Source organism: Citrobacter sp. wls613, from assembly GCF_005281195.1.
In the GTDB taxonomy this organism is placed as follows: Bacteria; Pseudomonadota; Gammaproteobacteria; order Enterobacterales; family Enterobacteriaceae; genus Citrobacter; species Citrobacter gillenii.
The window spans coordinates 47,863-95,330 of the sequence record NZ_SZXN01000055.1 but is presented as its reverse complement, the minus strand read 5'-3'; the positions used below and the strand labels follow the sequence as shown (position 1 = coordinate 95,330).

The 47,468-nt window shown below is 53.6% G+C and carries 40 protein-coding genes; 18 read left to right on the top strand and 22 right to left on the bottom strand.

Going from position 1 to position 47,468, the window contains the following annotated elements; genetic code table 11:
- Window positions 1–1,313: pyruvate dehydrogenase complex dihydrolipoyllysine-residue acetyltransferase (gene aceF, locus FDX01_RS09915; RefSeq protein ID WP_249360930.1), on the top strand; the 1,313-nt coding region annotated here is incomplete at its 5' end.
- 175 nt (window positions 1,314–1,488) lie between these two features.
- Window positions 1,489–2,913: a dihydrolipoyl dehydrogenase gene (gene lpdA / locus FDX01_RS09910; protein ID WP_096758280.1), complete on the top strand. Its 1,425-nt coding sequence runs from the start codon at window positions 1,489–1,491 to the stop codon at window positions 2,911–2,913.
- Window positions 2,914–3,032: 119 nt separating this feature from the next.
- Here lpdA and FDX01_RS09905 read toward each other — a convergent pair whose 3' ends face one another.
- Both FDX01_RS09905 and FDX01_RS09900 read right to left on the bottom strand, forming a co-directional pair.
- On the bottom strand, window positions 3,033–3,827 hold the full coding sequence (locus FDX01_RS09905; protein ID WP_137399706.1) for a DUF2950 family protein: 795 nt from the start codon (window positions 3,825–3,827) through the stop codon (window positions 3,033–3,035).
- Window positions 3,828–3,837: 10 nt separating this feature from the next.
- Window positions 3,838–5,442 carry a DUF3300 domain-containing protein gene (locus tag FDX01_RS09900; protein WP_137399705.1) on the bottom strand — a complete coding sequence of 535 codons (1,605 nt, stop codon included), beginning with the start codon at window positions 5,440–5,442 and terminating at the stop codon, window positions 3,838–3,840.
- A gap of 433 nt (window positions 5,443–5,875) precedes the next feature.
- Here FDX01_RS09900 and acnB point away from each other — a divergent pair, with 433 nt between their 5' ends.
- Both acnB and yacL read left to right on the top strand, forming a co-directional pair.
- Entirely contained in the window at window positions 5,876–8,473 is a 2,598-nt protein-coding gene (gene acnB, locus FDX01_RS09895) for a bifunctional aconitate hydratase 2/2-methylisocitrate dehydratase (protein WP_137399704.1), read from the top strand.
- Between the two features lie 174 nt (window positions 8,474–8,647).
- Window positions 8,648–9,010, top strand: a complete 363-nt coding sequence (gene yacL, locus FDX01_RS09890) for a protein YacL (protein ID WP_096758276.1) — start codon at window positions 8,648–8,650, stop codon at window positions 9,008–9,010.
- A gap of 32 nt (window positions 9,011–9,042) precedes the next feature.
- On the opposite strand, the gene FDX01_RS09885 is transcribed toward yacL, so the two are convergent.
- Window positions 9,043–11,094 carry a glycoside hydrolase family 36 protein gene (locus FDX01_RS09885; protein WP_170974772.1) on the bottom strand — a complete coding sequence of 684 codons (2,052 nt, stop codon included), beginning with the start codon at window positions 11,092–11,094 and terminating at the stop codon, window positions 9,043–9,045.
- An 18-nt stretch (window positions 11,095–11,112) separates the two neighbouring features.
- Window positions 11,113–12,516: a sugar porter family MFS transporter gene (locus FDX01_RS09880; protein ID WP_115259438.1), complete on the bottom strand. Its 1,404-nt coding sequence runs from the start codon at window positions 12,514–12,516 to the stop codon at window positions 11,113–11,115.
- Between the two features lie 233 nt (window positions 12,517–12,749).
- Here FDX01_RS09880 and FDX01_RS09875 point away from each other — a divergent pair, with 233 nt between their 5' ends.
- Window positions 12,750–13,763: a LacI family DNA-binding transcriptional regulator gene (locus tag FDX01_RS09875; RefSeq protein ID WP_137399703.1), complete on the top strand. Its 1,014-nt coding sequence runs from the start codon at window positions 12,750–12,752 to the stop codon at window positions 13,761–13,763.
- Here FDX01_RS09875 and FDX01_RS09870 read toward each other — a convergent pair.
- The gene (locus tag FDX01_RS09870) at window positions 13,756–14,103 is read right to left on the bottom strand and encodes a YacC family pilotin-like protein (protein WP_096758273.1); all 348 of its coding nucleotides are present in this window, start codon (window positions 14,101–14,103) and stop codon (window positions 13,756–13,758) included. The two genes, FDX01_RS09875 and FDX01_RS09870, sit on opposite strands and share 8 nt — an antisense overlap.
- A 153-nt stretch (window positions 14,104–14,256) precedes the next feature.
- On the opposite strand from FDX01_RS09870, the gene cueO reads away from it, so the two are divergent.
- The 3 genes from cueO (at window position 14,257) to hpt (ending at window position 17,301) form a co-directional block, all read left to right on the top strand.
- Entirely contained in the window at window positions 14,257–15,867 is a 1,611-nt protein-coding gene (cueO, locus tag FDX01_RS09865) for a multicopper oxidase CueO (protein ID WP_117342305.1), read from the top strand.
- A 125-nt stretch (window positions 15,868–15,992) separates the two neighbouring features.
- A complete protein-coding gene (locus tag FDX01_RS09860) occupies window positions 15,993–16,517 on the top strand; it encodes a hypothetical protein (RefSeq protein WP_096758271.1) in 525 nt (174 codons plus the stop codon).
- Between the two features lie 247 nt (window positions 16,518–16,764).
- Window positions 16,765–17,301 carry a hypoxanthine phosphoribosyltransferase gene (gene hpt, locus FDX01_RS09855; protein WP_003018658.1) on the top strand — a complete coding sequence of 179 codons (537 nt, stop codon included), beginning with the start codon at window positions 16,765–16,767 and terminating at the stop codon, window positions 17,299–17,301.
- Window positions 17,302–17,373: 72 nt separating this feature from the next.
- Here the strand turns inward: hpt and can are convergent, their stop codons facing one another.
- Complete coding sequence (gene can / locus FDX01_RS09850) at window positions 17,374–18,036, bottom strand: carbonate dehydratase (protein WP_096758270.1); 663 nt, start codon at window positions 18,034–18,036, stop codon at window positions 17,374–17,376.
- 101 nt (window positions 18,037–18,137) lie between these two features.
- Here can and FDX01_RS09845 point away from each other — a divergent pair, with 101 nt between their 5' ends.
- The 4 genes from FDX01_RS09845 (at window position 18,138) to FDX01_RS09830 (ending at window position 21,666) form a co-directional block, all read left to right on the top strand.
- On the top strand, window positions 18,138–19,064 hold the full coding sequence (locus FDX01_RS09845; protein ID WP_096758269.1) for an ABC transporter ATP-binding protein: 927 nt from the start codon (window positions 18,138–18,140) through the stop codon (window positions 19,062–19,064).
- Window positions 19,061–19,831, top strand: a complete 771-nt coding sequence (locus FDX01_RS09840) for an ABC transporter permease (RefSeq protein ID WP_137399702.1) — start codon at window positions 19,061–19,063, stop codon at window positions 19,829–19,831. Before FDX01_RS09845 ends, FDX01_RS09840 begins: the two co-directional genes overlap by 4 nt.
- A 103-nt stretch (window positions 19,832–19,934) precedes the next feature.
- Window positions 19,935–20,375 (top strand): PTS sugar transporter subunit IIA, encoded by a 441-nt coding sequence (locus tag FDX01_RS09835; protein WP_115259434.1) that lies wholly within the window; start codon window positions 19,935–19,937, stop codon window positions 20,373–20,375.
- A 61-nt stretch (window positions 20,376–20,436) separates the two neighbouring features.
- Window positions 20,437–21,666: a polysaccharide deacetylase family protein gene (locus FDX01_RS09830; RefSeq protein WP_137399701.1), complete on the top strand. Its 1,230-nt coding sequence runs from the start codon at window positions 20,437–20,439 to the stop codon at window positions 21,664–21,666.
- A gap of 2 nt (window positions 21,667–21,668) precedes the next feature.
- Here FDX01_RS09830 and FDX01_RS09825 read toward each other — a convergent pair whose 3' ends face one another.
- The 16 genes from FDX01_RS09825 to thpR form a co-directional block, all read right to left on the bottom strand.
- The gene (locus FDX01_RS09825) at window positions 21,669–22,754 is read right to left on the bottom strand and encodes a fimbrial protein (protein ID WP_137399700.1); all 1,086 of its coding nucleotides are present in this window, start codon (window positions 22,752–22,754) and stop codon (window positions 21,669–21,671) included.
- A gap of 14 nt (window positions 22,755–22,768) precedes the next feature.
- Complete coding sequence (locus FDX01_RS09820) at window positions 22,769–23,386, bottom strand: fimbrial-like protein (RefSeq protein WP_242461227.1); 618 nt, start codon at window positions 23,384–23,386, stop codon at window positions 22,769–22,771.
- Window positions 23,387–23,407: 21 nt separating this feature from the next.
- Entirely contained in the window at window positions 23,408–23,965 is a 558-nt protein-coding gene (locus FDX01_RS09815) for a fimbrial protein (RefSeq protein WP_115259430.1), read from the bottom strand.
- 22 nt (window positions 23,966–23,987) lie between these two features.
- On the bottom strand, window positions 23,988–24,569 hold the full coding sequence (locus tag FDX01_RS09810; RefSeq protein ID WP_135912573.1) for a fimbrial protein: 582 nt from the start codon (window positions 24,567–24,569) through the stop codon (window positions 23,988–23,990).
- 22 nt (window positions 24,570–24,591) lie between these two features.
- Entirely contained in the window at window positions 24,592–27,147 is a 2,556-nt protein-coding gene (locus tag FDX01_RS09805) for an outer membrane usher protein (protein WP_115259428.1), read from the bottom strand.
- Window positions 27,148–27,192: 45 nt separating this feature from the next.
- Window positions 27,193–27,915 carry a fimbrial chaperone gene (locus tag FDX01_RS09800; protein ID WP_117342298.1) on the bottom strand — a complete coding sequence of 241 codons (723 nt, stop codon included), beginning with the start codon at window positions 27,913–27,915 and terminating at the stop codon, window positions 27,193–27,195.
- Window positions 27,916–27,974: 59 nt separating this feature from the next.
- Window positions 27,975–28,559 (bottom strand): fimbrial protein, encoded by a 585-nt coding sequence (locus tag FDX01_RS09795; protein ID WP_135912570.1) that lies wholly within the window; start codon window positions 28,557–28,559, stop codon window positions 27,975–27,977.
- Window positions 28,560–28,850: 291 nt separating this feature from the next.
- A complete protein-coding gene (gene panD / locus FDX01_RS09790; RefSeq protein WP_023178331.1) occupies window positions 28,851–29,231 on the bottom strand; it encodes an aspartate 1-decarboxylase in 381 nt (126 codons plus the stop codon).
- Between the two features lie 95 nt (window positions 29,232–29,326).
- On the bottom strand, window positions 29,327–30,181 hold the full coding sequence (panC, locus tag FDX01_RS09785; RefSeq protein WP_115259425.1) for a pantoate--beta-alanine ligase: 855 nt from the start codon (window positions 30,179–30,181) through the stop codon (window positions 29,327–29,329).
- Between the two features lie 11 nt (window positions 30,182–30,192).
- A complete protein-coding gene (gene panB / locus FDX01_RS09780; protein ID WP_117342296.1) occupies window positions 30,193–30,984 on the bottom strand; it encodes a 3-methyl-2-oxobutanoate hydroxymethyltransferase in 792 nt (263 codons plus the stop codon).
- Between the two features lie 120 nt (window positions 30,985–31,104).
- Window positions 31,105–31,596, bottom strand: coding sequence for a 2-amino-4-hydroxy-6-hydroxymethyldihydropteridine diphosphokinase (folK, locus tag FDX01_RS09775; RefSeq protein ID WP_137399721.1), 492 nt, complete (start codon window positions 31,594–31,596; stop codon window positions 31,105–31,107).
- 110 nt (window positions 31,597–31,706) lie between these two features.
- Window positions 31,707–33,104, bottom strand: coding sequence for a polynucleotide adenylyltransferase PcnB (pcnB, locus tag FDX01_RS09770; protein ID WP_207119307.1), 1,398 nt, complete (start codon window positions 33,102–33,104; stop codon window positions 31,707–31,709).
- A 71-nt stretch (window positions 33,105–33,175) separates the two neighbouring features.
- Window positions 33,176–34,072 carry a tRNA glutamyl-Q(34) synthetase GluQRS gene (gene gluQRS / locus FDX01_RS09765; RefSeq protein WP_117342439.1) on the bottom strand — a complete coding sequence of 299 codons (897 nt, stop codon included), beginning with the start codon at window positions 34,070–34,072 and terminating at the stop codon, window positions 33,176–33,178.
- A gap of 72 nt (window positions 34,073–34,144) precedes the next feature.
- Entirely contained in the window at window positions 34,145–34,600 is a 456-nt protein-coding gene (dksA, locus tag FDX01_RS09760) for an RNA polymerase-binding protein DksA (protein WP_003829221.1), read from the bottom strand.
- 178 nt (window positions 34,601–34,778) lie between these two features.
- Window positions 34,779–35,483: a DNA/RNA nuclease SfsA gene (gene sfsA / locus FDX01_RS09755; RefSeq protein WP_117342293.1), complete on the bottom strand. Its 705-nt coding sequence runs from the start codon at window positions 35,481–35,483 to the stop codon at window positions 34,779–34,781.
- Between the two features lie 12 nt (window positions 35,484–35,495).
- Window positions 35,496–36,029, bottom strand: coding sequence for an RNA 2',3'-cyclic phosphodiesterase (gene thpR / locus FDX01_RS09750; RefSeq protein WP_137399699.1), 534 nt, complete (start codon window positions 36,027–36,029; stop codon window positions 35,496–35,498).
- Window positions 36,030–36,102: 73 nt separating this feature from the next.
- Here thpR and hrpB point away from each other — a divergent pair, with 73 nt between their 5' ends.
- The 6 genes from hrpB (at window position 36,103) to fhuB (ending at window position 47,430) form a co-directional block, all read left to right on the top strand.
- The gene (hrpB, locus tag FDX01_RS09745) at window positions 36,103–38,532 is read left to right on the top strand and encodes an ATP-dependent helicase HrpB (RefSeq protein ID WP_170974771.1); all 2,430 of its coding nucleotides are present in this window, start codon (window positions 36,103–36,105) and stop codon (window positions 38,530–38,532) included.
- A 125-nt stretch (window positions 38,533–38,657) separates the two neighbouring features.
- Complete coding sequence (mrcB, locus tag FDX01_RS09740) at window positions 38,658–41,195, top strand: bifunctional glycosyl transferase/transpeptidase (protein ID WP_137399697.1); 2,538 nt, start codon at window positions 38,658–38,660, stop codon at window positions 41,193–41,195.
- Window positions 41,196–41,427: 232 nt separating this feature from the next.
- Entirely contained in the window at window positions 41,428–43,641 is a 2,214-nt protein-coding gene (gene fhuA / locus FDX01_RS09735; RefSeq protein ID WP_115259418.1) for a ferrichrome porin FhuA, read from the top strand.
- A gap of 47 nt (window positions 43,642–43,688) precedes the next feature.
- Entirely contained in the window at window positions 43,689–44,486 is a 798-nt protein-coding gene (gene fhuC, locus FDX01_RS09730) for a Fe3+-hydroxamate ABC transporter ATP-binding protein FhuC (RefSeq protein ID WP_096758256.1), read from the top strand.
- Complete coding sequence (gene fhuD, locus FDX01_RS09725) at window positions 44,486–45,376, top strand: Fe(3+)-hydroxamate ABC transporter substrate-binding protein FhuD (protein ID WP_135912567.1); 891 nt, start codon at window positions 44,486–44,488, stop codon at window positions 45,374–45,376. The genes fhuC and fhuD overlap by 1 nt, the downstream gene beginning before the upstream one ends.
- Before the next feature lie 14 nt (window positions 45,377–45,390).
- Window positions 45,391–47,430 carry a Fe(3+)-hydroxamate ABC transporter permease FhuB gene (fhuB, locus tag FDX01_RS09720; RefSeq protein ID WP_117342289.1) on the top strand — a complete coding sequence of 680 codons (2,040 nt, stop codon included), beginning with the start codon at window positions 45,391–45,393 and terminating at the stop codon, window positions 47,428–47,430.
- The last annotated feature ends 38 nt before the right edge of the window (window positions 47,431–47,468 follow it).

The window sequence follows — 47,468 nt, the reverse complement described above, 5'->3', positions numbered from 1 at the left end:
CACCGGCAGCCGCAGCGGCTCCGGCAGCGTCTGGCTCTAAAGAAGTTAACGTACCGGACATCGGTGGTGACGAAGTTGAAGTCACTGAAGTGATGGTCAAAGTGGGCGATAAAATTGCCGCTGAGCAGTCACTGATCACCGTTGAAGGTGACAAAGCGTCGATGGAAGTCCCGGCACCGTTCGCGGGTACCGTGAAAGAAATCAAAATCAGCACCGGCGATAAAGTGAAAACCGGTTCTCTGATTATGGTCTTCGAAGTTGAAGGCGCGGCACCGGCTGCTGCCCCTGCGCAAGCGGCTGCTCCGGCTCAGGCCGCAGCACCTGCACCTGCCGCAGCTCCGGCTCAGGCCGCAAAAGCTGAAGGCAAATCTGACTTCGCAGAAAACGACGCTTACGTCCATGCAACGCCGCTGATTCGTCGCCTGGCGCGCGAGTTCGGTGTGAACCTGGCGAAAGTGAAAGGGTCTGGCCGTAAAGGTCGTATCCTGCGCGAAGACGTTCAGGCTTACGTGAAAGACGCGGTTAAACGCGCTGAATCTGCACCGGCAGCTGCGGCTGGCGGCGGTATCCCGGGCATGCTGCCTTGGCCGAAAGTGGACTTCAGCAAGTTTGGTGAAATCGAAGAAGTGGAACTGGGTCGCATCCAGAAAATCTCTGGCGCTAACCTGAGCCGTAACTGGGTGATGATCCCGCACGTTACCCACTTCGATAAAACCGATATCACCGATCTGGAAGCGTTCCGTAAACAGCAGAACGCCGAAGCTGAGAAGCGTAAACTGGATGTGAAATTCACCCCGGTAGTCTTCATCATGAAAGCGGTCGCAGCGGCTCTTGAGCAGATGCCACGCTTCAACAGCTCCCTGTCCGAAGATGGTCAGAAGCTGACGCTGAAGAAATACATCAACATCGGTGTTGCGGTCGATACGCCAAATGGTCTGGTTGTTCCGGTCTTTAAAGATGTGAACAAGAAGAGCATTACCGAGCTGTCTCGTGAACTGACGGTGATCTCTAAGAAAGCGCGTGATGGTAAGCTGACGGCTGGCGAAATGCAGGGCGGTTGCTTCACTATCTCCAGCATCGGCGGCCTGGGGACTACCCACTTCGCACCGATTGTGAACGCGCCTGAAGTGGCTATCCTTGGCGTGTCCAAGTCGGCTATTGAACCGGTGTGGAATGGTAAAGAGTTTACTCCGCGTCTGATGATGCCGATTTCTCTCTCCTTTGACCACCGCGTGATTGACGGTGCTGATGGTGCTCGTTTCATTACCATCATCAACAACACGCTGTCTGACATTCGCCGTCTGGTGATGTAAGCGAAAAAGCCGGCCCGACGGCCGGCTTTTTTCTGGTAATCTCATGAAGTCAGTGAGGTTATTGTGCGAAAGACAAATCGGTTGCCGTTTGTTGTTTCAAAATTGTTAACAATTTTGTAAAATACCGGCGGATAGAACGACCCGGTGGACGACGGGTATAAATTAAGAGGTCATGATGAGCACTGAAATCAAAACTCAAGTCGTGGTACTTGGGGCAGGCCCGGCAGGTTACTCTGCTGCCTTCCGTTGCGCAGATTTAGGTCTGGAGACCGTCATCGTAGAACGTTACAGCACCCTTGGTGGTGTTTGTCTGAACGTCGGCTGTATCCCTTCTAAAGCGCTGTTGCACGTAGCAAAAGTTATCGAAGAAGCGAAAGCACTGGCCGATCACGGTATCGTCTTCGGTGAGCCGAAAACCGATATCGACAAGATTCGTACCTGGAAAGAAAAAGTTATCACTCAACTGACCGGCGGTCTGGCTGGTATGGCTAAAGGCCGTAAAGTGAAAGTGGTAAACGGTCTGGGTAAATTTACTGGGGCTAACACCCTGGAAGTTGAAGGCGAAAACGGTAAAACCGTGATCAACTTCGACAACGCTATCATCGCGGCGGGTTCCCGTCCGATTGAACTGCCATTTATTCCGCACGAAGACCCGCGTGTGTGGGACTCCACCGACGCACTGGAACTGAAAACCGTACCAAAACGCCTGCTGGTTATGGGTGGCGGTATCATCGGTCTGGAAATGGGGACCGTTTACCATGCGCTGGGTTCAGAGATTGACGTGGTTGAAATGTTCGACCAGGTTATCCCTGCTGCCGATAAAGACGTGGTAAAAGTCTTCACCAAACGTATCAGCAAGAAATTCAACCTGATGCTGGAAACCAAAGTGACTGCCGTTGAAGCGAAAGAAGACGGTATTTACGTTTCCATGGAAGGCAAAAAAGCACCTGCTGAAGCACAGCGTTACGACGCCGTACTGGTTGCTATTGGTCGTGTACCGAACGGTAAAAACCTCGATGCAGGCAAAGCGGGCGTTGAAGTTGATGACCGTGGCTTTATCCGCGTGGACAAACAGCTGCGTACCAACGTACCGCACATCTTTGCTATCGGCGATATCGTCGGTCAGCCGATGCTGGCGCACAAAGGTGTTCATGAAGGCCACGTTGCCGCTGAAGTTATCGCTGGTAAGAAACACTACTTCGATCCGAAAGTGATTCCGTCCATTGCCTACACCGAACCAGAAGTTGCCTGGGTCGGTCTGACCGAGAAAGAAGCGAAAGAAAAAGGCATCAGCTACGAAACCGCCACCTTCCCGTGGGCTGCTTCTGGCCGTGCTATCGCTTCTGACTGTGCAGACGGTATGACTAAACTGATTTTCGACAAAGAATCTCACCGTGTTATCGGTGGTGCGATTGTCGGTACCAACGGCGGCGAGCTGCTGGGCGAAATCGGTCTGGCGATCGAAATGGGTTGTGATGCGGAAGACATCGCGCTGACCATCCACGCACACCCGACTCTGCACGAGTCCGTGGGCCTGGCGGCAGAAATCTTTGAAGGTAGCATTACCGACCTGCCGAACCCGAAAGCGAAGAAGAAGTAATCTTCTGACTTTGTAAGAAACGCCTCTTCGGAGGCGTTTTTTTTGCCTGTAACGACCTGTAATCTCAGATAACCTGCCGGGTAGCACTCGCGCTGACCCGGCCTACGGTTTACTCGGTTTTACTGCGTGACGGGTTGCCAGTTTTTATCCGGGGCGAAGGTGGTCAGCGCCTGCGCTTTTTCTTGTGATGCTTCACCAAGATCTGCCTGGTAGACGGTGTCATCGCCGTTAATCATAAAGCTCATCACGCCCGTATGACCGTAGCTGACGGGCCAGGCCACCATCGCAAAGCCGCTGGTTTTGTCGGGAAGGATGCGGAAACGATAACCGTGATAACCCGTGCCAGGCTCTTGCGGGCTGAAGGCCGGTCCCAGAGGGCTTGGCGCTTCGCCTGGTGCAACGGGCCAGTACAGGCCATCCTTTTTCCCTTCCGTGCTGACAACCTTCTGCGCATACTTCTGGTTCATCGCAAAATAGCTCTGCTGAGCATCCACATAGGCGTGTAATGCCTCGATGGCGGCGAGTTCGTTGCGGCCAATTTCGCGAGTCTGGATCTCTTCGGCGGCTTGCTGCATATCAAATTGCCAGCCGGATGTGGTTTTGATCACCGGGATTGGCAACTGCCAGCCGCTGTCCCCGACAACAAGGTGCGCGGTATTGCCCTCGACGACGGTATTATGATGGACCTTCCAGTCACGCAGGAAGCGATCAACGGCATCAGGATCGACACCTTCTGGCGGCAGAAAATCGCGCCAGTCTTCTCCAAGCAGGTTGTTCATCGCACTTTCATTTTGTTCACCGATCGCGCTTGCCAGTGCGTCGGTTGCCTGGTCTGGTGTACTGAAAGATTGCTGTGCCATCGCGGTGGCCGAAACCATGAACAACACCATTCCACTGAGTAATTTCATTTTCATGTCGGTTCCCTTAACGATGACGGAGTTCACGGTGTTCAGCGCGCCCGCCGGATGCCTGGCGCGATGGTTGGTTGCGGGATATTTCCCTGCTCTGAGCGCCTCGCTGCTGCTGTGCTTGCCAGCTGCCTGAGCGACTATCGTTACCGCTCAGCGCATTGGCGCGCGGCTGACTGGTGCGCTGTTGAGTATTCCGCTGTTGCACGTTGCGTTGCTGTGCAGGTTGCGAAACCCGTTTCTCCTGTCTCTGCGCGGTCGTCTGGCGAGTCTCTCGTTGTTGCGTGCTTGTCCGTTTCGCGGTTTGTGGTTTTGTGTCGTAGCCACGGTAGTTGTTGCGCTGAGAAATCTGCTTCAACTGTTGATTTGATGCCTGGCGCTGAGCATCTTTCGTTCCCGGACGCGCGGTCTGAGAAAGCGTTTTACCCGTCGATTTCTCCATCTGACTCATGGCTGCCTGACGCTGGCTATCGCGGTTGACCGCTCTTTGCGGGTTTTGCTGGGTCGCACTGAGCCCGGTTGCCGTGTTTGTGGCGTGGAAGCGGTTATTGAGCTGGTTATTCGCATAGGGCACACCCTCACGATAGGCCGGGTTATGCTGCCAGGTACGGTTGGCGTCAGTCAGCCGTTGACCACTGATTTTATTAAAGTTATCAACGTTGATATTGATGTTGTTATCGCCGTTGCGGTTATAACCGCCATGATTATCCCAGTCATCATTATTATGGTGGTGGTCCCAGTCGTCGTCGTCATCCCAGTCGATGTTGCTGAAGATGGCATAGGTTGTCGCTACCCCCAGACTGAAGCCTAAACCGTTAACGAAGCTGCTGCCAAATTGCTCACCGGGGGATGGCGGCAGATAGGTGGGAGGATAGGCGGTATTTGGCCAGGTGCCGTACACCGTATTCGGGTTATAGGTCGGAACGTAAACCACCTGCGGATCGGCGGATTCAATTTTAATAACCGTTGGGCTTGTTGTGGTGGTGGTCGTGGTATGGGTTGTCGACTGACTGGTGTCGGTTTTCGTCGGTGCAGGCTTTGTTACGGTGGTAACCGTCTGCTGAGGCGTTGATTGTAATGCCCCGGTTTGCTGCGCCAGTGCGCGCAGGCGTTGAACCGAATCCATCACGTCTTGCGGCTGCGCGAGGAAAGCATCACCCAGGCTTTGTACCCACGGCGGATTTTCACCTAACAGTGACATCAACTGAGGAAACGCGACCAGTGATTTTACGCTAGGGTCCCAGGGCTGTCCGGCAACGGCCTGAATAGCGGCGTCACCCTGCATTTTAGGATTGTCTTTAGACCACTGCGCGGCCTGGATAACGTTGGCCTGGTAGGTCGCCGCCATCAAAATTTGCGACAGCAATGCATCCGGGTACAGCGCGACTGGCGCAACCCACTGATCGATTTGTGCGGCAGTGTATGTTGGTGCGACAGCAGGCGCGGATTGCACGGCAGGTGCAGCTACGGGCGCTGGAGCAGGTGCTGAAGGTTGTTGTGCGACAGGGGCCGGTGCAACGGGTTCCGTTGTGCGGCTTTTGACGAACATCACGCCAGAGGCGGCAAACAGCCCGGCACTGCACAGAAGGACGAGCAGATGTGGCTTAAAGGGCAACTTCATAAAATGACTCCAACGAGACAAGCGCTGTGCCGTAAGGCGTTTCTGTTGCCGCGAGTATTATTCACCCGTGTTTTACAGTTTTGACTTTTATTGGGTAACCGCCCGGTATGTCCGGAAAAAGAGTGTGAACATTTATTACACAATTATATCTGATGCCTGAAAACGCGTAGAAATATTCTGATGCCGCCGTTTTAAATCAATCGCTTTAAGAGAGTGGGAGGGGACACAAATTTGCCTCGCCTCCTTGCTATACCATTCTTAACGATTCAGCCAATTTTTTATGTTGCTTTTTTGTAAACGGATTAACACTTAGTGAAAATCCTGTTATTGTGCCTTATGCGGTACCGGGCATTTACCCTACAAACTGCTGTCTCACAGGAGCGTGAAGAGAATCGCCTACCGCATATGACAATGAGAGCGAGGAGATACCGTCGTGCTAGAAGAATACCGTAAGCACGTAGCTGAGCGTGCCGCCTTAGGGATTGTGCCAAAACCGTTAGACGCAACCCAAATGGCCGCACTTGTCGAGCTGCTGAAGACCCCGCCTGTGGGCGAAGAAGAATTCCTGTTAGACCTGTTGATCAACCGCGTTCCTCCTGGCGTAGATGAAGCCGCTTATGTTAAAGCGGGTTTTCTTGCTGCCGTCGCGAAAGGCGACACTATGTCCCCGCTGGTGACACCAGAGAAAGCCATTGAACTGCTGGGCACCATGCAAGGCGGATACAACATTCATCCGCTGATTGACGCGCTGGACGATGCGAAACTGGCGCCGATTGCCGCTAAAGCACTGTCCCATACGCTGCTGATGTTCGATAACTTCTATGACGTAGAAGAAAAAGCCAAAGCGGGCAACGCCTACGCGAAGCAGGTAATGCAGTCCTGGGCCGATGCCGAATGGTTCCTGAACCGTCCAGCACTCGCTGAGAAAATGACCGTTACCGTGTTCAAAGTGACCGGCGAAACCAATACCGACGACCTGTCTCCGGCTCCGGATGCATGGTCGCGTCCGGATATCCCGCTGCACGCGCTGGCGATGTTGAAAAACGCCCGCGAAGGCATTGAGCCAGATCAACCGGGTGCCGTTGGTCCGATCAAACAGATTGAAGAACTGCAGAAGAAAGGCTACCCACTGGCCTACGTTGGCGACGTTGTCGGCACCGGTTCTTCACGTAAATCTGCGACCAACTCCGTACTGTGGTTCATGGGCGATGACATCCCGAACGTGCCGAACAAGCGCGGCGGTGGTCTGTGCCTCGGTGGTAAAATTGCGCCAATCTTCTTCAACACCATGGAAGATGCAGGCGCGCTGCCGATTGAAGTGGACGTAAACAACCTGAACATGGGCGACGTGATTGACGTTTACCCACTCAAAGGTGAAGTGCGTAACCATGAAACCAATGAACTGCTGGCGACCTTTGAGCTGAAAACCGATGTGCTGATTGACGAAGTACGCTCCGGTGGCCGTATTCCGCTGATCATCGGTCGTGGCCTGACCACCAAAGCGCGTGAAGCGCTGGGTCTGCCGCACAGTGACGTATTCCGTCAGGCGAAAGACGTGGCGGAAAGCAACCGCGGCTACTCGCTGGCACAGAAAATGGTCGGGCGTGCCTGCGGTGTTACCGGTATTCGTCCGGGGGCTTACTGCGAACCGAAAATGACCTCTGTAGGTTCTCAGGACACCACCGGTCCAATGACCCGTGATGAACTGAAAGACCTGGCGTGCCTGGGCTTCTCCGCAGACCTGGTGATGCAGTCGTTCTGTCATACCGCCGCCTATCCGAAGCCGGTTGACGTGACCACGCACCACACTCTGCCTGACTTCATCATGAACCGTGGCGGCGTCTCGCTGCGTCCGGGCGATGGTGTTATTCACTCGTGGCTGAACCGCATGCTGCTGCCGGATACCGTCGGTACCGGTGGTGACTCGCATACCCGTTTCCCGATCGGTATTTCCTTCCCGGCGGGTTCTGGTCTGGTAGCGTTTGCCGCTGCAACCGGCGTGATGCCGCTGGATATGCCGGAGTCAGTGCTGGTGCGCTTCAAAGGCAAAATGCAGCCGGGTATCACCCTGCGCGATCTGGTCCATGCGATCCCGCTGTACGCGATCAAGCAGGGCCTGCTGACCGTTGAGAAGAAAGGTAAGAAAAACATCTTCTCCGGCCGCATCCTGGAAATCGAAGGCCTGCCGGATCTGAAAGTCGAGCAGGCATTTGAACTGACCGATGCGTCCGCTGAGCGTTCTGCTGCTGGCTGTACGATTAAGCTGAACAAAGAGCCGATCGTTGAGTACCTGACATCTAACATCGTCCTGCTGAAGTGGATGATCGCAGAAGGTTACGGTGACCGTCGTACGCTGGAACGTCGTATCCAGGGCATGGAAAAATGGCTGGCGGATCCACAGCTGCTGGAAGCCGACGCTGACGCAGACTATGCGGCAGTGATCGACATCGATCTGGCGGATATCAAAGAGCCAATCCTGTGTGCGCCGAACGATCCTGACGACGCGCGTCTGCTGTCTGACGTGCAGGGTGAGAAGATCGACGAAGTGTTCATCGGTTCCTGCATGACCAACATTGGTCACTTCCGTGCCGCAGGTAAGCTGCTGGATGCGCATAAAGGCCAGCTGCCGACCCGTCTGTGGGTGGCACCGCCAACCCGTATGGATGCCGCACAGCTGACCGAAGAGGGCTATTACAGCGTCTTTGGTAAGAGCGGGGCGCGTATTGAGATCCCGGGCTGTTCACTGTGCATGGGGAACCAGGCGCGTGTGGCCGACGGTGCGACCGTAGTGTCAACGTCAACGCGTAACTTCCCGAACCGTTTAGGTACCGGCGCGAACGTCTATCTGGCGTCTGCGGAACTGGCGGCCGTGGCGGCGCTGATTGGCAAGCTGCCAACGGCGGAAGAGTATCAGACCTATGTTGCCCAGGTGGATAAAACCGCCGTGGATACCTACCGTTATCTGAACTTTGACCAGCTCTCTCAGTACACCGAGAAAGCGGACAGCGTGATTTTCCAGACGGCGGTATAATTCGCTAGCGGATTTTGCGCAAAAACGCATCAATGCCCGGAGAGGTCAGCTTCTTCGGGCATTTTTATTTCTATTCCTTATACCCGTTACGCTTTTTTTCTGCCGCGCTGCTGCGATAATTACAGCAAGGTGCAGTGCGGTATTGGCGCACTGCCGGGAGCAGAGGAACACATTATGGATTACGAATTTCTGCGCGATATTACCGGAGTGGTAAAAGTGCGAATGTCCATGGGCCACGAAGTGGTAGGGCACTGGTTTAATGAAGAAGTGAAAGAGAACCTGGCCTTACTGGATGAAGTGGAACAGGCAGCGCGTGCGGTAAAAGGCAGTGAGCGTTCCTGGCAGCGGGCAGGGCATGAGTACACGCTCTGGCTGGATGGCGAAGAAGTCATGGTGCGTGCCAATCAACTGGAGTTTACGGGCGACGAAATGGAAGAAGGGATGAACTACTACGACGAAGAGAGTTTGTCTCTGTGCGGCGTCGAAGATTTCCTTCAGGTAGTGGCGGCATACCGCGAATTTGTTCAGCAGAAATAATGACTGCCTCCCTGTCGGGAGGCGGTTTTCATTTAGTGGGCAAAAGTGAGATGAAACAATCTGGCGGTCAGTTTCTCCGGTAGTGAAATCATTAATTCATGTTTGTTGATCGTTGGCTGACAGAGCACTTTGGCGAAGTGCGGGTAAACGCAACTTGCCTGCGTGACGCCACCGAGTGGTAGCGTGATTGAACTCTGCTCACTTTCCATACGCCAGACCGCCAGCCAGGCTTCATTTTCGTTACGCAGACCAAATGCCAGCCACGGTGACGCGAAAGAGGGCATGCCAAGAGGCCAGAACGGCTCGAGGTGAGGGATCTGCTGGCGAAACGATTTATACAGTGCGATCCCTTCCTGAACCAGTTCGAAACGCTCTTCGCTCAGTTCCGCCAGATGCCCGCTTTGATGAACCCGCAGCAGCAGGCTATTCACCATGTTCATCACCACTTCTTCACGGTCGCCTTCACGTAAGGGATAAGACCAAATGGCGGCTTGTTCAGGCGTTACCGCCGAGGCCGCAGCGGCGGCAATCGAGGCCATTAAGCGATAGTCGGTCTGATCGGTAACGGATTGAATGCTGTGCTGCTGCAAAAGCGCATAGTCCATGCGCAAGCCGCCACTGCCGCAGTTTTCAATCACCAGTTGCGGGTAGCGAGCCATGATGTTTTTCAGCCAGCTAAGATAAGCCCTATTGTGCTGTAGCAATCCGTCGCCGGGGCTGTCGGCTGCGTACTCTGTCCCGATACCCGCATTAATGTTGTAATCCATTTTGATATAGCTGATGCCATATTCCTCGACCAGACGGGAAATAACCCGATCGGCATGCTCCAGCACTAAAGGATGGCGAAAATCCAGCTGATAGCGCTGATGGTCAATAACCCGTTTGCCGTGGCGCAGGAAAAAACACGCATCAGGTAAGGATTGCGCCAGCGGGCAGGCAATCCCCATCACTTCCAGTTCCAGCCACAACCCCGATTTCATGCCTTTGGCGGTAATATAATCGAGCGGTTCACGGATCCCTCCGGGAAAGCGTGTTGGTGCGGGAAGCCATTCGCCGACCCCGTCCCACCATTCACCATCAGAGTACCAGCCGCAGTCGATACAAAAGTACTCACATCCCGCATTTGCGGCGGCGTCAATGAGTGGCAGCAGCTTCGCGGTGGTTGGATCGCCGGAAAGACAGTTCATATAGTCATTGAATATCACCGGGAGCCACTGGTTATCCGCCGACGGGCGTAGTATTTTTCGTCGATAACGGGTAATTTCCCGTAGCGCTTCTTGCAACCCTCCCTGAACCAGCGCAACGGCGACCGGTACGGAAGTAAAGGTTTCTCCCGGAGCGAGATTTTTCCACCAATGACTTTCATTCTCGGTGGGGCCGCTGACTTGCAAATAGAGATGGTCGCGGAAATCGCCAATTTCCCACTGCCATGAGCCGCTGTGTTCAATCTGCCATAGTAGCGTGGTGCCAGCTGCGGTATCCTCAAAAGCGGCGCAGGGCAAATAGCCAATGCTGGACCAGGTTCCGGTACTCTCAACCGAGAGACGATCGAGTGAAAAATGGTTCACTTTATCCAGTCCGAGGTCCGGCAGTGAGCGACTCTTCCACTGTGCCTCGCCGTACCAGTTATTATGCGGCAAGTGCAGAAGTGCTGTTTTTTCCCATTGCTGGCTATTGATGGCAAACAGCGTTAAGGAGCTGACATATTCCAGTCCGAGGTGCTCAGGGGAATCATTGCGTACCTCGCACCAGACTCGCACCGTACGCGTGTCGCGAAAATGCTGAAGGTGCCAGCTTACGGCTATCGCATCACCGTTAAGGCTGATTTCAAGCTTCTTTCCCCGCTCATTTTCGCTAAAACAATGGGACTGGTAGCGTAACGATGAACCCGGCTCGCTGCCGGTATGTTTGCGGGCATGGTGATCGTTTTGGTTGTAGCCGCTGGCATGTACCTGTACCAGCGGAAACTCCCCGTGCACCGCGCAATCTCTGGTTGTTGAAAACCGGCTAATATAAATTTGCTGTTTTTCATTAAGCGAAAAAGAAATATACAAATTATCTTCAGTAAATTCTATAAAACTCATGTCCGATACTCCATTTTATCATCGGCCAATGTTGCGTAATTTTTTTCCTGCCATTAGATTCTGTTCAATTTTTTCTAGTGAAATGTTTTTTGTTTCAGGAACAAAGAAATAAATAATGATAATGGCAGTAAGGTTTAATAAGGCATATAGATAGAACGTGTGGGCGCTACCTAATGTATTGAGTAGCGACAGGAAGGTTGCACTGACAATCATCCCGGCGATATGGCAGGTAAATGTGGAACAGGTAATGCCAAATTCACGCCCTTTTAATGGCTGAATTTCGGAGCATAATAACCAGATTAGCGGGCCTGCTGACATAGAAAAACCGACGATAAACAGTAGCAGCATCGCCACGGTGACGCCTTTCTCCATCACCGATAACGCATCACCACCCAGTAGTGAGCCTACCACGCTCATCGCAATGCCCATGGTGATAAAACCAACATACAGCATAGGCTTACGTCCCCAACGGTCGACAAAACCGACGGCGATAAAGGTCGCCACCGTCATCACCAGGCCAACGATTACCGTTCCCCACATTTGGTCTGCTGTAGAACTAAAGCCAATTTCGTGGAAGATACGCGGCGCGTAGTACATCATCACATTGACGCCGGAGAACTGTTGCATGACTTGCAGGACGATCCCTAATCCGACACTACGGCGAAAGTGTTTATTTTCTTTAAATAAATGCCAGCCGTGTTGTTTAACTTTAAGCTGTTCTTTAATTTCCTGCAGCTCGCTTTCAACCTCTTCGCGGCTGTTGCGCAGGCGCAGCAATACGGCTCTGGCATCCTCTTCTCTGCCATGCATCATCAGCCAGCGTGGGCTACGAGGCAGGAACAAAGCGCCAAACAGGAAAACCAGTGATGGGATAGCCACAACCAGCAGCATTCCACGCCAGTTGCCGCTGTAGCTGAAGGCGGTATTGGTCAGAAAGACGATTAAAATTCCGAGAGCAATCATTAACTGATAAGCGGAAATCATCGCACCGCGGATATTTTTTGGCGTGATTTCAGAAAGATAAAGCGGCGTTGCGTAAGAGGCGACGCCGAGGCCAACACCGAGAATTAAGCGACCGGCGATCAACATATCCGCGCTGACGGCACAGGTACAGATAATGGCACCGATACAGAATGAGCCAGCGGCAATGAGCAGGGCATATTTACGCCCTAATCGATACGCCAGAAAGCCGCTGCACAGGGTTGCAGCTGCGGCACCGACCATCATTGAGCTGACGATCCATTCTTGTTGGTTATCAAGTAGATGATATTCTTTGGCGATAAGCGGGAGTGCGCCGGAGATGACGCCAATATCCAGGCCGAATAACAAACCGGCGAGAGCCGCTAACAGACAAATCCAAATCACCTGTGGCCGTGTTTTATTGACGGATGCCGCAACAGGAAGCGGGCTATCTAATTGCATAGGGATTACCTTTGTTAGTTTTGTTTGTAGGTGTCTTAAAAAAATACTTAATCGATTTCGTATTATTTTATGCTAGATCTGAAAAATAACGATAGCAATGGCTTTTCCTACGTAATTGTGATCTCTTCAACATAATCATGTTGTGTTAAAATGATTTTTTATTGTCATCGGGAAATTAATGGTTTAGATTGCAGAAATATCCTTGTCTGAAGCAATTTAGTCCATGCGGAAAAATGAATATTAAAGAACTTGCTGAGTTTCTGAATCTTTCTACGGCGACGGTCTCGAAGGCGTTGAATAACAAAAGCGATATCAGTAACCATACGCGGAAAAAAGTGCTGGAGGCGGCGGAAAAACTGGGCTATCGGCCGAATGCTTCCGCCCGGCATCTGCGCAGCGGTAAGGTGGGGGCCGTGGCGCTGCTGCTGCCTGCCGCAGACGGTGGCAACGTTCATACCGCATCATTTTTTATGCGTATTGCCAGAGGGCTACAGTCCAGCTTGAAAGCCAGCGGTATCGATCCTGTCATCCACATCACCACAGATCGGCAGGGGGAGCAGCAACTGTTGCAAAAAATCATTGAGCAAAACCGTGCGGATGCGGTCATCCTGACGGATACGCGTATTGATGATGAGCGGATTTTATTGCTGAACGATCGACGGTTTCCTTTCGTCACGATGGGACAAAGTCGGGTGCTGAAAGGGCATTTTAACTGGGTCGATTTCCACCATGAAGAGATGGGGCGGCAGTGCGTGCGTTTTGCGCTGCGTCAGGGGGCAAAGCGTATTGCTGTTGCGACGCTAGGTGCTGACAGCATGCATGGGCTGCAGTTTCTTGACGGCTGTCTGGAGGAAATGCGTGAAAGTGTACAAACGCCGAACGACGGGCTGATTTTCTTTGGTGCCGTTGCTGAGTCATCTGGTGAGGAGGCCATGCAGAAGTTTATGCAGCAAAATGCAAAGCCTGACTTTATTATTTTTATTAACGACTTTCTGCTGATGGGCGCCTGCCATTATCTGGCTGGATTGCCTGATTGCGGTCTGGATGAAAAGTCGATGCTGTGCGCCACGGCGAGCAGCGACTTTTCGTCACGGGTGATGTCGTCCGCCTGCCTGTTTACCGTCGATCACGAAGAGGTCGGGCGACAGTTGGGCGAAGCGGTACTACGGGTGACACAGGGGGATAACGCGGTGAAGTCGGTTTTGCTGACGCTGCCGGTCAACGCCATCCGGCATCACATTATTTAACGTAGGCCAACAGGCTCAGGGAGTCACGCGCCAGCGCTTTGCACTTTTTGGCAACCGGGATCCCGATACCGCTTAAATCGCGGTAGCTGTCTTCACCGAGTGATTTCATGTCGAAGGTGTCGTAATTACTGAGGTCCCACTGGTTCTGCTGGGCAAAAAAGACCAGTGCGCGACGGATCTGCCCATTGGGCAAATTCTGGTATCCACAGTCATTTTTCAGAAAGACAAACACTGCCGTTAAATCGGCCATATCTTCGGCTTCGGACTCGCTGAGCGCGTAGCTGTTTGCGCATACGGCCATCAGGCTGCCGAACAAAATTGTTCTGAAAAACGTCTTCATTGCTTCTACCACTGCATCACGGAATTTAAACGTTAGCACACTGCGAGCGAAGCGACGACCTTTATTATCAGCGGTTCACTTGACCTTCCCGTAAGGGGAAGGCTTATGCTTAAAAGATAGCCTGCTTAAGCTGCTGAATATAAGGAAGTGATTATGCAACGTCGTGACTTTTTAAAGTACTCCGTGGCGCTGGGCGTCGCGTCAGCGTTACCTCTCTGGAGCCGTTCGGTTTTCGCTGCTGAGCGTCCTGCTTTACCTATCCCTGACCTGTTAACGACAGATGCTGCCGATCGTATACAGTTGATCGTTCAAGCCGGGCAGTCGACCTTTGCCGGTAAAACCGCGACCACCTGGGGATATAACGGTAATTTACTGGGACCGGCGCTGAAACTGCAGAAAGGTAAAGCGGTCACCGTTGATATCCATAATCAGCTGGCCGAAGAGACGACGCTGCACTGGCACGGCCTGGAAATTCCCGGCGACGTCGATGGCGGACCGCAAGGGGTTATTCAGGCGGGCGGGAAACGTTCTGTGACCTTCACGCCCGAACAACGGGCAGCGACCTGCTGGTTCCACCCACATCAGCACGGCAAAACCGGTCGTCAGGTGGCGATGGGGCTGGCCGGACTGGTGCTGATTGAAGATGAGGACATCCACAAACTGCTGTTGCCGAAACAGTGGGGCATTGATGATGTTCCGGTGATTATTCAGGACAAACAGTTCTCCGCAGACGGACAAATTAACTATCAGCTGGATATGATGACCGCCGCCGTCGGGTGGTTTGGCGATACGCTGCTGACTAACGGGGCGATGTATCCGCAGCATGCCGCGCCGCGCGGTTGGCTGCGTCTGCGTTTGCTGAATGGCTGTAACGCCCGCTCACTTAACGTGGCGGCCAGCGACAACCGTCCACTGTACGTCATTGCCAGCGACGGCGGACTGTTGGCAGAGCCGGTGAAAGTCTCCGAGCTGCCCATGCTGATGGGCGAACGGTTTGAAGTGCTGGTGGATATCAGCGATGGCAAAGCTTTTGATCTGGTCACGCTGCCGGTGAGCCAGATGGGGATGGCGATTGCGCCCTTTGATAAGCCGCATCCGGTGATGCGCATCCAGCCATTGCGTATCACCGCTTCCGGTACGCTGCCAGACACGTTGACCACCCTGCCAGCCTTGCCTTCACTGGAAGGACTGACGGTGCGCAGGCTGCAGCTGTCTATGGACCCGATGCTCGACATGATGGGCATGCAGATGCTGATGCAGAAATATGGCGACCAGGCCATGGCAGGCATGGGGCATGGGCAGATGATGGGGCATATGAATAATGGCGAGATGGGCCACGGTAAAATGAATCATGGCAACATGAATCACGGTAATATGAATCACGGCAATATGGGCAGCATGGACCACGGCGGGACGTTCGATTTCCATAATGCCAACCGCATTAATGGCCAGGCATTTGATATGAATAAACCGATGTTTGCCGCGACGAAAGGTCAGCACGAACGCTGGGTGATTTCCGGGCAGGGCGACATGATGCTGCATCCGTTCCATATTCACGGCACCCAATTCCGCATTCTGTCTGAGAACGGTAAAGCACCGGCCGCGCATCGTGCGGGCTGGAAGGATACTGTTCGTGTTGAAGGCGGCGTCAGCGAAGTGTTAGTGAAGTTTGATCACGATGCACCGAAAGAGCATGCCTATATGGCGCACTGCCATCTGTTAGAGCATGAAGACACCGGCATGATGCTCGGCTTTACCGTGTAACAAAATGACCGGATGGCATTTTTGCCATCCGGTAAAACAGGATGTTCTTAAAATGGGCATTTACCGTTTCATTCATTAGCGCGGCGGATATACTGATATGATTAATAATAAATCATGAGGTTAGAATGGATCTTTTCCGCAAGGTACTCACCGCATCTTTTGTCATGATGGTGGCGATTTCAGCGCATGCCGAAATGAAAATGCAACGCCAGAATATCCCGCAGCTCAATTTGAGTATCGAAATTCCGCAAACGCTGACGCCAATGTCCGACGAAATGGCGAAAATTAAATACCCTTCGGAAAATCGTCCGCAGGTTATTTATGGCGACGAGCGTGGCAAGGCCTCTTTAGGGATGACCGCCGGGCGCAGCGCGTTGCCCGCATCACAGTTGGATCAAGCGAAAGATGCGATGCTAAAAATGCTGACTAACTTCAAACCGCAGGCGGAAGCCGTGACCGTGGATGGGCATAAAGCCTGGCTGATTACCTTCCGCTCCCAGGCGCCGGATACCGAAATCCTAAATATGATGCTGGTAACGTCGGAAAAAGATAAAGCCGTGCAGGTCGCTTTTAATATGACCAAAGATTTGGTTGAACAATATCAGGATGTGGCGAAAGCATCGTTAATGTCGCTTAAATTTGATAAGTGATTGTTGTCAAAAATCTGAGAGCAATAAAATACCCGCAGTAAATAGCGGGTATTTTTATTGAGTCTTGCCCAGGGCGGCCAGGGAAGACCCATGTTCTCTGTTCTGATGTGGGGTAAAGATACCGTCATAGGACAACAGATGCCGCGAATAAAGGCTTTTACTGGTATACTTCGTACCTTGCGCTTAGATGCTGTCTTATTAAGAGTGAGCATTGAGTGATTTGTTTTTAAATCATATGGTTAGAGATATGAAACATACTGTAGAAGTCATGATCCCGGAAGCGGAGATCAAAGCGCGCATTGCTGAACTCGGGCGTCAGATTAACGAACGTTACAAGGACAGCGGCAGTGACATGGTGCTGGTTGGTCTGTTACGCGGCTCATTTATGTTTATGGCAGACCTGTGCCGTGAAGTGCATGTCTCCCACGAAGTCGACTTCATGACTGCCTCAAGCTACGGCAGCGGCATGTCGACTACCCGTGATGTTAAAATCCTCAAAGACCTGGATGAAGACATTCGTGGTAAAGATGTACTGATTGTCGAAGATATCATCGACTCCGGTAACACGCTGTCAAAAGTGCGTGAAATCCTCAGCCTGCGCGAGCCGAAATCTCTGGCTATTTGTACGCTGCTGGACAAACCCTCCCGTCGTGAAGTGAATGTTCCAGTCGAATTTATCGGCTTTTCCATTCCGGATGAGTTTGTTGTCGGTTATGGCATTGACTACGCCCAGCGTTATCGCCATCTGCCGTATGTTGGCAAAGTGGTACTGCTGGACGAGTAAAACTGCGAACGTGCCTGATGGTGAGCGTTTTGTAGGCCGGGTAAGGCGTAGCCGCCCCCCGGCAATGTTGCGTTACTTATGGTTACTGTGCTTTTGGCTGAGGTTCGACAGCCCCTGTCGGTAGCGCTGTTCCAGGGATTCACGGCTGGTGGCGGTCACGTCCAGATCGCGAAGTAGGCCATCATGAATACCGTAGGCCCATCCGTGAATAGTGACCTTCTGACCACGCTTCCAGGCTGAACGCATGATGGTGGAGTGGCCCAGGTTGTAGACCTGCTCCATGACATTCAGCTCGCACAGTGTATCAATACGACGCTCCGGCGGCATTTCCCCGAGCAGTGAGCTGTGTTTAAACCAGATATCGCGGATATGCAGCAACCAGTTATCAATCAGTCCCAATTCTGTATTTTCAATGGCGGCCTGTACGCCACCGCAACCGTAGTGCCCACAAATAATAATGTGTTCCACTTCCAGCACATCAACCGCATACTGAACCACTGAGAGGCAGTTCAGATCGGTATGAATTACCAGATTGGCAACATTACGGTGAACAAATAATTCGCCTGGTTCAAGACCGGTTAAACGTTCCGCGGGAACGCGGCTATCGGAGCATCCAATCCATAGAAAGCGCGGATTCTGCGCATGCGTCAGCGTTTCAAAAAATCCGGGGTCCTCTTCTATCAGCATCTTTGACCATAGTGCATTGTTGCTGATAAGTGTATCTATGTCTTTCATGGAGGCTGTAACCCAGTAAATTGCGTTGCGCTAATATAGGGTAACTCCTGATTTATTAAAACCAAATATCAAGTATTAGAATGTAAGGTAAGTAAAAAACCATGACCATTGCTCTGGAACTTCAACAACTTAAAAAGACTTATCCCGGTGGCGTTCAGGCGCTACGCGGCATAGATTTGCAAGTCGAAGCGGGTGATTTTTATGCGCTTTTAGGTCCTAACGGCGCAGGAAAGTCCACCACCATCGGGATTATCAGCTCGCTGGTGAATAAATCCTCAGGGCGGGTGAGCGTCTTTGGCTACGATCTTGAAAAAGATACGGTTAACGCTAAACGCCAGCTTGGGCTCGTGCCGCAGGAGTTTAACTTTAACCCGTTTGAAACCGTGCAGCAGATCGTGGTGAACCAGGCGGGCTATTACGGCGTTGAGTATAAAGAGGCGGTAAAACGCAGCGAAATTTATCTAAAACAGCTCGATCTGTGGGAAAAACGTAACGAACGGGCGCGTATGTTGTCCGGCGGTATGAAGCGACGTTTGATGATCGCCCGTGCCTTGATGCATGAGCCGAAGCTACTGATCCTCGATGAACCGACGGCGGGCGTTGATATCGAACTGCGTCGTTCAATGTGGGGATTTTTAAAAGATTTAAACGACAAAGGCACGACGATTATTCTGACCACCCACTACCTCGAAGAGGCGGAAATGCTGTGCCGTAATATCGGTATTATTCAGCATGGTGAGCTGGTGGAGAATACGTCGATGAAAAACCTGCTTTCCAAACTGAAATCCGAGACCTTTATTCTCGATTTAGCAGCGAAAAGCCCGTTGCCCAAACTGGAGGGCTATCAATACCGTCTGGTTGATACTTCCACGCTGGAAGTCGAAGTGCTGAGAGAGCAGGGGGTAAACAGCGTGTTTTCCCAACTGAGCGCCCAGGGCGTTCAGGTATTGAGTATGCGTAACAAGGCGAACCGACTGGAGGAGCTGTTTGTTTCTCTGGTGCATGACAAACAAGGAGATCGCACATGATGCAGCTTTACTGGGTCGCACTGAAAAGCATCTGGGCGAAAGAGATCCACCGTTTTATGCGGATCTGGATCCAGACGCTGGTCCCACCGGTCATTACCATGACGCTGTATTTTATTATCTTCGGTAATTTGATTGGCTCACGCATCGGCGAAATGCACGGCTTTAGCTATATGCAGTTCATCGTACCGGGGCTGATTATGATGGCGGTCATTACCAATTCGTACGCCAACGTCGCGTCGTCATTTTTCAGCGCCAAGTTTCAACGCAACATTGAAGAACTGCTGGTCGCGCCGGTACCGACGCACGTCATTATTACCGGTTTTGTCGGTGGTGGTGTGGCGCGCGGGCTGTGCGTAGGTATTCTGGTGACCGCTATCTCCCTGTTCTTTGTGCCGTTTCAGGTACATTCGTGGGTCTTTGTGGCGCTTACGCTGGTGCTGACGGCGATCCTGTTCTCGCTGGCCGGATTGCTGAACGCGGTTTTTGCCAAAACCTTTGACGATATCAGCCTGATCCCGACCTTTGTGCTGACACCGCTGACCTATCTGGGCGGCGTGTTCTACTCGCTAACGCTGCTGCCGCCGTTCTGGCAGGGACTGTCGCACCTGAACCCGATTGTCTACATGATCAGTGGTTTCCGCTACGGTTTCCTCGGCATTCATGATGTACCGCTGGTCACGACCTTTGGCGTGCTGGTGGTGTTTATTGCCGCCTTTTATTTACTCTGCTGGTATCTGATTCAACGCGGACGTGGGTTACGTAGCTGATTCTTTCTTCCTCTCCCGGACCGGGAGAGGAAGACTTTTGATGTTTATCACCGTTATGTATTTATCACCCTGATAAACTACTTGTCTGCTAAGGAGGTAGGCAATGTTAGGTTGGGTGATTACCTGTCATGACGATACGGCACAGGATATGCTGCATCGTCTGGAAAAAAAGTTCGGCTCGCAGGCGCAATGCCGGGCGGTAGGGTTTTGGCGTGGACTGAGTTCAAATATGTTAAGTCGGATGATGTGCGATGCCCTGCATGACACCGATTCTGGCGAGGGTGTGATATTCCTGACGGATATTCCAGGTGCTGCGCCTTATCGCGCGGCGGCATTGATGAGCCATAAACATTCCCAGTGTGAAGTGATCTCAGGCGTGACGTATCCATTGCTTGAGCGAATGCTTTTGTCGCGAGAATCGATGAGCAGCGCGGCGTTTCGCAATCAAATTGTTTCCCTCGGCGGTCCTGATGTCACCAGCCTGTGGCATCAGCAACAGAAAAATCCCCCCTTTGTGTTGAAGCATGATTTGTATGAGTATTAAGCATTGGTATTGATGATGCTTTTGCTACAATAACCGAGGTTTTTCGCCTCGGTTATCCCATATGGTTATGCGTGCTCTGCTTATTCTGATGTTCCTGTTTTCTGGTTTTGCGGTTGCGGCGTTGCCTGCACGCTATATGCAAACCACTGAAGATGCTGCTGTCTGGGCACAGGTTGGCAATAAAATGGTGACGGTAGGGAATATTCGTGCGGGCCAGATCCTCTCGGTCATTCCCGGTGGCGAAGACTATTACGCGTTTACCTTTGGCTTCGGTAAGGGATTTATCGATAAAGGCCATCTGGAGCGCGTTCAGGGGCGACAGAAGGTCGAAGATGGACTGGGCGATCTCAATAAGCCCCTGAGCAATCAGAACCTGATCACCTGGAAAGATACGCCGGTTTATAACGCCCCCGACGCCGGGAGTGCGCTGTTTGGCGTGCTGGCGGACAATCTGCGCTATCCCATAATAAACAAGCTGAAAGACAGGCTGAACCAGACGTGGTTTCAAATCCGTATTGGCGACCGGCTGGCTTACATCAGCGCCTTAGATGCTCAGACCGATAATGGGATCCCGGTGCTGACTTACCATCACATTCTGCGTGATGAAGAGAACACCCGTTTTCGCCATACCTCGACGACCACTTCCGTACGTGCTTTCAGCAACCAGATGACCTGGCTGCGTGATATGGGCTACACCACGCTGACGATGTACCAGTTAGAAGACTACGTGCGTAACCGCGCTAATCTGCCCGCGCGCGCGGTGGTGGTAACCTTTGACGATGGCCTGAAGTCGGTCAGCCGCTATGCGTATCCGGTGTTGAAACAATACGGTATGAAAGCAACGGCGTTTATTATCTCATCGCGCATTAAGCGGCATCCGCAAAAGTGGGATCCAAAATCGCTGCAGTTTATGAGCGTCTCCGAATTGAATGGCATCAGGGATGTGTTTGACTTTCAGTCACATACCCATTTTTTACATCGGGTAGATGGTTACCGTCGGCCGATCCTGCTGAGTCGTAGCCACCATAATATCCTGTTTGATTTTGCCCGTTCGCGGCGCGCGCTGGCGCAGTTTAATCCGCATGTGCTGTACCTCTCATACCCCTTTGGCAGTTATAACGCTACGGCGGTGACAGCGGCAGGAGAGGCGGGGTTTCACTTAGCGGTGACGACGGTGAAAGGGAAGGTGAAACCGGGGGATAATCCGTTCTTATTGAAAAGGCTTTATATTTTAAGAACGGATTCGCTAGAGACGATGTCGCGGCTGATCAGTAACCAGCCGCAGGGGTAAAATCAAAAGTAGTCGATGGTGAAGGTGCCAATGGCCTTAAATTCACCGGCGGTCACTGTACTACCATCATCGAGCTCGTAAATACGTGCATAAAAAGGCAGGTCGAGGGAGAGGCTATTCGCGACGCTCGTCATTGGACTCCAGATTTCAGCTCCGGGTTTAAAGCCTCCGTCTCCCTCGCGAGTTATCACATTGGTTTGCACGTAAACGCCAATCCCTTTCGCCGCATTGCTGCCACTCAGCGTGTTTTTGAGGAGCATATAACCAGTGCCATTGGTGGTGCTGGCCGTTGAAGTCAGTTTAAAACGCATCCACACGGTGTTGGTACAGTACTTCATCTGCAACGTAAAATTCTGATATGGCCAGTAGCCATCTCTGAGCGATGACATCATGATCTCGCCAAAATCAACGTTATTGGTGCCGTTATTGGCCGATACCGCGGTGCAGGTTGCTGCGTAAACCGGCACGCTAAAGCTGGTCGGCGTAACGTTGATGGTCCACGGGTTGTTATCATCAGAATCTGCGGTGCCGATGCGAATTTGCCCCAGCGTGCGTGAATCTTTTGGTGTAATCGCGCTGACGTTGTTAACATTTCCAGCAAACCCGCTACCCTGATATAGCGTTACGGTAGCTTTCATTTGCTTGCTGTCCCAGTAGTCTATGCTACCGCTGTCGACCATGACCCACGAGCCTCCACTAGACGACGGAAAATAACCGCCGCCTCCGCCGGTGCTATACATTTTTACCGCATAGTAAATACCGTCGACATTGGTAGGATAAAGCGCTCTGCCATCGGTCATATTGACCCTCGAGGCTTCGGTGGTATTCATATAAAATGCCACGCCGTCCTTTCCGTTATTGCAATAGGTCCAGAGATCACGGTCAAGCGAGGGATCAAAATAGGTGAGTTCATAGATGGAGCCTGAGACGTCGTCGCTCACATAGTGAAATGAAATTGGGTTTGTCCCTCCGCCATTCAGCGCCATAGTGCCACTTTTGCCACTCTGTGAGAGGCGGCATTCTGTGCTTGCGCTGGCATTAAAACTCAGGGCCAATAGCGCTACCGGGAGTAGTAGATATTTAATCATGTCATCTTCCTTGATTATTGATAAATAGCATCAACCAGCACATGGCTGGTGATCTTTCCGGCGCTCACGATGCCGGTATTCTGGTAGCGGGCGTAAAAGTCGTAACGGGTCAGATAGTTGGCTGATGTTGAAACATCAATGGCGACGGATGAACTGCCGTCGCTATTGACGACGTTACGGTTATCGCTGCTGGAGAAAATCACGATGCCGACGTTTTCCGCCCCGCCAGTGGCCGCGGGTGTGTCGTTGATAAATACCTGCTGGCTCTCGGCAGGCCAGGTGCCGTTTTGCGGCTGAAAGTGGAACACCATTGCGTTAACCGTTGCCGTATCATTAGTGCAGCTTTCAACGTTGACACTAAACTGCGTGCCGCTGTCGGCATCGCCCGGCTGCAGACGTGTTGTGCCGTCGCCGTTGTAAAACCAACCCCGTGAAACGATCGGTAAATGAACCAATCCGTTATCTGAGAGGGAGATCTGGCAAGTGTTCTCCACGACGTTAGCCGTGAGAGTGACGTCCAGACCTCCCGCGTCCTCATCCGCAAAGCAGGGGGCAGTGTAGAGTCCGCCAGTCACTCCCATTATCAGTAGTGCTCTCCCTAGTGAAGAGAGTATTTGGATGTTGAATGGCATGACGGCTCTACTCCTCTAGGTTTACTGATAGGTGACAACAAACGTGACCGGCGCGCTGACGCTGCCTGCCGTGACGTTGGAAATCGTTCTATCCTTGGCGATAACAATACGGGAGGCAAAAGCAACATCGAGCGTACTGCCGCTCATGGTGAGCGTTTGCGCGGGCTTGGTATTGCAGCTTAGCAGCGTTCCTGTTCCGGCTACGCCTTGCCAGACTTCAAAACCGGTGGCGTTACCAGCAGAGAATGAATCTCCGTTAGTGCTTGGCCCTGAACACCCGCCCCCGGTACCGGAGACGACCTGATAGCTGGCGGTTTTGACGCCCGCGCAGTCGGTAAAGGCCACTTTGAACGGCTCGCTGCGGCTTTGATTGACCAGATCTGACTTAAAGACCTCGCCGAAATCCAATGTACTGATAGCCTGACCACCGGTGTTCTGAATTTGTGCCGTACAGGTGCCTGCCGAGACGGTCGTGGTAAAGGTTGCCGAAACGCTGGCGGTACCGGTTATTGCGGCAAAAGAGTGAGCAGAAAAAAGCACTGCACCGGCAACGCCGCCCAGAAATGATAATTTTTTCATCAAGAGATCCCTTTTCTGATGATTATTCGTAGGTGAAGTTGAAGGTCGCCACGGCGCTAAAGTCACCTGTGGTGCCTTTGCCTTTGCTGGTTTCCGCTAATGCGGCGACTAACGACACTTCTTTAGCGCTGATTTCCGCGCTGCTCCAGACTATCCGGCCCGTATCAGTAGTGGCGTTAATGATGAAAGGCGCATCGGTTGCGGAACCCCTGGCGATAGTAAGACCGAGGTAGCTTGCGGCATCAGCCGTTCCTGCTCCGTTAACAATGATGTAGTCGGAATAGCCAGACTTGGTGCCCGTTATGGTGGTTTTTAGCCCTTGTAAGCTGTCCGGGCATTCGTTGATTTTCAGCTTAAAAGTTGCCTGTGCTGCACTGTCGCCGTTGACGATTTTATCGAGGCTGACGGTTCCTCCCGAGCCAATGGGAATGGTGTTGTCTAGACCAGTACCACTGCCGCCTTCGATAGCCATATCACAGGTGGTTTCGCGTAGCGTTGCGGTAAAGGTGACATCCAGTGATGTCGCCTGGGTTGGGTATGCGGTTGCGAACAGCAGTCCGCTACAGCCCAGTAGGTAGAGTTTTTTCAGTCTCATTATCTTCATAATCCCTGTAAAAATAATGCCATTACATCTGGCAACGTTGGTTACTCAGTAGACGGGTAAGGCCAACTTTCTGTTCAGCTTTCTCGCTATCGAGCTGATAGTTGACGGTGCAGCGTCCGTCGCTGCCGCTGCCCCAGATGACAAGTAGTTTGCCGCTGTCAACGACACCGCGAACGTACGCCATACCGGCCTGCCCGACGGTCCCGATAGATTCACCTTTTTCGTTTTGCACATCCGCGCCGAGCGGGATAAAGCCGTTATCGGTACGTTGCAACTCCAGCAGCAGTGAACGTCCTTCATCGGTTTCGAAATCCACCCGTACCACGGCGCCGCTGCGCGGAATCACCACGGAGCTGGTGTTTTTCACCTCGACGTCGTGTTCCATTTTGTCGATATTGATGCCTACATTATTTTCCCGGTAAGCGGACAGATAAGGCTGGATGGCATAGCCAAAGCGGTTAATTTCGCCGTCGCCATTGGTTAAGCGCGCGCCTTTGGCACCCGAAGCGTGAACCAGTGCCAGCGTGTCGGTATCGCCGATGCTGTTCGGCGCCAGCGTCAGGCCGCCGGAGTGCAGCAACATGCCGCCGCTGTAACTTAATGAATATTGACGGCTGTTATCGTCGGATGCGGAAGCCGACACGCTGAGTGGCCCCAGTGAGCTGTTGTAGCTACCGTAGCCGCCAACCTGGTTAATTGAGCCGCTGTCACTACGGCTGGCGCTGGTGTTAACGCTATAGTTAAAGCGATAGTCGTCAGTGTTACCGTTGGCGCTGGTGGCGAAGTTATTGTTCGACTTCAGATCACTGTTGACGCTCATGTTGACGGTGGAAAAACCGAGCGGCCTTTTGTTACGACCGAACAGGTTTTCCAGCGGAATACTCAGACTTAAGTAAACGCTGTCGTCTTTATCACCGTATTCGTTATAGGTGCGCTGAACGGAAAGGCTGTAGCTGGCCCACGAGAAGGAATCGCTGTAGCCGATGCTGTATTGCGAGGTCGATGACGACTTGTTCCAGTAGTCCTCCCAGCTCCCGTTCACATACAGGTTCCCGCTGCTGGAATCCCACAGAGAGACCGGCTGGCTGATATTGATTTGGAACTGGTTTTTCATGCGCTGGAAATTGCTGAACTCATTGTTTGCATCCGATCCGTTGTGCTTCACGTTATCGTTTAGCGTGGCGGCATCGCGCAGCGACATGTAGTTTTCAGTCGAGAAACGGTAGGCGGCAATGTTGAAAGACGTTTGCGAATCTTCAATCAGCTTACTCCAGGTGATGCGATAGCTCTGCCCGGTGAGGGTGTCCAGATCGTCGACCGATGTATTTGAGTGCGTAACGTCAAAAGCGAAGGCACCCACTGGCGTATTGGTGGCGATACCCAGCAAGCCAGCGTAATAGCCGACGTCCATGTACTGAGCACCGGTGTAAACAGTGAAGGTATTATTCAGGCCGTAGTAGCCGCTGGCGTAGCCCAGTCGAGGCTTCTCTTTTAAGCCATTGTCGTGCAGTTCGCCTGCGCCAACGTCCCAGCGACCATAGCCAGGACGCAGCATCTGTGTGACGGAGGAGTAGGGCACCGAGAAGGTGCGCACGCTGCCGTCGGCTTCTTCAATAGAAACATCCAGATTGCTGCCATAGCCGGTGGTACTGAGATCGTTGATAGCGAAGGGGCCGGGCGGCACCGTGGTTTCATAAATTTTACTGCCGCTTTGCTTAATCGTGACCTTGGCGTTGCTTTTTGCCACGCCGCGAATTTCCGGGGCGAAGGTTGACGCCCCGCCGGGGAGCATACGGTCATCGTTATAAAAACGAACGCCGCGCAGGCTGAAGGAATCAAAGGCATCACCGCGGGTAAAGGAGTCGCCAACCAGAAACTGCGAGCGCAATGCCGTGATATCACGCTGTAGATAAATATCCTGGCTAGAGTATTCGCTGCCGTTGTCTTTGTCCCAGTTCGCGTTACCTCTGGCACGCAGATGCCATGCGCCAAAATTGGCACCGTATTTTAATCCGGCATAGGCCGAGTCAGAGCTGCTACCGCTGTTTTCCGAATGCCAGCTGTTGAGATCATAAGAAAACATTGCCACCGGAATACCATCCTGCCATAACGAAGGATCGACGTATCCGTTAGGGTTTTTGAGGACGTAAATCTGCGGCATGGAGAGTGACAGTTCCTGAGTGCCGATATCATAATTCCATGAGGACTGCGGGAACTGTTTGGCAAGATCGACACATTCAGCAGACTCGAGATCCATCCCTGCTGTTTTGACGCCAATTTGCGTCAATAACTTGCTAGTGAAGCAGGGCGTAGCGCGTGGCGTGCCATTATCATTGAAGGTAAAATCGCCCAGCAATTTACGCTGACCATTCAGCAGGATCTGCGTTTTATAGGTACCCGGTGGGACTGGGTTGCCTTTTGAATAACGACTTACGTCGATGTTTGAGCCAGTATTGAAGAGAAATTGATCGTTAAATTCAACATCATCCGCTAAAACTGGAGATGCTTCTTCTGCCATTACTGGAGACTGGAGTGCAATATAAATAGCTGTACACAATAATGATCGACGAAAAAGCATAGTTCCCTTATCTCTTCTGGATGCTGATATCCTTCAGCGCGGTAATTAATTAATGCTGGCCTGGTGCTTCTCTATCCCACCGAAATCATTAATTGCGGCATATTCTATTTTTCCACCTGATATATTAGGCGTGTTTTTTAGCGGAATAACTTCACTTGATAGCGGTGAGATCGTATGGGAATCGACATTTATTTTCTTACCGCTTGCCGTAATAGTGGCGCTTGCCATCGATACGTAATAAGGACTGCTATTATTGGCAACCAGTGTTCCGCCCTGCTGTGACCATTTCAGATTTCCCGCCGCGGTGGCCGGATCGCCCTGTAAACCGTCCGGGCGAAAAAACATCTTAATACGAGTGCGGAACGCGAGCTGCAGGACGTTTTGGGCATTGGCGTCTTTTGCCTTTGGTGGAACTTCCAGCACGTTAAACCAGAACAGAGATTCCCGATCCTGAGGCAGGGCCTGCCCGGTCCACGTAATACGGACGGTCTGGCCTTTTGACGGATCAACGCGCGAGACCGGTGGCGTGACGATAAACGGTAATTTCAGCTCTTGTGGATTAACCGTATCACGACCGTCGTCCAGCCAGGACTGCACCAGCAGCGGTTTGTTGCCACGGTTTTCCATCTTGACGGTAACGTCTTTGGATGACTGTGGATACACAACGCGAGTGCCGGAGATAACGATGTCCGCACTGGCGCTAAATGTGCTTAACGCAGCGCTGGCGCATACCAGAGCAGCGAGGGTAAATTGGGTGTAACGATGCATATATGCTCCCTGCGATGCGCCTGCGGAAAAGGCAGGCGCATAATCCAACTACGGCGTGATTACTCGTAGGACATAGTAAAGGTAGCGTTGCTGCTGACTTTACCGGCGGTGATATCAGTCGTCCCTTTCACCCAGTCTGCGCTTGGAACGTAAGCCACGCGGTAAGCCAGTACGCCAACACCTTCGTCCAGCGTTGCTGTCTGAGTGTTGTTCGCCGGCAGGCCAACCTCGATGCGGTCAGTGTTGCTGGAACCGTTGTTATACAGCGCCAGGCTTACGTTATCGGCATGTCCAGAAACGCTCGGATCGGTTTTCAGGGTACCGTTAGACAGTTCAGCGAACTGCTGAGAGGTGAAGGTGGCTGACGCTTTGGTCAGCGTTGTCGGGCAACCGCTCAGATGCAGTTCGAACTCTTTGGAACCAACGCCGCCAGTGTCAGTGGTCGTCCCTTCAACTTCGCTGACTTTTACCACTGGCATGGTGATGGTGACGTTGTTGGCGTCAACACCGTTGTTAGAGGTGATGGTGCAGGTGGTGTCAGTAACGGCACCATCAAAAGTGATCAGACCTACATCATCTGCGAATGCAGATGCTGAACCCAGTGCGAAAACAATTGCTGCCGCAGCAATGCTCAACTTATTCATTTGTTAACATCCATATAAAATTAAATATTCCCGGCAATAAATGGAGGGAGCCTAAAGAATTTTAGGTTTGGGCATTTTATTCTTGAAAGGACTGTAGGGGGAATTAAGAATTGTTGATAATGAATGTAGAGTTGAGCGTTTGAATGGCTTAGGTGAATATGTTAAAATCGAAAATAAGTTTTACAGGATTAATTAATAAAATATAATATATTTTGTGATATTTATTATTCTGCGCTTTTTATATATTTTATGAATAATAGCCCTGAAAAATATTTCAAGGCTATTATATTATCAGGCAACCTGTACCGGAATCGCTTTCGCAGTACGTTTCATTTCGTTATCGCCTTCGAAGTAGGCAACTTTCGGGCGCCAGGTTCGCGCTTCTTCATCAGACATCGTCACGAAGCTGGCGATAATCACGATGTCGCCAACTTCAGCGCAATGCGCCGCAGCACCGTTCACGGAGATGATCTTCGAGCCGCGTTCAGCCGCAATGGCATACGTAGAGAAACGTTTACCGTTGGTCACGTTCCAGATATCAATCGCTTCGTTTTCCAGAATACCGGAAGCATCGAGGAAGTCCTGGTCAATAGCGCAGGAGCCTTCGTAATGCAGGTCCGCCTGAGTGACCTTCACGCGGTGAAGCTTGCCTTGCAGCATGGTGCGAATCATAACGTCTATACCCTGTCGTTTACCTTGGCAAAGCAGGCAAAAACGACCTGCTTTGAGAAATTTTTAGGCAGTATTGCCCGATTTTTAGCCCCTGTCTACTGGGCTAATGTAACGCTTTGATTGTCGATGAGACGCGCCTGGCCCAGCCATGCAGCGACCAGAATTACTGCACGTTTACTGGTTTCGCTTAGCGCCAGCAAAGTATCGGCATCGCGAATCTGAATGTCATCGGCACGGAAGCCTTTTTCGTTCAGCTCCTGCTCTGCAATGGCAATGATCTCTTCCTGATCGCGCTCACCGGCCTGTAATTTTTCCCCAATGCGGCTCATCACTTTGTACAAGCCTGGGGCGATTTTACGCTGCTCAGCCGTCAGGTAGCCGTTGCGTGAGCTGAGGGCTAAACCGTCTTTGGCGCGAATAATCGGCACACCGACGATCTCAATGTCGTAACCCAGATCGGCCACCATTTTGCGAATTAGCGCCAGCTGCTGAAAGTCTTTCTCGCCAAAGCAGGCGATATCAGGCTGGATCAGGTTGAACAGCTTGCTAACGATGGTGGCAACACCGCGGAAGTGACCTGGACGACTTGCACCTTCCAGCATGGTGGAGAGGCCGGGAACATCAACGAAAGTGTGGCCTTCCAGACCCTGAGGGTAGATTTCTTCTACGGCTGGAGCAAAGACGTAATCGACTTTACGTTTGTTCAGCTTTTCGCAATCTTCTTGCAGCGTACGCGGGTAGCGCACCAGATCGTCCGGGCGGTCAAACTGCATCGGGTTAACGAAAATGCTGGCGATCACTACATCCGCTCGAGCCCGGGCTTCATCGACCAGCTTCATATGACCATCGTGCAGGTTGCCCATGGTGGGAACTAACGCGACGCGCTTACCTTCCTGACGCAGACGACGAACGTGCTGGCGCAGCAGCGGTAGGGTTTCAATAATTAGCACACCTTGACTCCTTAATGGAAACTGTGTTCTTCACCCGGGTAAACGCCGGATTCAACCTCGGTAATATACTGCCGCACCGCGGCGCGCATGTCGCCCGCTTCATTGAGGAAATTTTTGGCAAATTTCGGAATATGGCCGCCGGTAATACCAAACGCATCATGCATCACCAGGATCTGACCGTCGGTGACATTGCCTGCGCCGATGCCGATGACCGGGATGGACAGCGCTTCGGTCACGCGTTTTGCCAGCTCAACCGGAACACACTCCAGCACCAGCAGCTGCGCACCTGCGGCTTCTAATGCCAGGGCATCGTCGAGCAGCGTTTGGCCAGCATCGCCACGGCCCTGCACTTTATAACCGCCAAAGATATTCACCGACTGGGGTGTTAAGCCCAGATGACCGCACACCGGGACCGCACGTTCGGTCAGCATTTTCACCGTATCAACCAGCCACGCGCCACCTTCAATCTTGACCATGTTTGCGCCAGCGCGCATCACCACCGCCGCGTTAGCAAAGGCTTGCTCCGGCGTGGCGTAGGCCATGAACGGTAGATCGGCAAGCAGCAGGCAATTTGGCGCACCGTGACGCACTGCCCGGGTGTGATAGGCGATGTCTTCAACGGTGACCGGTAGGGTGGAATCGTGCCCTTGTATTGTCATTCCCAGTGAGTCGCCGACCAGCATCACATTGATACCTTCGTCGGCAAAGAGTTTAGCGAAGCTGTAGTCGTAGGCCGTAATCGTCGCGAAGCGCTTTTTCTCTTGCTTGCATTTTTGCAGCAAGGAAATGGTCGTCGGTTTCATAACATTTCCTGAGTGTGAAAGTCATATTTACCGGCATTCTAGCAGTCACATTCAGGGGGGCAATGGTTTTAAGCAACCGTTTGGCGCGAAAGCAGTAAACGCTAAAGGGGAGGGGAAAATTTACCAGTGGGCAGGTTTTTCTGCGCCAAGGAGGGTGAGGTGCTGATGCAGGTGGGTACCGTCCGGGAAAGTCAGTTCCGGCGCGATTTCAAACAGCGGCCACAGCATAAAGCCCCGGTTTTTCATATCGTAATGCGGAACGGTCAGACGGTCGGTATTAATCACGTCGTTGCCAAACAACATGATGTCGAGATCCAACGTGCGCGGACCCCAGCGTTCGGCTTTCCGTACTCGCCCTTGCTGCAACTCGATACGCTGCGTGTGGTTGAGCAACTCTTCAGGCGCGAGCGTGGTTTCCAGCGCAACGGCAGCGTTCAGGTAATCAGGTTGATCCTGAGGACCCAATGGTGGCGTGCGGTAGAAGGAGGATACGGCGACGATCCGGCTGTCCGGGATTTCTCCCAGTGCCTGTACGGCAGCATTAACCTGTTCCAGCGGAGAGGCTAAATTGCTGCCGAGTGCGATATATACCCGTCGTCTTTCTGGCTGCATCTGTGTTGGCTTTCCTCGCTCATCCCTGTCACGTACTGATGTACGCTCCTGGGCATTCGCTGTGTCGCCGTCTTGATGCAACCCGAAATCCGTTGGGTATACGCGATGGGTCACGCACTTCCCTCGCGGCGCGGCGCACGTTTACGCGGACGACGATGGCGACGGCGTGCGTCTGGCTCTTCATCCAGCTCGTTCAGCATGCCTTTTTGCTCTGGTGGCGCGGAAACCTGGAATTCGCCCCACCACTGCGCCAGACGCTGCAGTTCGGCGTTGTTTTCCACTTCGGCACGCAGCGCCAGTAAATCGTAGGCTGCGCGGAATTTCGGATGCTCCATCAGCTTCCAGGCGCGTTTTCCCTGACGACGGGACATGCGTAACTGAAGCTGCCAGATATCGCGGGTGAGCGATGTCAGGCGTTTAGGAATCGCCAGCGAGCGGCACGCTTCGTCCAGCACGTCGTTCATCGCCAGCGCGAAAGCGTCGTAGTAGGCCAGACCGCTTTCCTGAGCAATTTTCTGCGCGGCTTCCAGCAGCGGGTACCAGAACATGGCGGCAAACAGGAACGCCGGATTGACACGCATATCGTTGTGGATACGGGTATCGGTGTTCTTCAGTACCTGGGCAATAATGCGTTCCATTGCGCTGTCACCTTCTTCGGTGAAATAGCGGGTAATGGTCGGGAACAGCGGCTGGAACAAGCTGTACTCACGCAGTTTCTTATAAGTTTCGTAGCCGTAGCCCGCCTGTAACAGTTTGAGAGCTTCTTCAAACAGGCGTGCCGGCGGAATATCGTTCAGCAAGGTTGCCAGACGCGGGATCGGCTCGGCGGTTTCCGGGCTGATACGCATGTCGAGTTTTGCTGCAAAGCGGACGGCGCGTAGCATACGCACGGGATCTTCACGATAGCGAGTTTCAGGATTACCGATCAGGCGAATGACGCCGTCTTCCAGATCCTGCATCCCGCCGACGTAATCGCGAACGGTAAAATCCGCTACGCTATAGTAAAGGCTGTTAATGGTGAAATCGCGGCGTTGCGCATCTTCTTCGATGGAACCGAAGATGTTGTCACGCAGCAGCATACCATTTTGACCGCGCTGTGAGGTTGCACGGTCGGCTTCGCTGCCTTCATGGTGTCCGCGAAAGGTTGCCACTTCGATAATTTCCGGGCCAAACATCACATGGGCCAGACGGAAACGACGTCCTACCAGACGGCAGTTACGGAACAGTTTCCGAACCTGATCGGGGGTCGCGTTGGTCGTGACATCAAAGTCTTTCGGCTTTTTGCCCAGCAAAAGATCGCGTACGCCCCCGCCGACCAGCCATGCCTCGTATCCAGCCTTATTAAGCCTGTACATTACCTTCAGGGCATTTTCACTGATATCTTTGCGGGAGATAGAGTGCTGCTCACGCGGGATTACCGTCATATGTGGACGGGCGACGGCAAGCTCGGCCTCGCGCTCCTCGCGGCTTAGCACCTTGCGGCAAAAATTAGCGACTCGGGTAAAAATAGTACACCTCGGTAGTGTCAAACTTCAGTCAGAACAAGTGTTGCTGTGTAAAAATAGCGGCTAATCATAGCTCAGCAAGAGGCATTTGAGAATGCCGGATTTACATTCACTGAACCCGGCACCGTCGTAAGCACCCAATTTTGCACCGCAGTTTGCAGTAATTCTTCCACGCTTAGCGCTTGCCACGGTATTGCTATGTCTTGTCCGAGGAAGCGCAACGCGTCGATGAGAACAGGGCGCGGATCGCCTTGCGGCAGGGCAGGCGCATGATTCTGCTTAGAAAGTTTAGCCCCGTGTTCATTGAGCGCCAGCGGGAGATGAATATAGTCCGGTACCGGCCAGCCAAACTGCTGATACAGCGAAATTTGGCGCACTGTGGGCTCGATAAGATCCGCGCCACGCACGATTTCCGTCACGCCCTGAAAATGGTCATCAACCACCACCGCCAGGTTATAGGCAAACAGCCCATCGCGTCGGTGGATGACAAAATCTTCCCGAGCAAGCTGAGGGTTGGCCTGAATCTCGCCGCGCAGTCGGTCGTTAAACTGCATGACCGGGTGGCGTTGCTTGATACGCACCGCCGCGTGGTCCGGTCCGTGGCGTAATGTGCGACAGTGACCGTCGTAAATGCCGCCAATACTCTGAATACGGGCACGGGTGCAGGTGCAGTAATAGCTCAGATCCTGCTCTTGTAACCAGGCCAGCGCTTCACGGTACGCGTCATGGCGCTGAGATTGCCACAGTACCTCGCCATCCCAGTGCAGTCCGTAATGTTCCAGCTGACGCAGAATCGTATCTGCAGCACCGGGAACTTCACGAGGGGGATCGATATCTTCAATGCGCACCCACCAGATCCCGTGCTGTGCGCGAGCCTGTAGGTAGCTGCCGAGAGCGGCAATCAATGAACCAAAATGCAGTTCGCCGGAAGGGGATGGGGCGAAACGGCCAATATAGCGTTTGTCAGTCATGTCGGTGGATAGCATAAAAGAAGAAGGCGGGAGAAACTCCCGCCTGTAGTCAACGTGGTACAAATGACGGGATTAACCTGCCATCTGTTTTTCGCGAATCTCAGCCAGCGTTTTGCAGTCGATGCACAGATCGGCTGTCGGACGCGCTTCCAGACGGCGAATACCAATTTCTACGCCGCATGATTCGCAGTAGCCGAAATCTTCGTCTTCTACTTTCTTCAGCGTCTTCTCGATCTTTTTGATCAGTTTGCGCTCACGGTCACGGTTACGCAGCTCAAGGCTGAACTCTTCTTCCTGTGCGGCACGGTCAACCGGATCGGGGAAGTTAGCTGCTTCATCCTGCATATGAGTCACAGTGCGATCGACTTCATCCCTGAGTTGATTACGCCATGCTTCAAGAATACGCCTGAAGTGCGACAGCTGGGCTTCGTTCATATACTCTTCGCCCGGTTTCTCCTGGTACGGCTCCACCCCAGCGATGGCGAGAATACTCAGGGACGATGTTTTACGGTTTTGCCCTTCTTGCATGTTGCTTCTCCTTAACACGCACTATCGATCCCCATGTTCGGGGGAAAAATCAGGTCGCTATAAATAGCAGATGCTTTTCCGGATAGCAATTATCTAAACGTTACACTTGACAACCCTGTGAGGAAAAGCGTATTTGCGCACGCGGCCAGAATACTAATTAACCCGTTTGTATATGCCATTACAACGTAATGGCTAATGGCTCTTTAAGAGTCATTCCGTGGGCAGAAAGTTCCGCTTTATATACCAGAATTTCTACCCCCTTAAGCCGTGCTTCGACTAATAATTGCGCATATTTTGCATCGATATGACGCGCGGGTGAAAAATGTGTAATGGCTGAATGCAGCACTGCGAAAAATATCACCGCTCGCTTGCCTTCGGCCGCTACGCTCATCAATTCCCGAAGGTGTTTCTGACCTCGTTCAGTGATGGCATCGGGAAAATAACCCTGATTTTTTTCCGCCAACGTGACTGATTTCACTTCAATATAGCAGTCAGGGCGGGAATCCGCCTGTAACAAAAAATCAATGCGGCTGCCTTCGGCGCCGTATTTTACTTCACTTTTCAATATGCTGTAGTTCGAAAGTTCTGAAATTAACGCATTCTGAATAGCTTCTTTCGTTAATCTGTTAGCCCACAGGGTGTTAACACAAATAAACGCACCGGATTGGGTTTGCGTTAATTCCCAGGTATGCGGGTATTTCCGTTTAGTATTTTCTGATGTTGAATACCAGACGGTGTCACCCGGTGTGGCGCATCCGGTCATCGCGCCGGTATTCGGGCAGTGTAGCGTTAAGGTTGTACCGTCGGGTGTGATCACATCCGCTAAAAAACGCTTGTAGCGCTGAATTAAAGTCGCGCGCTGAAGTGGCGGAGAAAATTCCATGGAAATGTCCTTTTATTTTTCGCCAAGCGTCCAGCGCTGTAGTGGCGTGTAGCGTGTGCGACCGCGTGCAAATGAAGAGGCGTAAAGCGCAAACTCGGTGACCGGAAATGACCAGCAAAAACCCGGCGACGGGATCGTGACCGCATGGCCGGCATCGCGCAACAGTGTGATATGCGGATGAAACGGCTGTGGGCTTTGGTAACACCCGCTGCGCGCGGCCTGCGCCCGCAGCATACTCGCCAATTGCAACAGCCCGCGTGGCGGCTGGCACATTCCTAGCCAGACCACGCGTGAGCGCAGCCATTGTCCGGCGTCATCCAGTGTTAGCGTAAAACCCGGCTGGCGAATACGCCCGGCCAGTTGTGACAGCGCCTGCTGCTTCTCAGCGCTGACCTCGCCTAAAAAGGCCAGTGTCAGGTGCAGATTGTCAGCCGCGACGGGGCGACCCGCTTCAGGCGGGAACTGTGCGGCTCGCCAGTGGATAAGCTGCTCCCGAACCTCGGCTGGCAATTCAATGGCAAAGAACAGCCTTTTTGGCTCAGACATGATGGATACTCGGTTATGAATTAACGCGATGCTACAATGCAGCGCGAAGAATGTTAACCCTCTGGAGCCATTTGTGACGACGTTGCCCGTTGCCGCCGTAGTGCCTGAACTGCTTACCGCCCTTGATACCTCACCGCAGGTTCTGCTGACCGCACCGACCGGCGCCGGGAAATCGACCTGGCTGCCGTTGCAGCTTCTTGCGCACAACGGCATTCAGGGGCGGATTATTCTGCTGGAGCCGCGTCGTCTGGCGGCCCGCAACGTGGCGCAGCGTCTGGCCGAGTTGCTGAACGAAAAGCCCGGTGAGACCGTGGGCTACCGCATGCGTGCTCAACACTGCGTTGGACCGCATACCCGGCTCGAAGTGGTAACAGAAGGTGTGCTCACGCGCATGATCCAACGCGATCCCGAGCTAAACGGCGTTAGCCTTGTGATCCTCGACGAATTTCATGAGCGCAGCTTGCAGGCTGACCTGGCGCTGGCGCTATTGCTGGATGTACAGCAAGGGCTGCGGGATGATTTAAAACTGCTGATCATGTCGGCAACGCTGGATAACGGGCGTCTGCAGCAGCTGTTGCCCGATGCGCCGACGATTGTCTCTGAAGGCCGCGCCTTTCCCGTAGAACGACGCTATCAGCCGCTGGCGGCGCATCAGCGCTTTGATGAAGCCGTGGCGGTGGCAACGGCGGAGCTATTGCGCCAGGAAAGCGGCTCGTTGCTGCTTTTTTTACCGGGCGTGGGGGAGATTCAGCGAGTGCAGGAACAGCTGACCTCGCGCGTAGGCAATGATGTTCTGCTTTGCCCGCTATACGGTGCGTTATCGCTTACCGAACAGCGTCAGGCGATTTTGCCCGCGCCGCCAGGCTCGCGCAAAGTGGTGCTGGCCACCAATATTGCCGAGACCAGTTTAACTATCGAAGGTATCCGGCTGGTGGTGGACTGTGCGCAGGAGCGCGTGGCGCGTTACGACCCGCGCACCGGTTTGACGCGCCTGATTACCCAGCGTATTAGCCAGGCGTCGATGACCCAGCGAGCCGGGCGAGCAGGCCGTCTGGAACCCGGTATTTGCCTGCATCTGCTGGCGAAAGAGCAGGCCGAAAGAGCGGCGGCGCAGGGCGAGCCGGAGATGCTGCAAAGCGACTTGTCCGGCTTGCTAATGGAATTGCTGCAATGGGGATGCACTGACCCAGCGCAGTTAAGCTGGCTGGATAGGCCGCCGACGGCCAATTTGCAGGCGGCAAAACGGCTGCTGCACATGCTGGGCGCACTTGAGGGCGACAGGCTCAGTGCGGCGGGGCAGAAAATGGCGGCGCTCGGCAACGATCCGCGTCTGGCGGCGATGCTGGTCCGTGCCACAGATGACAACGAAGCGGCAACGGCAGCAAAACTGGCGGCGATTCTCGAAGAGCCCCCGCGCGGTGGCAGTACCGATCTGACGGTGGCGTTTTCACACAATCAGCCGAATTGGCAGCAGCGTAGCCAGCAATTGCTGAAGCGCCTGAACATTCGAGGTGGGCAGTCTGATAGCGCGCTGATCGCCCCGTTACTGGCTTCGGCTTTCGCCGATCGCATTGCCCGACGTCGTGGTCAGGAGGGGCGGTATCAGCTGGCTAACGGGATGGGGGCGATGCTGGATGCCGACGACGCATCAGGGCGTCATGAATGGATTATTGCGCCTTTATTGCTGCAAGGCAGCGCCTCGCCGGATGCGCGTATTTTGCTGGCCCTGCCGCTGGATATCGATGCGCTGATACAATCATCTCCTGAGTTGCTGCAGCAGTCCGACACTATCGAATGGGATGAAAATCAGGGGACACTAAAGGCATTGCGCCGCACGCAGGTAGGTCAGTTGACGCTAAAAGTGCAGCCGCTGGCCAAACCCTCGGAAGAGGAACTGCATCAGGCGATGCTGAATGGTATTCGCGATAAAGGGCTAAGTGTGCTCAACTGGACGCCGGAAGCAGAGCAGTTCCGACTGCGTCTGCAATGTGCGGCAAAATGGCTACCGGAATACGACTGGCCTGCCATGGACGACGCGTCGTTGCTGGCGACGCTGGAGAGTTGGCTGCTGCCGCATATGAGCGGTGTGCACGCTTTACGCGCGCTTAAAGCAGTAAATGTGGGCCAGGCATTGCGCGGATTACTGGACTGGTCAATGCTGCAACGTCTGGATAGTGAATTGCCCACACATTACACTGTGCCGACGGGAAGCCGGATAGCCATTCGCTATCACGAGGATAACCCACCGGCGCTGGCGGTCAGGATGCAGGAAATGTTTGGCGAGGCCAATACGCCGACCCTCGCACAGGGGCGCGTCCCGCTGGTGCTGGAACTGCTCTCCCCGGCGCAGCGACCGCTGCAAATCACCCGTGATTTGAGCGCGTTCTGGCAGGGGGCGTACCGTGAGGTGCAAAAAGAGATGAAAGGGCGTTATCCCAAACATGTCTGGCCGGACGACCCGGCGAATACCGCGCCGACACGGCGCACCAAAAAGTATTCATGAGTTGTAGTGGTAGGCCTGATAAGCGAAGCGCCATCAGGCAAAAAAATTGAGAGATTTCTTCTTCTGTTGATTGACGGAAGAACAGAGAATCAGGCCTTTACGCCTGAATGTTGCGGAGAAAAAGCATGGCGGGGAATGACCGCGAGCCAATTGGACGTAAAGGGAAACCGACGCGTCCGGCGAAACAAAAGGTGAGCCGTCGTCAGCTCAGAGATGATGAGTATGACGACGATTATGATGATGACTATGAGGATGAAGAACCGATGCCGCGTAAAGGTAAAGGTAAAGGCAAAGGGCGTAAGCCTCGTGGTAAACGCGGCTGGTTCTGGCTGCTGGTAAAACTGTCGATTGTCTTTTTGGTGCTGATTGCCATTTACGGCGTCTATCTGGATCAAAAAATCCGTAGCCGTATTGATGGCAAAGTCTGGCAGCTGCCTGCGGCCGTGTATGGCCGGATGGTTAACCTCGAGCCAGAAATGCCCATCGGCAAAAAAGAGATGGTGAAGCTGCTGGAGGCTACGCAGTATCGACAGGTCTCGAAGATGACGCGGCCCGGTGAGTTTACCGTGCAGGCGAACAGCATTGAGATGATCCGTCGTCCGTTTGACTTCCCGGACAGTAAAGAAGGGCAGGTGCGTGCGCGTCTGACCTTTGACGGCGATCATCTGGACACCATCGAGAATCTGGATAACAACCGTCAGTTCGGTTTCTTCCGTCTCGATCCACGCCTGATCACCATGCTCTCTTCGGCAAATGGCGAGCAGCGTCTGTTCGTGGCGCGTAGCGGTTTCCCGGATCTGCTGGTGGACACGCTGCTGGCAACCGAAGATCGTCATTTCTACGAGCATGACGGCATTAGCTTGTATTCCATTGGTCGTGCGGTGCTGGCGAACCTGACGGCAGGTCGCACGGTGCAGGGCGCCAGTACGCTGACCCAGCAGCTGGTGAAAAACCTGTTCCTCTCCAGCGAACGTTCTTACTGGCGTAAAGCCAACGAAGCGTACATGGCCGTGTTGATGGATGCCCGTTACAGCAAGGACAGGATCCTTGAGCTGTACATGAACGAAGTCTATCTCGGCCAGAGCGGCGACAGCGAGATCCGCGGCTTCCCGCTGGCGAGCCTGTATTACTTTGGCCGTCCGGTTGAAGAGTTGAGCCTCGATCAGCAGGCGCTGTTGGTGGGGATGGTGAAAGGGGCGTCGATCTACAACCCGTGGCGTAACCCGAAACTGGCGCTGGAGCGACGTAACCTGGTGCTGCGTCTTCTGCAACAGCAGCAGATTATCGACCAGGAACTGTATGAAATGTTGAGTGCGCGTCCGCTAGGCGTGCAGCCGCGCGGTGGGGTGATCTCTCCACAGCCTGCGTTTATGCAGATGGTGCGTCAGGAGCTACAGGCGAAGCTGGGCGACAAAGTTAAAGATCTTTCCGGCGTGAAGATTTTCACCACCTTTGATTCCGTGGCGCAGGACGCCGCAGAAAAAGCGGCGGTGGAAGGCATTCCGGTGCTGAAGAAACAGCGTAAGCTGAGCGATCTGGAAACGGCGATTGTGGTAGTGGACCGCTTTAGTGGTGAGGTTCGCGCCATGGTCGGTGGGTCGGAGCCGCAGTTCGCAGGCTACAACCGTGCTATGCAGGCGCGTCGTTCAATTGGTTCTCTGGCGAAGCCCGCGACCTATCTGACCGCCCTGAGCCAGCCGAAGCTGTACCGCCTCAATACCTGGATTGCCGATGCGCCGATTGCGCTGCGTCAGCCAAACGGTCAGGTGTGGTCCCCGCAGAACGATGACCGTCGCTACAGCGAAAGCGGTAAAGTGATGCTGGTGGATGCGTTAACCCGTTCCATGAACGTGCCGACCGTCAATCTGGGCATGGCGCTGGGGCTGCCAGCGGTCACCGAGACCTGGGAAAAACTGGGCGCGCCGAAAGATCAGCTGCACCCGGTGCCAGCTATGCTGCTGGGGGCATTGAACCTGACGCCAATTGAAGTGGCGCAGGCGTTCCAGACCATCGCCAGCGGCGGTAACCGCGCGCCGTTATCAGCGTTGCGCTCGGTAATTGCCGAAGACGGTACGGTGTTGTATCAAAGCTTCCCGCAGGCCGAACGCGCTGTGCCAGCACAGGCCGCGTATATGACGCTGTGGACCATGCAGCAGGTGGTGCAACGCGGTACCGGCCGTCAGCTTGGCGCGAAGTATCCGGGGCTGCATCTGGCGGGGAAAACCGGGACCACCAACAACAACGTTGATACCTGGTTCGCCGGTATTGACGGCAGTCAGGTGACCATTACCTGGGTGGGTCGCGATAACAACCAGCCTACCAAGTTGTACGGTGCGAGCGGGGCGATGTCGATTTACCAGCGCTATCTGGCAAACCAGACGCCAACGCCGTTAACGCTGACGCCGCCGGAAGATATTGTCGACATGGGCGTGGATTACGACGGCAACTTCGTGTGCAGCGGCGGGATGCGTACGCTCCCGGTGTGGACCAGCGATCCGGATTCGCTGTGTCAGCAAGGTGAGATGCTGCAACAGTCTGGCAATCCGTTTGATCAGTCAACGCCGCCGCAGCAGCCTCAACAGCAGCAACAACCGCCGCAGCAAGAAAAGAAAGACGGCGACGGTGTCGCAGGCTGGATCAAAGATATGTTTGGCAGTAACTAATCTCTCCCAAAACCCGCTTCGGCGGGTTTTTCTTTTCTCATCTCAGACTCCGACCAAACAACATTTCAGCGTAATTCATTAACCCTTTCTTTTCATCTGGTTATTTCTTGACCCCTCAGTTTTAGTAGGGATGTGTATCGCTTGCTATCTCGCCAGCGTTTCGAATATTATGCTGCCGTTATAATAATAATTCTCGTTTACGTTATCATTCACTTTCATCAGAGATATACCAATGGCGCGTTATAAAACTGCTCAGCCAAATTCCTCGCTGCGTAAAATGGCAGTGCTGGTAGCCACAGCGGTTAGCGGCATGTCTGTCTATGCACAGGCGGCGGTTGAACCAAAAGAAGAAACCATCACTGTCACCGCAGCACCCGCCGCACAAGAAAGCGCATGGGGACCTGCTCCGACCATCGCTGCCAAGCGTTCCGCCACGGCAACCAAGACTGATACGCCTATCGAAAAGACCCCACAGTCTGTTTCGGTCGTGACGCGTGAAGAGATGGATACCAAACAGCCGGCTTCCGTGAAACAAGCGATTGCTTACACCCCCGGCGTTTTTGCTACGCGTGGTAGTTCCACCACCTATGATGTGGTGACGATTCGTGGTTTCACCGCGCCTACCACCGTCAATACCAACCAATATCTGGATGGTATGAAACTTCAGGGCAATAACTATTCTGAAGTGTCGATGGACCCATATTTCCTGGAACGCGTAGAAGTGATGCGCGGGCCAACATCAGTGCTGTACGGCAATAGCAACCCTGGCGGTATTGTCAGCATGGTGAGCAAGCGTCCGACCACAGAGCCACTGAAAGAAGTTCAGTTTAAGATGGGGACTAACAACCTCTGGCAAACCGGGTTCGACTTTAGCGATGCTATCGATGATGACGGCGTGTGGTCATACCGCCTGACGGGGTTAGGGAATAGTCAGGACTCTCAGCAAGAGATGTCAAAATCAACGCGTTACGCGATTGCACCTGCGTTTAGCTGGCGTCCTGATGACAAAACCGATTTCACTTTCCTGAGCAACTTCCAGAACGATCCGTACGCAGGATACTATGGCTGGCTGCCGCGTGAAGGTACACTCGTTCCGTATTACGACGCGAATGGCAATCCGCACAAACTGCCGACCGATTTCAACGAAGGTGAAGAAGATAACAAGATGGCGCGCCGCCAGCAGATGGTGGGCTATAACTTCTCGCATGCGTTCAACGATACCTTCACCGTGCGCCAGAATCTGCGTTATGACCAGGTGAAAACGCTTTATCGTTCTGTTTATGGCTACGGTTACAGTGCACCGGGCAAGATTAACCGCCAATACGTGCGTTCTGACGAAGATCTCAACGCGTTCACCGTTGATACCCAATTGCAGTCTGCTTTTGCGACCGGTGATGTTGATCATACCCTGCTGACAGGCGTTGATTACTCACGTATGCGTAACGATGTGAATGCTCTGTATGGTTCTGCCGATCCGCTGGATATGCAGGATCCACAGTATGGCAATCCGAATATCGATGTGAGTGGGCCGTATGCGAAATACGCTGTGCTCAACCGCATGGAGCAGACCGGGCTTTATGCCCAGGACCAGATGGAATGGGATAAGTGGGTGCTGACGCTCGGTGGTCGCTACGATTTTGCGAAAACCTCTACGTTGACCCGCTCCAGCAATTCTCTGGCAGAAGTGAACGATCAGCAGTTTACTTGGCGTGGTGGCATTAACTACCTGTTTGACAACGGTATTTCACCGTATTTCAGTTACAGCGAATCTTTCGAGCCGACCTCCGGTGCAACGAAAGAAGGGAAACCGTTCGATCCTTCACGCGGTAAGCAGTACGAAGCCGGTGTGAAGTATGTACCGAAGGATATGCCGGTCGTGCTGACGGCAGCGGTGTATCAACTGACGAAAAATAAAAACCTGACATCAGACCCGAACGATCCAACCGGGTTGTATAGCGTTCAGAGTGGTGAAATTCGCTCACGCGGTATTGAGCTGGAAGCCAAAGCAGCAGTCAATGCCAATATCAACGTCACGGCGGCATATAGCTACACGGATGCGGAATATACTGAGGACACTATCTTCAAAGGTAAACGCCCGGCAGAAGTTCCGCGTAATCAGGCATCGTTGTGGACCGACTACACGTTCTATGACACTGCCCTGAGCGGTCTGACCGTTGGCGCAGGTGTGCGTTACACCGGTTCAACGGTGAGCTACTATAAAAACGACGCAGCGAAGAAAAATGACGCGTTTAACGTCGGTGGTTATACCGTTGCTGATGCCATGGTCAAATACGATCTGGCCCGTTTCGGCATGGCGGGGTCCAGCGTTGCGGTTAACGTCAATAACCTGTTTAATCGTGAATACGTTTCCAGTTGCTATAGCGAATACGCGTGCTACTGGGGCGCGGAACGTCAGGTCGTTGCAACTGCAACCTTCCGTTTCTAATTTCTCTTTGGGCACGCTTTGCGTGCCCGTTTTACAAGTTGGCCGCTATGCAGGAAAACAGATCCCATCCCGACACCACTTTTGCGTTAAGTAACGTCTCCTTTCGTGTGCCTGGCCGCACGCTTTTACATCCCCTCTCGTTAACGTTTCCCGTGGGAAAAGTAACCGGTCTTATCGGTCATAACGGCTCCGGTAAATCAACCTTATTGAAAATGCTCGGACGTCATCAGCCGCCTTCAGACGGCGAAATCCTGCTCGACGAGCAACCGCTGGAGAGCTGGAACAGTAAAGCATTTGCCCGTAAGGTCGCCTATTTACCGCAACAGTTGCCGCAGGCGGAAGGGATGACGGTGCGTGAACTGGTGGCGATTGGTCGCTATCCGTGGCACGGCGCGTTGGGACGCTTTGGCGTGGCTGACAGAGAAAAAGTGGAAGAGGCGATCACGCTTGTGGGGTTAAAGCCGCTGGCGCATCGACTGGTTGATAGCCTGTCCGGAGGCGAGCGTCAGCGCGCGTGGATCGCCATGCTGGTGGCGCAGGACAGTCGCTGCCTGCTGCTTGACGAACCGACTTCGGCGCTGGATATCGCGCATCAGGTTGATGTACTGGCGCTGGTGCACCGCTTAAGCCAGCAGCGCGGACTGACGGTGATCGCCGTACTGCATGATATCAATATGGCGGCCCGTTACTGCGATTATCTGGTGGCGCTACGCGGTGGCGAAATGATTGCTCAGGGAACGCCCGCGGAGCTGATGCGCAGTGAAACCCTGGAACTGATTTATGGCATCCCGATGGGCATTTTGCCGCATCCGGGCGGTGCCGCACCCGTGAGTTTTGTCTATTAATGGTCGGATTACATCATATCACCCGTCGACGTTTATTAACGGCGATGGCGCTGTCACCGCTGCTCTGGCAGATGAATTCGGCGCAGGCTGCAGCGGTTGATCCAAAACGTATTGTGGCACTGGAATGGTTGCCGGTAGAACTGTTGCTGGCGCTGGGAATCACTCCCTATGGCGTAGCCGATGTTCCTAACTACAGGCTGTGGGTCAATCAACCCCCGTTGCCGGACTCGGTGATTGACGTCGGGTTACGCACAGAACCCAATCTCGAACTGCTGACCGAAATGAAACCCTCGTTTATGGTCTGGTCGGCAGGCTATGGCCCCGCGCCAGAAAAACTGGCGCGCATTGCGCCGGGTCGCGGATTTAGCTTCAGCGACGGCAAAAAACCGCTGGCGGTCGCTCGCCAGTCGTTGCAGGAGATGGCGCAACTGCTGAATCTGCAAACGGCTGCTGAACGTCATCTGGCGCAATACGATACCGTGATTGCCAGCCTGAAACCGCGCTTTATTCACCGCGGCGCGCGTCCCGTGCTCCTGACATCCCTGCTTGATTCGCGGCATATGCTGGTATTTGGCCCGAACAGTTTGTTCCAGGACGTGCTGGACGAATACGGGATCCCTAACGCCTGGCAGGGAGAAACCAACTTCTGGGGCAGCACTGCCGTGGGGATTGACCGGCTTGCCGCGTATAAAGATGTTGATGTGCTGTGCTTCGATCATGGTAACGATAAAGAAATGGACGCGCTGATGTCCACGCCGCTGTGGCAGGCGATGCCGTTTGTTCGCGCCGGTCGCTTTCAGCGGGTACCCGCGGTCTGGTTTTATGGCGCCACGCTGTCGGCGATGCATTTTGCCCGCATTCTGGACACTGCGCTGGGAGGCAAAGCGTGAGCAGGAAACTTGAAATGCCGGATGGCGACGCTAAAAGCGCCTTATCCGGCCTACGGTTCGGGCGCGTTGTTGGCTGGATAAGACGAAGCCGCCATCCGGCATTGCTGCTGGTGGCGCTGTTTATTGTTGCGATCTGGCTGACCTGGATTAACTTCTCCATTGCCCTGCCGCGTGACCAGTGGCAGCAGGCTATCTGGTCACCGAATATCGACGCCATCGAACAGATGGTTTTCCATTACAGCCTGCTGCCACGACTGGCGATTGCGTTACTGGTCGGTGCCGGATTGGGCCTGGTTGGCGTGCTGTTTCAGCAGGTGTTACGTAACCCGCTGGCGGAGCCGACCACGCTGGGTGTGGCAACCGGTGCGCAACTGGGCATTACGGTCACCACGCTGTGGGCCATTCCCGGCGCGTTGACCACGCAATTCGCGGCGCTGGCCGGGGCGTGTATCGTCGGGGCGCTGGTGTTTGGCGTTGCCTGGGGCAAGCGTTTGTCACCTGTGACGCTGATCCTCGCTGGTCTGGTGGTCAGCCTGTACTGCGGTGCGATTAACCAGCTGATGGTCCTCTTCCACCACGATCAGCTGCAAAGCATGTTTATGTGGAGCAGCGGGACTCTCACCCAAACCGACTGGAACGGCGTGCAGCGTCTGTGGCCACAGCTGCTGGGTGGCGTGATGCTGACCCTGCTGTTACTGCGTCCAATGACGCTGATGGGGCTGGATGACGGGGTAGCGCGTAATCTCGGGCTGGCGCTGTCGCTGGCGCGTTTGGCGGCGTTAACGCTGGCGATTGTGCTCAGTGCCTTGCTGGTTAACGCGGTGGGGATTATCGGCTTTATCGGCCTGTTTGCCCCGCTGCTGGCGAAAATGCTCGGCGCACGGCGTTTGCTGGCGCGCCTGATGCTGGCCCCGCTGATTGGGGCCCTGATCCTCTGGCTTTCCGATCAAATTATTCTGTGGTTGACCCGCGTGTGGATGGAAGTCTCCACCGGTTCGGTGACCGCGTTGATTGGTGCGCCGCTGCTGCTGTGGCTGCTGCCGCGCCTGCGCAGCATGAGCGCGCCGGATATGAATGCCAATAACCACGTGGCAGCAGAACGTCAGAACGTGCTGATGTTCGCGCTGGCGGGTGGGGCGATATTGCTACTGACTGCCGTCGTGGCGCTCTCGTTTGGTCGTGATGCCCACGGTTGGACCTGGGCCAGCGGCGCAATGCTGGATGAACTGATGCCCTGGCGCTGGCCGCGTATTCTGGCGGCGATGATTGCCGGGGTGATGCTGGCGGTGGCGGGCTGTATTATTCAGCGCCTGACCGGTAACCCGATGGCCAGTCCGGAAGTCCTTGGGATTAGCTCCGGTGCCGCGTTTGGCGTGGTGTTGATGCTGTTCCTCGTACCGGGTGATGCGTTTGGCTGGCTGCTGCCCGCCGGAAGTCTCGGGGCGGCGGTAACGCTGCTGATTATTATGATTGCCGCTGGGCGCGGCGGCTTCTCGCCGCAACGCATGCTGCTGGCGGGGATGGCGCTCAGCACCGCGTTCACGATGCTGCTGATGATGTTGCAGGCCAGCGGCGATCCGCGGATGGCAAGCGTGCTGACCTGGATCTCCGGCTCGACCTACAACGCCACTGGCGAACAGGTGCTACGGACCGGGATCGTGATGGTGATTCTGCTGGCGGTTACGCCGCTGTGCCGTCGCTGGTTAACGATTTTACCGCTGGGCGGAGAAACTGCGCGGGCGGTGGGTATCGCATTGACGCCGTCGCGCGTGGCGTTACTGATGTTGGCTGCGGGTCTGACGGCGACAGCCACCATGACCATCGGGCCGCTGAGCTTTGTTGGGCTTATGGCGCCGCATATTGCGCGGATGTTAGGTTTCCGGCGCACGATGCCGCATATGGTCATCTCGGCGCTGGCGGGAGGCGTGTTGCTGGTGTTTGCCGACTGGTGCGGGCGAATGGTGCTGTTTCCGTATCAGATCCCGGCGGGATTACTGTCGACGTTTATTGGTGCGCCGTACTTTATCTATTTGTTGAGAAAGCAGAGTCGCTGAGTTTGCCGGATGGTGGCCTATGGACGGACCCCTTTCAT

Excerpts from the sequence above, each read along its gene's own strand:
- lpdA (WP_096758280.1), top strand. The coding sequence starts at position 1,489 with ATGAGCACTGAAATCAAAACTCAAGTCGTGGTACTTGGGGCAGGCCCG.
- FDX01_RS09905 (WP_137399706.1), bottom strand. The coding sequence starts at position 3,827 with ATGAAAATGAAATTACTCAGTGGAATGGTGTTGTTCATGGTTTCGGCC.
- FDX01_RS09900 (WP_137399705.1), bottom strand. The coding sequence starts at position 5,442 with ATGAAGTTGCCCTTTAAGCCACATCTGCTCGTCCTTCTGTGCAGTGCC.
- yacL (WP_096758276.1), top strand. The coding sequence starts at position 8,648 with ATGGATTACGAATTTCTGCGCGATATTACCGGAGTGGTAAAAGTGCGA.
- FDX01_RS09885 (WP_170974772.1), bottom strand. The coding sequence starts at position 11,094 with ATGAGTTTTATAGAATTTACTGAAGATAATTTGTATATTTCTTTTTCG.
- FDX01_RS09880 (WP_115259438.1), bottom strand. The coding sequence starts at position 12,516 with ATGCAATTAGATAGCCCGCTTCCTGTTGCGGCATCCGTCAATAAAACA.
- FDX01_RS09875 (WP_137399703.1), top strand. The coding sequence starts at position 12,750 with ATGAATATTAAAGAACTTGCTGAGTTTCTGAATCTTTCTACGGCGACG.
- FDX01_RS09870 (WP_096758273.1), bottom strand. The coding sequence starts at position 14,103 with ATGAAGACGTTTTTCAGAACAATTTTGTTCGGCAGCCTGATGGCCGTA.
- cueO (WP_117342305.1), top strand. The coding sequence starts at position 14,257 with ATGCAACGTCGTGACTTTTTAAAGTACTCCGTGGCGCTGGGCGTCGCG.
- FDX01_RS09860 (WP_096758271.1), top strand. The coding sequence starts at position 15,993 with ATGGATCTTTTCCGCAAGGTACTCACCGCATCTTTTGTCATGATGGTG.
- hpt (WP_003018658.1), top strand. The coding sequence starts at position 16,765 with ATGAAACATACTGTAGAAGTCATGATCCCGGAAGCGGAGATCAAAGCG.
- can (WP_096758270.1), bottom strand. The coding sequence starts at position 18,036 with ATGAAAGACATAGATACACTTATCAGCAACAATGCACTATGGTCAAAG.
- FDX01_RS09845 (WP_096758269.1), top strand. The coding sequence starts at position 18,138 with ATGACCATTGCTCTGGAACTTCAACAACTTAAAAAGACTTATCCCGGT.
- FDX01_RS09840 (WP_137399702.1), top strand. The coding sequence starts at position 19,061 with ATGATGCAGCTTTACTGGGTCGCACTGAAAAGCATCTGGGCGAAAGAG.
- FDX01_RS09835 (WP_115259434.1), top strand. The coding sequence starts at position 19,935 with ATGTTAGGTTGGGTGATTACCTGTCATGACGATACGGCACAGGATATG.
- FDX01_RS09830 (WP_137399701.1), top strand. The coding sequence starts at position 20,437 with ATGGTTATGCGTGCTCTGCTTATTCTGATGTTCCTGTTTTCTGGTTTT.
- FDX01_RS09825 (WP_137399700.1), bottom strand. The coding sequence starts at position 22,754 with ATGATTAAATATCTACTACTCCCGGTAGCGCTATTGGCCCTGAGTTTT.
- FDX01_RS09820 (WP_242461227.1), bottom strand. The coding sequence starts at position 23,386 with ATGCCATTCAACATCCAAATACTCTCTTCACTAGGGAGAGCACTACTG.
- FDX01_RS09815 (WP_115259430.1), bottom strand. The coding sequence starts at position 23,965 with ATGAAAAAATTATCATTTCTGGGCGGCGTTGCCGGTGCAGTGCTTTTT.
- FDX01_RS09810 (WP_135912573.1), bottom strand. The coding sequence starts at position 24,569 with ATGAAGATAATGAGACTGAAAAAACTCTACCTACTGGGCTGTAGCGGA.
- FDX01_RS09805 (WP_115259428.1), bottom strand. The coding sequence starts at position 27,147 with ATGCTTTTTCGTCGATCATTATTGTGTACAGCTATTTATATTGCACTC.
- FDX01_RS09800 (WP_117342298.1), bottom strand. The coding sequence starts at position 27,915 with ATGCATCGTTACACCCAATTTACCCTCGCTGCTCTGGTATGCGCCAGC.
- FDX01_RS09795 (WP_135912570.1), bottom strand. The coding sequence starts at position 28,559 with ATGAATAAGTTGAGCATTGCTGCGGCAGCAATTGTTTTCGCACTGGGT.
- panD (WP_023178331.1), bottom strand. The coding sequence starts at position 29,231 with ATGATTCGCACCATGCTGCAAGGCAAGCTTCACCGCGTGAAGGTCACT.
- panB (WP_117342296.1), bottom strand. The coding sequence starts at position 30,984 with ATGAAACCGACGACCATTTCCTTGCTGCAAAAATGCAAGCAAGAGAAA.
- folK (WP_137399721.1), bottom strand. The coding sequence starts at position 31,596 with ATGCAGCCAGAAAGACGACGGGTATATATCGCACTCGGCAGCAATTTA.
- gluQRS (WP_117342439.1), bottom strand. The coding sequence starts at position 34,072 with ATGACTGACAAACGCTATATTGGCCGTTTCGCCCCATCCCCTTCCGGC.
- dksA (WP_003829221.1), bottom strand. The coding sequence starts at position 34,600 with ATGCAAGAAGGGCAAAACCGTAAAACATCGTCCCTGAGTATTCTCGCC.
- sfsA (WP_117342293.1), bottom strand. The coding sequence starts at position 35,483 with ATGGAATTTTCTCCGCCACTTCAGCGCGCGACTTTAATTCAGCGCTAC.
- thpR (WP_137399699.1), bottom strand. The coding sequence starts at position 36,029 with ATGTCTGAGCCAAAAAGGCTGTTCTTTGCCATTGAATTGCCAGCCGAG.
- mrcB (WP_137399697.1), top strand. The coding sequence starts at position 38,658 with ATGGCGGGGAATGACCGCGAGCCAATTGGACGTAAAGGGAAACCGACG.
- fhuA (WP_115259418.1), top strand. The coding sequence starts at position 41,428 with ATGGCGCGTTATAAAACTGCTCAGCCAAATTCCTCGCTGCGTAAAATG.
- fhuC (WP_096758256.1), top strand. The coding sequence starts at position 43,689 with ATGCAGGAAAACAGATCCCATCCCGACACCACTTTTGCGTTAAGTAAC.
- fhuD (WP_135912567.1), top strand. The coding sequence starts at position 44,486 with ATGGTCGGATTACATCATATCACCCGTCGACGTTTATTAACGGCGATG.
- fhuB (WP_117342289.1), top strand. The coding sequence starts at position 45,391 with ATGCCGGATGGCGACGCTAAAAGCGCCTTATCCGGCCTACGGTTCGGG.